Below are 57671 nucleotides of genomic sequence, written 5' to 3'. Positions count from 1 at the left end.
ACGCACAGTTCCTGAGTGCGAGCCATTTTTGAATGCATTCGTAATGGCCTACGTAAACGGCGCCCTTGAACAGCTGGAAGGCCAGGTCGCCAGTGCCAAAATCGGTATGGCCAGACTGTCGAGTCCGCAACTTTATTACGTGCTCAGCGGCCAGGATTTTACGCTCGACATCAACAACCCGGAATCGCCAAAGTTGCTCTGCATTGGTAACAATCCGCAAAAGACGCAGATTTATGGTGCGGTACTATCGTTGTACGTCAACCGCCTTCTCAAACTGATCAACCAGAAGGGAAAGCTAAAGAGCTGTTTGGTCTTCGACGAATTTCCCACGATATACGTCGGTGGCGCTTCGGGCATCGATACACACATCGCAACTGCCAGATCGAATCGTTCTGCAACTGTTCTCGCCGTCCAGCATGCATCGCAGTTGATAAAGGACTATGGCAAAGAACAGGCGGAGGTTATACTCACTATTGTAGGCAACATCATCAGCGGGCAGGTGCCAGGAGACATGGCAAAGCAACTCTCCGAACGGTTTGGTAAAATCCTGCAAGAGAAAGACAGCGTCTCCATTAACCGTAACGACACATCGATCTCCAAAAGTACCCAGCTGGACTATGCGATACCACCTTCCACTATCTCTGCTTTAAGCTCCGGAGAGTTCGTGGGGATGGTGGCCGATACGCCGGACCAGCGGATCGATTTAAAGACCTTTCACTGTGAGATCATTACCGATTTCGAAGCCATCAACCGAGAAGAAGCAACTTTCAAGGACATACCTGTAATCAGGGCGGTGGATCCCACCGAGGTTCAACAGAATTATCAGCGGATCAAGGACGAAGTGCAACAACTCCTGGCGGAGGTAAAGGCACAGATCGAGCGGGACCCGGCGCTGGCCCATTTACTCATCCTTCGTGAACCAGGTGCCTAACGGCTTAGGAACGGCTCTTTTGGGTATTATGTGTGGCGCAGGACGAAGAATATGAGAAAAACGCAGTAAATTTCCTTACCAGCGGGACGGATATCCGAAAAAACATCGCAGAAATAGATCGGGAACACCCCTACCAGGAAAAGTTTAGTTTTTTTGTCCCAAGGATTGGAAATTCTTAACCCGACGAAAATCAATCTTCATTACGCCAGGATGAGTCCACGGTCCTATGGAGCCCGATTACCTAACCATTAAAACTTCATCCCATGACGTTCGAATTGAAAGAAATCAACGACTGGGTGCACAACACCCTGCTGCCTGAAAAATTATGCGATGCGAATTATTTACATGAGCAGTATGCCAACTGGATGGCTGGCGCCAAAGAGCAACGCGAGAAGATATGCGAGAAATTTCTGGCAGAAGCAGTGGCGGGAGCCGATCCGCAAGCATTACAACTTTACATCCAAAACCACCAGAAGGGAGCCATTATCCTGACTGAACTACTCTATGAATATGGAACTACCCCCATGCCTATTCCCGAGGAAGCAAAAAAACTCTACCAAGAGGTATCAGCACAGCTGGAAATCATACTGGTTGCCCTGCAACGCTTCTTCCCTTGTTATTTTGATGAACATGTGCCGGTTACTCGTGCCTATGGGGAGCAGAAAATGCGACTACTGATGGAAAAATACAAGCGCATCAGCCGAATCCTGAAAAATAAACAGACGGATAAGCAACTACTCAACATCATACTCGACGGCCTACGTGACTTTATTTATGGGAGGGAGCGCATGGTCACTTATTATAGGGTCGCTTACTACGAACAACTGCTGGACATGCTGTTGGAATTATCACCTGACGACGTGATAGCAGACGCAGACTGCCGTGTGCATGAGGTCCTTCATTCCATTAACTTTAATGATCCGGCATATGTCCGTTATTACGGACAACTGATCACCGGTATTGTAAATATTTTTGAACGGCTGCCGGATAAGCTGGAAAAACTTCATTGGTACCGCAAGTGCATCCGTCAGCAAAGCTGTCGCCCCGGCGCCGCCTTTTTAATAAACCACCGGTCATTAACTGAGCAAATGACATCCTGGCTCGATGAGGAAATCACCTATTTGCAGGCCATCCACCAGTTGTCGCAATCACCGGCACGGAATGGAAGTCAACCCAAATGGAGACAGAAAATCAGATTACAACTGAGTGTATCAGAGCTGGGTATTCTCATGCAGGTGCTGTACAGGCTTCCTGTCACCAAACGCATACAACTGACAGACCTGCTAAGGATGGTCGCAGAAACCTGTTCGACGATCGGGACAGAGGAAATATCTGTGAAGAGTTTACGAAACAAGTCTTACTCTATCAAAGATTTTCCCGTTGCCTCCGAGAATGTCCGAAGGCTTCTGCAACGTGGTGCGGATTTAATCACCGCAGAACTTTCAAGGTAGGCAAAATACCGCCCTACAACTTACTTACTGCAAATCAACATTTTAAGCGGGGTTACATAACCGGCTGCAACCCTTATTTTTTGGCTTCTGGAAATGTTTTTGTGGTAATATCATTGCAAGACTCAGGAGCTCCCATAGTCTGCGCCCGGCAGGCGGGACGCTCCATTGACTAAGTATAACCCGAACTGTTATGAAACGATTCTGTGAACAGTTATATGAAAAATTACAGGACGGTCTGGCTGAAATCCGGCTTGAGAAAAGTGATAAAGTCCTAATACATGCCCGTTCAGCTACCAGGCTTATAGGACAAATTCTAGCCGAATTAAAGGCATATATTATCAGTTATCAGTTTGCTGATGAGGAAGAAGAAATTGAGTTTTTTAAAAATATATTTCCTGAATTCAACAGCTTACTGATTTTTAATACGCTGGTTGTTGATATTGAAACCCGGGTACCGGAAGCCGAGCGTCTGTTTCAGCGCCAGTTTTACCTTGATGAGCTCCAGACGGTACTGTATTACTTTAAACGTAACAGTGAGGCATATGCCTATTACCGGTCCCTGGCAACCCATTCTGACCGCCAGTATTTTTTAAGGACTACAGCCTCTGAGCAACTTTTACTGGATGAGCATGCTCCTTATTACGACGAGCGATTTTATACCGCCATGACCTATCGGTTTGCCACTATTAAAGCGCATGGGTTGCTGCGGACATATATCGAGGGTCGCATTGATACCATTGAGGGCAAAACAATTCCATTACCACATCCGCTCCATTTTAAGCTGCGCAAAGTATATCTGGCTGAACTAATCTTTGCCCTTGAAGCGGTGAAAGCTTTTGGTAACCCATCTACGCGTATTGTTGTTGAAACGATCTGCCAGGACTGGAACTGCCCAATCGCAAATATTTATAAGACCTACGAAGAAATATGCTTGCGCAAAAAGGAGAAGTTTCCCTTCCTGCAGATGCTGCTGGTCAATGCGGATCGGCGGGCTGATCACTTTTTTGACAACAAATAAGACGGATACATATACCCAAGTGTAAAACAGCGATTCTATGACAAAGAAATGATAAAGAACTCTTGATAGTTAACCATCAGCGGCGGACCTTCGGCGTAGGTACATAAAAACTACGTTACTACGAGGATGCGGGTATTTGTGATGGGAGACATACACGGTGGGTACAAAGCATTAGTGCAATGCCTGGAGCGGTCTTGCTTTGACTATGAAAAAGACATGCTGATTCAATTGGGAGATGTCACCGATGGGTATCCTCAGGTGTATGAATGCGTGGAATGTTTACTTAAAATCCCTCGCCTGATCGCATTAAAAGGCAACCACGATGACTGGTTAGACGATTTTATCAGAAAGGATCTCCATCCTGCTTCCTGGAACTTTGGCGGGAAAGGAACGCTGGTATCCTATCTTGAACATGCCGGCAAGAAGGGACTTTTCCGAGCAACAGGAGCAGGATATAAGACATCACTTCAAGCAGCGGATATTCCCTTAACCCATAGAGCCTTTTTTGCAAGTCAGCACCTTTACTATATAGACGAGCAACACCGCTGCTTTGTGCATGCTGGGTTTAACAGGTATCTTTCCCTGGACAAACAGCGGCCGGCTGACTTTTATTGGGACCGGGATATGTGGTCGGAAGCCCTGCACTGCCATACCTACCAGAGAAACAGAATTACTACACGCGATTTTTTTAATGGAACGAACTTCAAAGAGGTTTTTATAGGCCATACTCCTACAACGAAACTAGGGACAGATAAACCATTAAGAGCGTTGAACATCCTGAACCTTGACACCGGAGCAGGCCATAGGGGAAAGTTAACGATTATGAATGTCGACAGTAAACAATACTGGCAATCAGATCCATTGCCTGAATTGTATCCCCAAAACTATAGATATATTTAGTAGTTACTCAGTCTGAATTATTACCTCAATTCCTATCGTCAAGTACTTGTTTTATAGCCTGACAAATTTCATAATCCTCATCAGCCTTAAACTGTTCCAAAAGAACAGCCAAATCCTCTTTGGACAAATCCCCCAATTCATCCATCTTTTCCTCAAGCGACATTGTTGGAGCGAGAAGCATCTTGTAAAATTTTTTCCGTTCTTCAAGATCTTCTTTCATACCATTAGTATTAGTGGGTGTTTTTTGATTCTTTGCCATATCTCAAAGATACAAAACTTATACTTTGCTGACCAGGCGTCAAAACAAAGCTCTCCAACCTATTTAATAAAAAATCATAGAACCCTGGGCCGGTGCAATTTATTTTCTAATGCTTTGGATAGAAAGGGCTGTTTAGTTGTCTATTATAAGTGAAAGTTGCTTTCTGAATCTGATAACATTGAATTTTCCTTTTTGATAAAAGCCACTGGTTTGCCTGTCCTGGCGGAATCACTGGTTTTTATTTACAATATCTGCTTGAAATAAGCCATCATTTTTTCGTATTTTCCTTCCTTGAAATCTTAGAAAACCAGCCATCGTATCCGCCCCCCCAAAAAGAAAAAATGCAAACAGGAAACTATGGCAAAATATTTTTTAGTTAAAAAATTCAACCAGATATTTATGAGTGTAGATTCATACAAGACCGAAGTACTTGAACAGGCAAAAGCAGAAATTCCACAAGATTTACAAAAATATCTACCCGATGAAGCAGAACTTACGTCATTGATTATTGAATGGTACGGAGATAATATTGAAGTCGAGGAAGCTGTCAGCATGCTTGAAAGAGGATGCATGGTTAAATGTAATGAGGAGCTAAATAAATGAAAAAGGAATATGCTGACCAATTTTTACGGTTCAGAGAACAGAGGATTATGCAGTACTAACAAAATGTATGCTCTTGGAGGAATAATCTGATATCCGGGTTTACTTATTAGCCTCATTAACTTCTTATTAACCATTTTCTTCACGGGAATAATTAACTTAGGTACGATATGAGATTCATCCTATATCCTTAAATAATTGTTGTAATGGACTTTTAAACCCCTTTTACCCCTTTCTGTTCGAAACAATTACTGCTTAACCTTATCATTCGTACCAATGAAGCATCTCTACGTACTATGGCTTTTCATTGCCACAACCCCACACCTGTATGCTCAGCCTCCCGCTGACAATAATTTACCTCCGGATTACCTTTCTGTCACCCAGTCGAAGCTACAGGATTACCAATCCAAAGTGGATCGTCAACTCTTAAAAGCTATCAACCGCGCGGAGCAGCTGGAACGCCGTGCTATTAAAAGGCTTAAAAAGATCGATCCTGTCAAAGCAAAGTCACTTACACAAAACTGTGAGGCCAAGTTCAGTCAGTGGCGTTCGCAATTGGCCGCTAAGGTCCCTACAGCAGGTATGCCCGGTCAATTTTATAACCAGTACCTGGATACATTACAGGGTGTATTCCGGTATCTTGAAAAGAACTCTAATCTTACAGAGCTGGCGCAAAAGGCGCTTGGCCAATTAAATGGTTTGCAGAACGCTTTGGGCACATCAGATCGCATCTTTGATGAACTGCGGGACCGGCAGCGAAGCTTATTGTCAGACCTCAGTACCTATACGAACCTGGCTGGCCACCTCGGTAAGTATAAAAAGGAAATGTACTATTACAGCCAGCAGACAAAGGAGATAAAAGAAAGCCTTAGCGATCCTGTTAAAGCGGAGCGTAAAGCCATGACCATACTTCGTCAGTCCAAGGGGTTTAACCGGTTTATGGAGAAGCATTCGCTGCTGAGCGGTTTATTCGGGGTAAATATGGCCGAAAGTCCTGCCCAGGCGTTAGAAGGCTTACAAACCCGTAGCCAGATCGATCAGGCATTACTGGCGCGAATCGGTACAGATCCTTCGGCCAGACAGGCTGCCAATGCACAGCTTAACCAGGCGCGCGATCAGTTTTCGAGACTAAAAGCAAAATTTCCCAACCTCGACAGGGCGGCTGAGATGCCCGATTTTAAACCTAATAATATGCGGACGAAGCCCTTTTTACAGCGCCTGAAGCTGGGGGGCAATCTTGAGTTTAAACGTGCCAATAACTGGTATCCTGGCCTTACCGACGTTGGTTTGCAGATAGGGTATCAGCTTCATGAAAAAAAGACCGTGGGCATTGGCCTGTCTTACAAGGCTTCCTTTGGTTCACTAGATCATTTGCGCTACTCTCATGAAGGAATTGGTCTTCGTAGCTTTCTCGAATGGAAAGTAAAAGATACCTATTATTTCAATGGTGGTGTTGAAATGAACCATTATCAATCCTTCTCTAATGTCAGGGAGTTAAAGAACTGGAACGGCTGGCAGCGGTCAGCCCTGATGGGCTTCTCACGTAAATATAAAATAAATGCGAAGCTAAATGGCAGTCTTCAGGTACTCTACGATTTCCTGGCTCGCCGGCAGGCGCCATTCAATAGCCCCTTTTTAATTCGGTTTAACTACTCCAAGAATTAAGTCAATACAATCATTTTCAATCTTCATCCTTTTTTCTATGAAAAAAATAGTATCGGCATTTATCGTCGTTATGACAACGATGCAAGTCGGTTATACACAAAGCTCCTCAAAGAACACATTACCTCAGATTATGCCCAAATCTCCGGATGTGGCCGCCCTGGATAAATATGGTGACCTTCCCGTGTCAGAATGTGCCGGAACGGCCAGTTTCGAGATACCATTGGCGAAGATCTCCATTGGGGAGTTTAGTTTGCCTATCCAGCTATCATATTATAAAAATGGTTTAAAAGTCGAAGATATCCCCTCCAGTGTCGGTGACGGGTGGACGCTTCAATTTGGAGGGATCGTTTCCTTTCAGCAATGCGGGGTCAATGATCTCAAAACGGGCGGTCTGCTGTATGGTGGCGTTGGATCCAGTGCCATGACTGACCTGAAGACCTACCAACGAGGACATATGACTGCCTTTAACAAGATGAATTACCTGGAGAATATTATTGCAGGTAATGAGGACAGCGAGTTTGACATGTATAACTATAATTTCCTGGGCAAATCCGGACAGTTCTTCTATGACACCCTGGGAAAGATCCAGACGATGCCCAAGAACGATATGCAGGTCAAATGGGTGGGCGATACTGTTGTGATGATAGACAATGATAATAACACCTATTATTTCGGAGGCATTGAAAGAGGACAGCGTTATAATACAGTTGATCTTGACTATCGTCTGAACTTCAATGATATTACAGGTTATCAGCTCACACGCATTGTGACAAGTGAAAACCGCAACATCTACTTCAAATACAAAGTGTTTAATTATGCCTATGATATCCCCAAATCAAGCCTTAGCCATTGGGAGGGGATTGGTTCTCCACCTTCCGGCTGTCCAACGTCTGGCCCTACTGGATATACCGAGCGAGTTGAGGTAGGATGCCTTTTGCCTGACTCCATACTGTTCGATAACGGATATGTAAAATTTAAGATCAGTACCGATTTTCGCCAGGACATTCAGGCCGTCGCACCTACTTACAATGTCAGTTATGTCAAAGGTTTAACTATCTACAATAGTAGTGGTCAGAAAGTAAAGGATTATAATTTTGTGCAGGGATATTTCGGCAGCAGTGATGGAAAACGATTGAAATTGTCCAGTGTAGAAGAGCTGAATGGTGCTCTGGTGGACAAGCGATGGAAATTTCAGTATCACAATGAGGGCGCCAGCTTCCCTTCTTTTATCTCATTTTCCAAAGATCACTGGGGATACTTTAATGGCAAAACAAATTTCTCATCCATACCAATTGCGCGGTATTTCTCGATCTGGCCTTATTGGAGAGATTATAGCGTAAGTTTTGCGGATAGAGGCGCGACTACCGCCAGCATGAATGGTATGTTAAAACAGATCGATTACCCTACAGGTGGCAGCACCATTATCGAATATGAGCCCAACCAGATAAAGGTTACGCAGTATACCCAGATCACTGACCAGTCACCGTATTTGAACATCAGTGATGCAACGAGTTTTGTCACGCGTGTGAACGCAAATACACTAGCAACCCAGAATACTGTTTCCGGAAGCTTTACCATACCTGCCATCAATGGTGGTGGCCTCGTGACCGTTCAGATAACCGGTATAATGGAGCTTGACCCTACTCATTTCTGGGACCCGACCGTACAGTTTACAGGGCCTACTCCGACAACCGACCTGAGTCCATTATATGATGTGTTTAATCTACCTAATTCACCGGGCATGACGGGCGGACAATGGATCAAAGCATTGGCTCCCGGCACCTATACTTACACACTTACGCCTGGCCAGAGTGTAGACGGGCCACCCAGATTATATCATATCAGCAACTTCGTGGTGGAATCTGAACAGTGGAACACACCTCAACCATATCTTCTTGGCGGCGTCCGAGTGGCCAGGATTATTCAGAACGACAGTATGGGAACTCCTGCTAAATACAGAAGATATATGTATAAGGACAGTATCACACAGGTAAATTTCAAAAATATTCCATTCTACCACAGTAGCATGCTTAACTACACGGTGAGTGGCCTCGCCTGTTTGACCTGTAATTCCATGGCCACTATCCAAGACGAGAGTATCATTCCAGCAGCGGGTCCGCATATTGAATATCCTTATGTGACAATGATCGATTCCAGTTCCATAGGTATACTTGGCAAAACAGAAAGTGTATTTCTCACAAGCACCAACGAGGCAGGAAGTTCAGTAAGTCCGCATGTTCGCCCGATCAACAACAGCTGGGTGTCAGGCTCCTTATCCAATCAAAAGATATATAAATATAGTGGCGGGGTATATACGCTGATTAAAGAGATTCAAAATGTATATACTGAGTCTGCGCGTATCGGCCAGTCCAATGGTATAAGGGTGAATTATTCTGAATACTGCCCTATCTCAACTAATCGAGTGTACAATACGTCACTTGCAACCGTATTCACCAGGCGTTTTAACATGACTCAAAACAAGGAGATCAACTTATTGCCTACCCAGCAACTGGTCACTCAGACAGATTATACTGTAAATTCCACACGACACACCTTACCTGTCAATACGAGCCGACTGGATAGCAAGGGCGGGCAGGTGCAACAGAAGACCATTTATTCTTTTGACTACGATACCACCGCCACTGCCAATGCGGATGTGCTGGCGATGCGTAACCTGCAACGTAAGAATATGCTTGTGCCGGTGGAAGTCATCCAATATAAGACGATCAGCGGCACAAACTATGTGGTGGGCGGGGTTCTGACTACTTATCAGCAGACAAAACCTGTTCCCGATAAAGTCTACCAACTACGCCTGACAGCGCCTATCCCTTTAACCAGCTTTATCCAAAGTAATAGCGGGGGTACGTTTACAAAGGATGCCCATTATGAGTTAGTAAGTTCTTTTGACGCATATGATGAATTTAACCAGGTGACAACGCTGACCCCTATTAGCAGCGGACCACTCAGTTACCTGTATGACTATAAGAAAGCGCTGCCTGTCGCCGAGGTGAAAAATGCACCACTTAGCCAGGTGGCTTATACCTCATTCGAAGCCGAGCAAAAGGGCAACTGGACATTTTCCGGTCCGCCTGTGGCAGATCCTACCGCACCTACCGGTAACAGGTGCTACAATACATTAGGCGGAGTGCTGGGATTTTCGGGAATGACCAGCAGCAAGGCGTACATCGTATCATATTGGCTGAAATCTTCTACCGCCCTTACGATCACAGGAACCACCAGCGGCTATCCCCAGAAGGGCAAGACAACAGCGGATGGCTGGACGTTCTTTACCCACCGGGTGAGCGGTGTTACATCAGTATCTATTTCTGGTGGTATTATTGACGAAGTACGGCTCTACCCCGAAACGGCTATGATGAAGACTTACACGTATGATCCTTTTAAAGGGGTGACCAGCATCTGTGATCAGCGCAATAATATCACGTATTACAGTTATGATGATATCGGTCGCCTGTCAGTGATGCGTGACCAGGATCGACGGGTCATCAAAATAGCGGACTACCAATACTTAAAGCCGATCACCCAATAACCTAACCTATTAACTCCAAAGAAATGAAAAATATTCTCCGTTCCCTAACGGCTCTGGTGCTGTTACTGGTGGTACAAGTGGTCGAGGCGCAGATTATCCCCGAGGACTACACCAATAGCCCTATAACCGGGCAGGTACCAGGCGCCTATTCCCGTACAACGATCAATTATGTCCGTGTATGGCAGCCTGCGATGCCATCTACCGATACCGCCGTTATAAAATCTTCTTCCCGTACTGTGGGAGAAGTACGTCAGCAAACCACTTATTATGATGGGCTGGGCCGGGATCTGCAGGTGGTCCAGAAAGGATTCAGTCCTACCGGAAAAGACATAGTGAAACCCTTCTGGTATGATCCTTTTGGACGGGAGGGTTTTGAGTATTTGTCTTTTACCCCCTTGACCGGTAATACCAGTGACGGTAAGTTTAAGTCCGATCCCTTTATAAGACAACAGGCCTACTATGCGAATACCACTGCTAACCCCGGCGTCAATGGTGAAAGTATTCCCTATGGGGAAATTGAATTCGAGGCCTCTCCCTTAAGCCGTATTGAGAAGCGTTACCTGCCCGGTACACCTTATGCGAAATTGGGAGGTAACCGGCCGATGGAGAAGCAATACCTTACCAATGCGGTTAGCGACTCTGTACATGTATGGACGATGGCTGCATTGGGAGTGATTCCCACAAGTAGCAGCACTGCATTATACGCTGCGAACACATTGTATAAAAATGTCGATGTGAGCCCTGATGACGAGATGACGGTCAGCTACCTGGACAAGGACGGAAGATTGATTCTGATGAAACGACAAGTCACGGCCTCCCCAGGCAGTGGCCATATTGGTTGGGCTTGTACCTATTATGTATATGATGATTTTGATAACCTGAGATTTGTTATTAGCCCACAGGCCGTCGATGCGATCAAAAGTAACTGGGTCATTACCACATCCATTGCTGCAGAACTATGCTATATCTATCGGTACGACGAAAGGGGACGGATGATAGTAAGTAAGCAGCCCGGGACAGACAGTACCGAGCAGATTTATGATAAACGGGACCGGCTGATCTGTAAACGTAATGGCATCAGCAAAGGTTTCGGACAGTGGCAAGTGTATTATTATGATGAACTGGACAGGGAAGTGATGTCTGGAATAATATACACCCCTTATAGCCGCGTACAACTTCGAGACTATATAGAGTCGTTGCCTTATTCCCCAACAGTATCGATTCCTGATATTGACACGGCAACAGAGGTAGTAAAGATGACCAACAGTTACTATGACACTTATACCTACAATGGTGTTATTGCTTTTTCATCAGTGGATGTAAATAAAGTGATGGCTTATAGCAACAGTTATGCAGAGGCAAACGCCGCCACTGCCGGTACAATGACGCGGGGTCTGCTGACTGGACGTAGGGTAAATATCGTAGGTAATTCACAGTACCTTATAAGCAGCTTTTATTACAATGACAAAGGTCGGCAGGTACAGACTGCCGCAGAGAATACGATGGGTGGCCGTACAGTGACCAATACCCTGTATGACTTTCAGGGAAAGACACTCAGCACCTATGTGAGACATACCAACCCGCTTAGTACTACGACGCCACAGACGACATTGCTGACGATGAATCATTATGATGTGGTCGGACGGCTGGACTCGACCAAGTACCGGTTAAATGACAACCTTTCGACACAGACCGATCTGGCATTGCTAAGCTATGATGAGTCGGGCCGTGTCAAGCAAAAGCGGCTGGCACCAACGGGAAGCGCATCACAGCTGGAGTCATTGGTGTATGAATACGATTTACGCGGAAACCTGAATGCCATCAATAAAGCGTATGTCACAACTACCGGCAGTACCTCGAATTTCTTCGGACAGCAGATCATGCGCGAATATGGTTTTACCAATAAATGCTATGATGGCAATATTGCCGGGATAAAATGGAAGACTGCTTCTGATGGCAACGCAAGAGCTTATGGATATAATTATGATAAGCTGGATCGCGTCATCGCTGCCGACTACACACAACAGAATCAGGGATCCACGGCCTGGACACGCAACCTGATGGATTTCACGGTAAGTAACCTGAGCTATGATCTGAATGGCAACCTGCTAAGCATGAAGCAAGTAGGCATGGACGGTATGGCAATTAAGACAATTGATTCGTTAAAGTATGGATACATCGCCAACAGCAACCGCTTAAACTATGTGACAGACAAACGAAATAATCCCTCCACGGCGCTTGGTGACTTTAAGGAAATCCTGAATACAGAAACGCAGGATTACTGGTATGATCCTTCGGGTAACCTGTCGAAGGACAAGAATAAGGATATAGATACTATTGTTTACGACTACAATAACCGGCCAGCCCAGTTCTTCGTAAAAAATCGCGGTAAAGTATTTTTTAACCATGATGCCCTTGGAGTCAAGGTTGCAAAGATTGTGGCTGATACCTCGGGAGGTAGCGGGACCAACACCGTCACTCACTATGATGGCCCATTTGTATATGTCAACGATTCCTTACAATACATATTGACGGAAGAAGGACGAATTCGTACTATATTTAAAAGCGGCGTACCTGTCACTTATGTACATGACTGGTTTGAGAAGGATTACCAGGGTAATGTTCGGGTAGTATTAGGGAGCAGTAAGGATACAGCGCAATATGCCGCTACCATGGAGAACGCCCGCACTGCTGTTGAGAACGCTACTTATAGTAATATTGATCTGACCAGGACGGCCAAGCCGGCGTCTTACCCAACTGATAATACCACCAATCCCAACGATTTTGTTGCAAAGCTGAATGGCAGCACCGGACAGAAGATAGGGCCAGCAATTGTATTGAAAGTGATGAGGGGAGACACGATTGCGGCGACGGTAAAGGCTTTCTATACTTCCACCACCGCCAATACTTCATCAAACACGGTATCGGCCATGCTATCTGCCCTGTTAAGCAGTTTTAGCAGCGGTGGTATCGTACAGAATGGTCACTATTCTAACGGTCCAAGCTCCCCGCTGTATAGTCTTACAAACAGTGAGTATCAGCAGTTGAGGGATAAAGATCCTAATCAGAACCAGGCTACGCAGCCAAAGGCATATTTATCTTATGCCGCTTTTGATGATCAATTTAACCTGGTCGATGGTAATAGTGGCGTCCTCCAGGTGCCGGGTAGCCCCAATACACTATTGTCGCTGGTGCTTGGAAAAATGGTGGTGCAGAAATCGGGATTTATCTACCTGTACCTGAACAATGAGAGTGCTGCTGATGTTTATTTTGATAATTTTATGGTGACCCATTTGTCTGGGCCCTTACTGGAAGAGAACCACTACTATCCTTATGGGCTGACAATGGCTGGTCTTTCGTCGCATGCGCTGAAAGGGGCGCTATATGATCCAAGCGAGTATAAATTTAACGGAAAGGAATTGCAGCGCCGGGAGTTCAAAGATGGCGCCAGCCTGGAATGGTACGACTTTGGTGCCCGGATGCAAGATCCACAGATCGGTCGTTGGCATACTGTCGATCCGTTGGCCGACTCTATGCGCAGGCATAGCCCTTATAGCTACGCATTTGGCAATCCCATCCGGTTTATTGACTATGAAGGCCTGTTCCCTCAAGACCCACAGGATCCCGGACCAGGTGATCCAGGGTACAAATTCAAAGGGGTCAAGGGGTTGTTTGAATTGATGGTATACTGGGCTTTCTCGCCAGCGAATACTTTTGCCTATGCAGAGCAGGCTGGAAATACAAAAGATCTGGCGCTAAAGGCAGAATATACTGCCAAAGCTAATGCCGGTGCCGTTGAGCTCGTTGGTGGTGTTGCGTTTGGTTATGTGCTCGGCAAGATAACTGGAACCAGTTTGGCCAGGTTCGCAAGAAATACCAATGAAAATCCGTTTACGCTTCAGTTAAGTAACCTGAAAGCCTCTGCGCCCAAAGGAAAACTTGGCGAGGAACTTACGAAAGCGGTGTTGGAGAAGAAGTTTAAAGGCGCTGTTATCTTGGAGCAGGTTTACGTAAAACTTGATAACGGCGTAAACCTGAGAATTGATTTTCTACTTGCAAAAAAAGATAAATTTCTCGCGGCCATTGAATCAAAAGTGGATGGTGCTAAATTAAGTGGCGGACAAAGTGACTTCTTCGTTGAAGGTATCAAAGGTGTGTTGTCAGGTAAAAATGCAGGTGCCTTTGAAGGATTTATTATCGACCCATCCAAACTTAAGACAGGCATTTATCGATGGAATTCCAAGACCGGTACATTTGTTATGGAATAAATATGCAATTATGCAAAAAAAAGAGGTTATCAAAGAACTATTTGAGTGTTTAACACCAACAATGACAGCCGCAGGTTTCAATGCCGATCAGAAGAATCAATTCTTTTTAAAGGATACAGAAAGCGCGTTGTTCAATTATGACATCCGTTTCTATGACAGGACCGTTTTGAAAACCGGAGAAAAAGGCTTTCTGGTGGAACCGGTGGCCTATGTGCATGTAAAAGCTGTAGAAGCAATCTATCAGCAGATCACGCTCAATAAGCATCTTAAAAAACCGACACAGTTTATTACGATAGGCGCCGCGCTGGCAGACCTGAACGCTAATCCGGATGGTATAGCTAAAAAGATTAACCAATCCTTTGACTTACTTGTCTTCGAAAAAAAGGATATAACCCTGGTGTGTAACGCATTAAAGGAGATATTTGAGCGGTTGGCACTTCCCTACTTCCAGGCGCACCACAATGTGAATGCTATTGATGCGGTGCTAAATAAAAAACCGGATAAAGAATCTATACATATGGTCAACGAGCGTTATCGTATCGTAAAGGGGCTGATCGCCGCAAAGCTTGCAGGCAATAGTAACTATACAAGGTTAGTGGAAGCATATGCGAAGGAGATAAAGAAGCATGATATGACAGAGGAAACCGTTGAAGAGTTCCAGAAGGTACAATCGTTGCTTGCCGGTATTACTAGTGTGTAAATAATTTGTCGATATACTGCGTGGTGTTGAAGTAACGTAAAAGATCTTTAAGTTGATGAGTTCACAGCTGATTAATTTAAAGTAAGACGATAAATAATGACGGCCCTATTAAGGGCCGTCGCTATTCTTAATAATTCGCGAAAACAAGTAAAAAATTATCTGCAATCATCTGCTGCAATCAAATCAGTGACTAATAAAAAAGCCTCCCGGAGGGGAGGCTGCACTAATCAAATACCATTAACCATTAAACCTTATCCTATGAAAACAATTTACACATTATTTCAATTGACCGAAATCAATAAATCAATTCGCATATACTCGCCATTGAGGCAACTCTATAAAAATTGAACATCTTTGTCATACTACTCTTCTGCCTCCCATGAAGCAGAAAATTCCTTTCCCTTAAATAACGCTGCAAGACCAGTCATTTGTGATAGTTTCAACAGCTCATCCGGATCCATACCGATGTTGCGAATAATCCATTCATCAGACATATCACAGTCAATTTTTAATATTTTTACAATGTTCACCATGCCATCAATAGCATGTTCACCCCTAGCTCTATTGTGGCGTATAGTGCTGGCAATCCTGTCTGCCAGTCCATCTTTGCCGGAACGGATTGTCGTAACTGGAACGCGCCCGAAAGTACTGGTACTGATCTTTTTATAACTGCGCTCAATTTGGCGGCGGTGAAAACCATCCACGATACGCCGGATTTCCTCCTCCTTGCTGGTCACAATCGACATAGTATACCCATCCTCCGAAATGGATTTCAACAGCAGCCTTTCCTCGGGCGCCGCCACGTGATTGGGATTGTAATCATTTGCTTCAACCGTTTCACTTTTTACCCATTCAACAAAATCGACCGGATGATGCTTGAGGGGGCTCACTTCATGCAGCTGTTTTCTAACCTGGTTCAGTGTATCGATTTTTTGGTCATCATCCTCAATATCCCCAATCAGCCTGCACAACTCTTCCGCCTTTTGTCTGATGAGATCCGTCATAGTGTATTTTTATACTTTTCAATAATTGCTTTTTTTTGTTTCTGCTGGAACTGAGTGAGTCCAAATCCCATAAACTTACAGTTATGGTCATTCTTCAATATACAAAATGCCATCCTTTTCCAGGAGGGAATATCAATGGTTCCTTTTACATCATCAGTATGGTCGGGAATCCCCCGGAAGGTGATCTTGCTTTTCCCATCCTTCGTATAATTACTGACGCCATTTCTTTCTATAGTATAGCCGCAATTTTCAATCTCCTGAATGATCTCTTCAGCAAAGCCGCCACCTGTACGGGCCCAGAACTGTATACTGGTAATAAACTTCTCCTTATAATTATTCCTAACTTCTTCGGGTAAAGTCGCCAGCAAAAACTTCGTGTAAGATTTCCAGCTATGCCCATGCGGAAGCGTTATTTCCCTGTAGCCCATTGCCTTAGTACCACCATATATCGCTGCAAAGTTGGCCCCTTGCACCCTGCCCACCAATTTGGTCCAGGTCTTTGGCTCAATTACCCGGTAAAGATTTAAACTGTGTTTTGCTTCATCACTAAAAGGGCTTGCTACGCGCATATCACTCACAGCAACACCTGCCAGATAAAACATGTCATACAGTTTGTTATATTCATAGCCGAAACGGGCATTGGCAATCCAGACATCATCAACCTGCCAATCATAAAGCGGTGAAGCTGTCCAGACATTTTCAGAGCTTTCGGTGATCCATTTTTGCCCCTTATAATCATATCGTTTGTTCACAATAGCACTATAACGGTGCAGGCTTTCATCGGCCCTGAGCCCTATGAGCCCAATGGTCTTCCCTCCACCATGGATATCTTTATACCACCTGCCAAATTGTTTGGCGTGATCCTTATAAAGCATTTTGTACTTATAGGTAGTCATAGGGTTATTCGTAAGATTATAGACATAGGACATAGTAGGCATGCTGCGCACCCAAGCTTCGCGCTTCTCATCATCCCATGGGTACCAGAACATCTCGTAGTTACCGACTGCTGTTCGTGTAGCCATGGGTACACAAAACCAGTAAGGTTCCACAAGATTCAGATATTTGTCGAACATAGCCGTAACATACTCAGTCGTTAGCTCGTATTGGGCCTCCATATCCTGATGGAAAAGGCCGATTTTTTGGGTGATGCCCTTTCGCTTTATATAATCCATCACCAGGTGGAGCAGTAAGCCCGAGTCCTTCCCCCCCGAAAAAGCGACATAAATGTTATCAAACTCCCGGAATATATAATCCATGCGGAGCAGGAAAGCTTCATAGACATTAAGTTGCTTGTTGTACTTTTTCATATTGGAAGAATGCGAGATCTGTCCAATTCTTTTTTCGTTTTACAATTTCAAATTGCTCATTTACAAATATATCAACATATTCATGTCGTACGGCTATAGTCAGCTTCGGGTTTTGCGTCTTCTGCCATCTTTTCACCACTTGTCTAATAAACCACCGCAGTTCTTTCTTCGTGGCATTCAGAGGGACAAATGACTGGAGTTTCGTATAACTCAGTATCTGCTCTTCTCCTACAAAAGCTTTCACTTTCTGGCCTTCCATAAGGACATGCCATGTGTATGTTTCCTTTGTAATTATGGGGAGATTTTCCCGCATCAAAATTACATTATGATCCATTGCATAGCGGCCTATAATTTCGTAGACCTCCGCAGAACAGCCTTGAAGATGCTTAATTCTAACCATACCAATTTAGTTAATATAATTTTATAATATAACAATTTAGCCCGCTTATAGTTCTTCGATGTACTGTCTAAACCGCGTCCTGTCATGGAGCAATTCTCTGATTTCATTGGCCAGATCCTCTTTCTTTTCCACGTTCTTCCGGATCTTGGTGTCGATACCTGCAGTGGTAAACATGTCCCAAATACCCATTTTCTCTTGCTGGCCTAAGCGCTCCACCCTGGCAATACATTGTCTGCGCTGAATTCTTTTAAAGGAATTGGAGAAAAAAATAAGCCGATGACAACACTGCAGACCATTCAGCCCAACCCCTCCGCTACCCATGGTCCCCAGAAAGTATTTTTTCTCCTGCGCCTGGAACAGTTCCTTTTCGAAGTTTCTTGTTTTTCTGTTCCTGCCAGTAAATACGGCGCAGTTACCGGCTCCCAGGAAATCTATGAGCACATCTACTTCATGTAGATACTTACAGAAAAAAATTGTCTGCCCCTGCTCATAACCGGTTTGGTAGAGCATTTTCAATTTTTCTGTGCCCAAATCCTCGATCTCACCTGTGTACGAATTTTTATAGAACCCACAGGCTATCTGCTGCATGCGGGTCAGATAGCCAAAAATGGTATTGAGCGGAATGGCCTCATCTCTGGCAATGATCCTTATCAAGGATTCCTTCTGATATTCGTATAACTCACGCTGCCGGGAGTTCAGGTCACATTCGACTTCATAGAAAACCTTGGCTGGAATGTTCAAACACTCCTCCATCTTTAACTGCAGAGTGTAGGGTTCCAGCAACCCCATGAGATAATCCAGGTTTTTGTATCCAATTACCTCATCACCGGCGATCCCCCCCATGATCAAAAACTGCTGCTCAAACTGGAAATAGCTGTTACAGCGGGTAATCAACTCAGACAACATAGCATACTGCATGAACAGATCTTTAAGATGCTCGGTGGGTGTGCCGGTCATAATCACCTTAAAGCTGGTTTTTGATGCGCAATACAGGATCCGTTTTGACCGTTTGGCAAACGGATCTTTCACCATGTGGCTTTCATCGATTATTACCTGCGTTTCACTATCCACAAAATCGAACGCATCAAAGATGGCCCCTGGACTGCAGCTCATGCTTTCAGTGCCCACTATCTTCCACTCCAATCCCTTGCAGGTCCACCATAGGTCCAGTTGTTCCTTCCAGTTTTCAATGATGGATACAGCACAGAAAACAATGGCCTTTTTAATTTGACCTGCCTCATAGCGACTTTCACAAAGATTGATCACAGGTTTTGACTTACCCACACCTGGATCGGCAAACAAAGCCGATACTTTCATGCTGCACAGGAAGCTAAGCGCCTGCGCCTGGTGTAGCAGACTCTTAGCATCGCAGACTGGCGGTATATCATCTTTCAGCCGTTCATGTAAGGGAATTTTTCGCCTTTCCAGCTCACAATTGTTGATAATCTCATAAAACTGCTTTTCTATCTCATTTTTATATCGCTTTGCAAGTCCGGTCTGAATTCCCTGGCTTTTATAACCATTTTTACATTCTACCTGAACAAATACAGTCAACCGGTCATTTACCACCTCAAACCATGCATTAGTTTTATATTGATGGTTGTTGATCCCGTATCTTATGTAAAGCCGCTGAATTCTTTGGCCCTTACTGTTATATAAGTCCGTATTGTACAACCTTGCTCCAAACAGCCGTTTCTGAAGGACTTCCAAAACCATTGATCCCGACATTTTAGGCATTCAAGATGATCATAGTCTACGTAGCCTTACAATAGCCTATTTAATCCCGACTGGCAGTCTTTATTTCCATTTCTACTCTTACTGTGCCTGCTGCCTTTTAATCTCACACCAACCTTCGGTGATGGCCTTCTGCACCTCTGGCAACGTGGTTGCCGGTAACGGGAAATTGCAGATTTTAAAAGTTGCTTCCAGTACCTGCGTTTCCCAGAAATACAGGTTTCCACCAGGCTTAATCGTACCATCCATAAAATCAATATCTGCACCCATCTTTATCTTGCTCAGGCGGCTAAATGCCTTTGCCACCATTCTATGAAAAAGATATACCGCGCCGCGCGGAACGCATTTGGTATAATTTTTTATAAGCAAACAACAGTTTTCATAGGGCACTTCCCCAGTCACGTTCCACATTCGCTGCAACAGGTAGCGAATGCTATCTATGGCGCTGTCGTCAAACCACCATGCATTATTCTTCCATTGTCCCTTCAGAAAGTGAGCTTCTTCTACAAATTGTTCATTATAGGGTGAAATGACTTTAATTTTATCATTAACCCTCTCAATTAAAATTTTAGAATACATAAAGAATAAGATTTATATGGGTTAAACAAATAACAGGAATATGAGAATGGTTATCAGGAACGATCTCCCGGCTTTAGTATCCGCAACTCCGCATGGCTTTCAGCAGGTAATGCTAATTGTGCTTGCGGTTTATCTTTAAGTGCAAAAGGGTACACCTCTGGCGTTGTTTGTATACATACCACACATCGGGAAAGTACAATCTCCAAAAAAGTAAGTATCATACGCAGTGCCCCTTTCATATTCAGAATACGGAAGAAAGTTTTCATTTTGATTACTTCAACATAGAGCATCTTGTATTGCTTTTCGGTAAGCGGATACTCACCTTTACGAATAATGATTTCCCGAAACTGCAGATTGGAAGCTGCAAGCTGGCGGTATACCTCCTGCCAGTTATAGGCCCAGTCAAGCAGGAATTTTGCACAGGAATGTGTGACTGCCTCAAAAAAGACCTTATCTACGTCAGCCTGCCTGTTATAAACCGGCGCTCTCAGCACTTCTTCTAAACCTACTGTACAGAGGTACATGGATGACCTATAGTGATAGCTGTCGTAGGGATGGATTCCTTGATAATATTTTACCAGATCAGTGATCGAAAAGGTTTTTACACCTATCGTAACATCAGTGGATTTGGTAGTTACCCATCCCAGATTTTGTCTAATAATATACATGACAAAAAGATTTAGTATTCGGCCATAAAGGATATGGCAGAACAGTGATAAAATAGATTCTGTCAAAAACACCATCTAACAAATATGGACGGGTAATTTTAGGAAGAGGAAAGGTATTGTTTCATCACAATAAGAATTAAGGTTTATATATTAGGTTACTCTAGCCGGCACGGTCATTCAGTAAATAATAACCGGGGGTTATTTGCCCCTTTACAACATTATAACACCCGGAACTCTGTTCTCCTATTTCATATCCTGATCGCTTCAATGCGTCCAGGAATATAGTATCCCTGGCGGGCACACAGATGCAGCTGGCCTCAATGTTGACGATACCTCCTATAGTGTACAGGAAAATAGTAATCAGGCTTTTTGACAGCTGATTCATTTCCATTGATACTAAACGGAACAATGCTTTCTTATTTTTTATCAGCACCGCATATTCTATGTGCTCAGTAAAGGACAGGTCCTTTTGCCGTTGATAATCATCATATGATTCTGACTGATAGCACGTACCTATTGTGAGCAGATAACGCTCTGAACTTTTATCCTCCGGTATCCTTTGAAAAATTTCTTCATTTACCATGGAATTCATTCTGCTATCAGCAAGACAGTTATAATAAAGACACCTCTTGATTGAAAATATTCTTAGTGATTTTATACCGGAAAACTTTAACACCGCAGTATCCAAGGAACTTAAGGACAGTCGCAACAGTAATTCCCGGTATGATGATGGGTGTTTTCTCCTGAAATCTTCAAATGTTACCTCCTTAATCATGGTGCATTACAGTTTTGATATTCAAAGGAACCTATCAATGAATAAAATAAATCTTTATCAAAGGATTGTCTCCTTCTCCTTACAATGCAGGTCCTGCGGACGCCTGGCAAAATGAAAAGCGATCCCAACACCTGCCGTGTTGCGGTAAAGTGAGTATCCGTCCCGGTTGGAATTGGCAAAGCCAAATCCCCAATCATAAAATCCTGTCACTTCGATCCGTGCTGCCCTGGAAAACAAAAGACCAGCCTTTAGGCCGGTGGACATTCCGGCTTTGTAATAAGCTAACTCATCAGGAAAATGTGTTACCGTGCCATCAAATGTGGTGTACAGCGACGGACGGTTATAGTTTAAGATCTGTAGTTTATTGCTGATCCCCAGATATGCATATGAACAGACTTTTCCAATACTGTGGCCATAAAGAAGGGCGGCGCCCACCGTAGACATGGACTGGCGCGTATAAAAGTTGACCGTTGACAAGGTACTATCTGATTTATTCCGTCCTGAAATTGCCACACGAGGAAGGTATGAGGCCGAAAGCCGCAACCTGAAACCTTTAAAAAACCAGTTATTATAAATATCTACGCCAGCCTCCACGTATACCACTGGTTGTTTTTCAAATGCCAGCACTGAAAGCCAGGCCCTGTCAGGGCCACCGGTTACAATGGCCTGGCCGCGACCAGCACCTATAAAGGGAACAAAATGAGTAGAGGGACGAAATGAGGTAAAGGAGCGTGCGTTCGCTCCCCCATTTAGCTTATAGGCCAGTTCTTCCAGCCATGGCTTTGAAAAAAAAGTACCTTTTAATTCAAGGGTATCGACCAGGGGCATTACACCCTTGCGAGGATCATAATAGGAAAACACATAACTGCAGCCATCCTTGTAAATAGGTTTGGGTAAAGGTTTAAAGGATCGAGGGTCAATTACTGCCGGCATAAAATCTTCTCCATAGCCTAAGTAAAAATGACACTCTCCCCCCATCTGTTCATAGAGCTGAATATAACCTCCATCTACCAGGGAATGGAGTATTTTGGGGCCTTCCTCATCTATAATGCGCTTATAGGTATCACTACCAGGAAAAACAATGAGCCTTATTTCATAAAGTGAATAGCGGGCCACCGGGCTTCCGGGCGCTTTAAATAAAATCTTGCCCGGCTCCTTCCAGTGATCAAATGAAATCTGACCGCTCAGTGTGTCTCCGAACCGGTCTACCAGGTATCCACACCTATACATTCTTTGAGCTACTATAAGTACCGGCAGACAAAGGCCCAATACAAAAACAAAAAAGGGTTTCATGTTTTACTTAAAGATTTTGCTTATTACATATACTTACTTTTTGCCTTTTGCTTAATGGCTGAGCCACACTATTTTCTTGAGCTTGCGGGCCTTATGCCCCAACAGGTTATAGGACAGGCCGATGGCCGCCTGTGTTTTCCCTAACATATAATCAGTATTACCTAAGAGAATTTTACTTGACAATACCGGCGCCTGTATGGTTAAAGCATATTTTTCTGCCCTGAGCAGCCAGTAAATTCCCAATGTGGCCATCATTCTTTGGAACCTGGCATCATACCAATCGATTAGGGGCGCACCCATTTCACTACCAAAGCGGGTGGTATTAATAAAGAGTTCCTCAAGGGTCAGCTCCGGTCCCATATATAGGATAAAAGGACCACATCCATTGGCAATCTTCCAGGTTGGGGCAAGTGTCAACGCCAAAGACTGGATATCATAAGCCAAATAGTAGGTAGGACGGTTGAAAAAATCCATCCTTCCGGTTCCAGTGTTAAAGCGCGTCCAGGATAGCTGCATCCTTGCACAAAATGAAGGAGCGTCCTTTGGTGCCTGTAGTTCTACTCCGGCCGCCAATACTGGAAAGATGCGCCAAGGGAAGTTCGCAGTTGCTTTTTCGTGAGTGGCTTCAATAGCTTTTGTTCTGCCTGCAGTTACCCCGGCAGCTATAAAAACCTTAGCAGTAACATCTCTGGGGATTGTAGGAGGGTTCCAGCTGCCTCCTCCATTGATATAATCAATAGCCGCCACTAAAAACGGTTCCAGGTAAGGCAGATTCCTAAATATCTGGAATTCTGGATTTTTCAAAAGTGAGCTCAACTGTCGCCGGTAGCCAAAATAGAAAAGTGACTGCCCTTTTTCGCGAACCATCTGGCTGTCAATATGACTATAGCTTCTGATGTCCATCTTTTCAAAAGGACCGACCGAGTTATAATATGCCGGTTCCCAGTACACCAGCTCCTGAAGGCCGGGATAGGTTCCCATACTGTCTTTATGAATTTTTATACGGATAAAAAAACGCTGTCTTTCTCCGTTATATGAATAAAGATCTACGACAGGACCGGCAGCTTTACGAAGCAGAAAGCAGGTCATCTGATGAGTAAGTGTGCTAATGGTTTTTTCAAAAGGATTTATAAGGGGCTCATACATGTCGACTGTTTCTTTTACATAAAGGTCATCCCCTATCTTAAAGCGGACAATATCTAAGGAAGCTATGAAAACGGGAGCTGTATTTGTTCGGTTTTTATACTGCAACTTGAAATATCTTGCCGGGGCACCATTATAGAGAAGATAACCTGCCAGGGAGTCGCCGTTATTTTTTATTATGTACCCCCGATCATAAATATCTTGCGCATTTGCCGAGGCCAGAGGGAGGATTACCAAAACCAGGAAAACAAATAATTGAGGTCTCATATATGATAATATTAGCACGTTTTAAAAATAATAGTATAGCATGACAGCCCTACTTTTACAATCCAGGGTTACATCATTACCAAAGGATGGCAGCGTCTTGAGGGCATAGGAGGCTGCGATACTTATTTTCCGGAATTCAACTCTGGCATTGATATTTATTCCTGACATCACGCCAGTTAAAGTTTTTCTCAGAACCTCCTTCCATACCGAACTAGCATCTGCAGCTGCTGGTACTGGTTTGAAAATGCCAAACCGCGCATAACCTTCCAAACCCGCATAGCAACGGAAATGGAACCGGTCCAGTACACGGTAGCTAATCATGGATGTAAGCGTTGCCAGCATAATATCATGCGTATTTTTCCTCAGAAAGCCTGGGTCCTGCCTTGCCGGCTGGTAGCAACTCTGCAAGGCAGAAAGTGTGAGGCTTGACCCTGAAATCAGTTTTTCTGTTCTTTTTAGCCATGGCCTTGTAAATCCGGCAGTAAGAGATATCCCTAAGGCGGGTGTCATCGGATTTAGCGTATAAAAATGGGAGCCCATATAGGGCCACATCTTTGCGATGCCAGCCCCGACATACCATCTGACCAGGTGTGACCGGCTTTTTAGGACAGGGGCGCCTTCGTTTAGATAAGTCGCTACTTTTTTTAAATCCCCTTCCACATATTCGCATAGGCGTATCTGTTCCTGGTACGGATCCTCATCATCCAGCATCGATGCCAGCTGCTGCCTGTAGCGCCGGACGGCGTAATAGCCCGATGTTTCAAGATTTATCAGTTCCTCTACAATTCTGGGAGTATCCTCTCTGCAGATGAAAAAGCGGTCCTTTTCATATTCCATCTTATATAGAGAATAATTAGGGCCTTTTACAAGCTCTTTAAGGAGTGCTATCACTGGTACGTTGTCATTATATACCATGTCGTTTTCCCTGTGGAGATCATAGATGGAAAGCAACACAGGCGTACTAATAAACTTTCCCTGCCCCCTTATCCAGTAGCAAGAGATGTCGGCAGAGGAAATAATTTTTTCCTTTGCGGAAGCCGTAGGGCGATACCTGAGCTCGAACAATGGAGTATTAATACGGTTAAAGTATATATATCCACGCAGGGTATCAGCATTCCTGGTAACAATGCACCCTTTTTTATAAGAGGGTTGGCTAAATCCCTTTATAAATACCAGCATGACCACAACAAAAAGGATTACCTTTTGCATAAATTTTGCTTTTTCGTTCTACACAATGTTAATTCCTGGGCACTGACAGCACTACATCTTACGCCTTCTTAAGGTAAGGTGCAGACAATAAGGCTACCTGCCATTACTGGGCGGCAGTGCTTCAATTGCTTTTGGGGAATCTCACTTCTTTAATCTTTCTTATGCCAATTTTTAGGACCTGTTTAATCGGGCTTGTAACTTCCATGGCTGTTTGGTGTGTTTATAGATACACCTTACTTGCACCTTTGATTGTGCTGATGTCTGTTTTTAGTTGGGATACTTGGTTGGTCGGGTCAAATTAAAAAGTCTATGTCACTTAGATAAAAGGATAGCGGAATGTTCGCCGGATTCATCCCGCCTCCTTTCGAGTGTTGCACCTGAACACTTTGGCCAGTAGCCAGGCCGGAGAGTGGCTATAAAACTTCTTAAATTCACTAGGGACTTTGGCAATCTGGAGGCGCCGCTTTACAAAATCGGCGTCTGCGTTTACTCATGCCATTTACCGGGATAGCAAATGGAAAAAATTTAGCCTGGCCGAACCCGCCCAAATAGGGAGGGCCAGCCAGGCCCTTGTCGCATAGGACCTTTATAAATATTTTACAATTAAAGAAAAATGAGAACGCGCTTTGCTCACGCAGAAGATCCAACGGAGAAAATCCTGAGCGCTGCTTTAAGATATAATTGAAAGCGGCAAGACGGCATTGTATGCAAGCTATAACTATTAATAGGATAACGTATAAGGCTACTGCAGACATAGTAACTAGGGTTAACTAATGAAATAAGGTTTAATTTTCCCAGCAGGTAGAGCCAGGGCCATAGGCCCGGCTCCCAATCTCCATCTCACATCCTGATCCCGGAGGATGGGAGGTGAAGCTGCATTCATGCAGCTATGGATAAACCTGCCGGTTATATAATGGTTCCGTCTACCTTTTTTACGAGGAATTGAAACTGAGATAAGGTTTTGTTGGCATAGCAATTCTTTAATAAATGATAAAATCGCACAAGCATTTGTTCAGAAAATGTATAGTTGGCTTTGTTCATAGTGCATAAGTCGTCACGAAGGCTGCCACCCACACAACTTCGGATCCACGTTAATTATACCTGCGTAAGCGTCGGTAAAAAACAGCTCGTTTAAAGTAAGAAGGGATTCCAGCGACCATGTGGTGGCGGCAGGATACAGACTTACTCCCTAGAGTAAAAATGCCAAAATAAAGCATGGCCTTTTTACACCAGTGACGCAAAAAAGGTAATTGAAAAGACAGCGGCGTTATACCAGCTTTTTGAGCAAACTTGAGGAATCGGTTCATGGCGCGATAATTATGGTAAAAAGATCGCTGCCTTACCGAAGAAGAAGAAGAAACTATTGACTTGGAGCACCGCCACGAAATTTGCGGTGAGAACATAAAACTACAGCGAAAAACATATTCAACGCTCACTTTCTCAAAAAAAAATTTCCTTTTCAGGTACAGAATTGATTTTCAACCGCAAAGAAAACGATCTTCAAAGTTAGATCTATGCTTTTTCCGGGATATACTTTCAATGTTATTGCTTGGGTAGTTGCTAGGCTGATCAAAAGAATGTACAAACGAATGTACTGGAAGCCTTCAATAGTTCATATACAAAAAGATTAATCAGGGGCTATTTTTCGCAGTTCTTCTCTCCACCGTTGAATGTCGCTTTCCTTCGATAAAAAGCCATGGGCACCACAACTTTTGATACGTTGAATTTGGCTCGGTGTTGCTTGTGCGGAAAATGCCAGGATTCGAATGCCGGGATATTTTTGAGATAGTACTTGGGCAGTTTCAAACCCATCCATTACTGGCATATTTAAGTCAAGCAGGCATATATCCGGTTGGGCCATAGCAGATTCAAGTTGCGAAATCAGGTCCTGGCCATTCTTTGCTTCTATGGCCACATAATACCCCAACATTTTCAATAATACGCGGGCGGAGGAACGCATTGTATCATTGTCATCAACAATGGCGACAGAAAGGTGCTTCATAACAGAATAAGATTTAATTAGCGTATAAGGTTGATTAATACATAGCAATGGTTTCCATGGGGTATTAGAACTCTAAGAAGATCCGACACGTAAAATAGTTATGTGACTTACTAACTATATTCATCAGCTGAATCCACAGGCATTCGCCAGTTGCTGCAACTGCACCAGATTCCCTGTATTCGTTTTTGCCATGATCCTTTGGGTGTAAGTATGGACTGATTGTGGACTAATATTTAGCTTATTCTTTATATCACTTGGTTTGTTTCCAATGAGCAGATAATGCAGTACTTCCAGCTCCCGATGCGTGAGTGTATCAAATGGTGTTTGTTTTATTGAGCCATCATATATCTCGCATTTATCCTCATTAAGAAATTCTTTTAATCCGCTAACTATTGTGGTTTCCGGGGAAGATTTTGCTATAAACTTTTTAATGCCATATTGCCCAAGCAGGGCAAGATATGGATTAGGCTCCTGCTGGCTAAAAACGGCAATAATCAATTCCGGATATAGAGATTTTATGTTAGGCAAAACCTCAATGCAATGGCCATCCGGCAATATCATATCCAAAACCAGGTGAGTATAAGGCCGCTTCTTAAGTGCTACCATCAGCATGTTACAGCTTTCAACCTCTTCCACGTCTTTAAACCCAAGCATGTCGGTGATTATCGTCCGCAGCCCTTTGCGAACAATGCTGTGATCATCAGCGAGCAGTATAGATTTATTTTTCATAATAACAAACAGGTAAAAATTCACTAAATAGAAACACTTATCCAACCCTCCGCATTTACCTTTGCGCTGAATTTCAGATGCCATTTCCGTCGTAAATTTCCTATATCAATCAACCATTAAAGCCTTACCTATGGTGCAGCACGTATCATCCGTTGTTAACACCGCATTGCATCGAATTCAACAGCAGTACACCGAATTGATCAATGCAAACCAATCGATATCACTTCTTTCGTTATTTAATTCCGGAAATTTTGATTTTGATCTTTATTGCAGCGACTATACGCCTCATCCTGCTATTGCGGAGCTGAAGAAAAGCACCACCAGCTTTGGTGAAAAATATGGGATACTCCTGCCCGATGCTGATGCATATATAACCTGCGCAATGTTTTTGTTCCCAGCCGCACCCCTGGAGAAAATAATTATACTGTCAAAAAATTATGCAGTAGATTTTTATCTGAACGATAAAATGGGACGAGACGCCAGACCCACCAATCAGGAAATGAAAATACTGTATGAAATTCGGGACAGACTATCATCCATAGGAAATGACCTGAAGCTGCAGCCTAAAGCATCTCTGGCAGAAATAGCCAATATAGAAGTATTACAGCAAATCGCTGATTCTTCTCCGAAGGATTGGTTTGACCATTTCATTCGTCTATACCTTGACCATATCAATATTGCTCACCAGGCTTATGATCTTGTTACGCTGGGTCATCTCCAGTCGATTGAAGAATATATCTATATGCGAGCGGATATTTCCGGCATGCCGCATACCGTATCTCTTATTGAATACGCTAACTCTGCCTTCCTGGACTGGGACCTATTACACAGGATCGGCCTGGCCGAGGATATCCGAAATTTAAATGAAACAGTTTCCTATATCGGAGCACTCACCAATGATCTGTTTTCTTTTGAAAAAGAGGTTATTGATAACGGAAGCAGTTCAAATCTGATTGTTATCGTTTGGGTAAATAACTTCCGTATGCGACTGGATGATGCCATCGAGGTAGCAGGACATATCATCCGCAACTTACTGGCTGACTATAATGAAACCATAACAGCAGTAAATGACCGTTTAAATCAATGCACAATTTCCGAAATGTCAAAGATCGAGATTTCCAGGTATCTGTCCGGTTTGAAATCGGTATTGCAGGCTTGCTGGCGCTGGCAAACATATACTTCTCGTTATAAACGTCCTTTGTCTCTGTGGCAGGAAACCCAAACCAGAGAAACTGTGGCTAAATAACGGCAAGCTGCTTTTCATAGGGGAATATGACCTCAAAGGAGGCCCCTCCACTGTTCTTGCTTTTAACGGAAATCTCGGCGCCCAGAATAGTTGCAAGGTGTTTGGTGATAAAAAGACCTAAACCTACACCCTCGGGATTTTCTGGGCTTTTTTCTGTGACGTATGGTTGGAAAAGCTGTTCTATTTTGTCATAACGGATCCCTTTACCTTGATCTGCTACTGCCAGACTCCACCTATCTTTTAAAAGGTTGGCCGTTATGGTTATCTTGGTGTTATTCCTTGTAAATTTAATAGCATTATTTAAAAGATTATAAATAATGCGGGATATTTTTAGTTTATCGGCTAGGATATATGTTGGAAAGTCCTCTGAAAAATTTATGCTGATGGTCACGTTTTTCTGAACTGCCAGGTAACGGTGCATCTCCACTATTTTCGAAATTTCACTTCTTAGACTAATTGATGAAATCTCTGGTGTGTTCAGGCCAGCGTCCTTGAATTTGGCCATTTCCAAAAAATTCTCCAGCATGTACTTATAATGGTCAGACACATCCAGCAGTTTGCTTGTATCTGCCTGAGTAACAGGTTTATTCTCCATCACTTTGGAATGAATAAAAAAACAATGGGAAGAAACACCGAAGTAAGGTCCCCGAAGATCATGCGAGATGTGCTGAAAAAGTACATTTTTGAGCTTATTTAATTCTTCCTCGACACTTAACGACGCCTTGATGGTTTTAGAATAAGTATGGAGCTTTATTAAAAGGTTGGTGTTCTTATGGTATAATTGAAAAATCTTTAACGTCAAACTTATGACTACTACGTAGACAAGCCAACGAATAATGTGCTGGACCAAACCTGTGAACTCTGCCGCAGGAATTACCTCAAGCTCGCGGTTGACCTCCATGGCCACTAGCAACAAGAGATTAAACAGAATGCAGTATGCCCTCATCTTAGGGCTAGTGAACAGGTAAAAGATAAGCCCAAAAAGAAACAGGATCATCAAAGGCGTTCCCGAAGATTTGCCTAGAATTGCTGAAAAATAAAAAGTGGCAAAACTGATCGTTAAATAAAATAGCAGATTGGCAAGGGAATATTTCTTTTTGCGATTTAATATAATGATGCCATATACTATGCCCGCTTCCAGATAAGCGCCTGCAGGTATGAGTAAATTGCCGCTCAGGATATAAAAGATAGCTCCGGAAGCCAGGTTTAAAAAGATGACGTAAATGCAAAGAAGATTCACGCCGATACAGATGCTTCTCTTAATATCATATTCCGGCAGGTCGGAGGTACCGGCATATTTCAGGGAATTAACAAAGCCACGGATCATGCAGTAAAGGTTTAATGATTGGTTGCAGGATCTCCTGCCCCCATACAATCCTTTCAGGACGCGGCAAAGCCGGGTACGAAAATAAAATGAAAATTGTCAACCTCCCTTTATTTCTTTGATTTTATTAAATTTTTCTCAAGCTGGTTAAGGATGATATCGCTGATTATGCGTGAGGATACCTTGTACAACCGGGCAATAGCTCTGATCTCGCGTACTCTCAGTGGGTCAGGGTTTTTGGCAAGCCTTCCCAACCGCTTGTAATTCATGCCCAGTTTTTTAGATACGTAGGTTCGGTTTGAATAAAGAAACAGAGAACTAAAAGTTTTGATATCTCCTTTTAGCAGTAGGTCGCCGGTGAGTTTAATTTTTTCCAGATTTTTATCTCTTTTTATTCCCTGGTTCATCTCTCAAAAATGCACGTAAGCACGGGAAAATCAATAAAATAGGGCCGGTTTGTTTATATTTTGGTATCCCATTAGCCCCTTACTGGGCTCAAATTGAGCCCATTGCTGTCATATTTTTACGACAACCAGTTAGGCGCTGAATTTCTAAATTGCCACATTGCCTTTCGAAATGAAAGGAAACTATTGACTTGGGGCCCTCGCCCCAAGTTACGCCCCCTGTTTTATACGGGGGGCTTTTTGTAAAAATGACACAACATTTCAGGCCATCTGTCTGGAAAAATGATCTATGCAATTCTTAAATCGCATCCTGCTTTTTCCCACCTCCGGCTGCATACTCCTTTTAACCCTCAGTTTAATATTTCTATCCATTTGCTGTTTTAAACCTGCCTCATACTGGTAGCGGATCACAATACTATTTCTCCTAGCTTTTTCCTATCTACCGAATACCGGCTTCTCACCACCCCAAATTTGTTCTCACGATTCGCCACTGACAGCGATGAAATCCCCAGAGAACAACAAAACTTTTACAATATGCTATCAAGTATTTCATGGACGGACTTTTTTATATTCTTGGGAGGTGCCCTGGTGGTTTATTACGGCTACCTCGCGCTAGTTTATTACCGGTCAGAACTGGTAGGACTCCTTCGCAGGACGGCCAGGAGCGGGCAATCCCCATCTGCGGCGCCTCCCTCCCAAAACAGTACAGGAAAAAAAAGGATCTGGCATGTAGAAGAAGTCGGTCCCGACAACCAGATCCAGGATGCTGATCACACGCCTTATATGCCTGCACCGCCGCGTGAGCCCGCAGCCAGCCGCATATCAGCAGAGACGGAAGGGCGGGAAAACGAAGCATTCCTGCCCGGTGCCATCTTTGAAGATCAGCCTGTAGTAGAAAATGAAGTACTGGAACAAGACTTTGCCATCGTCCCTGAGATGCAGCAACTACAAACTGTTGTAGACAGGCTAAGAGAAATGTTTACCCTCAACGATCAACTTTCCAAAGAACAACTATTCTCCCAAATACGCCCCATCATCACTGAGTTCCCCGGCCTGCGCCAGCAGCCCTACCGGGTAGCCATCAACAATCTGATCATCAGCGAAGCAAAAGAGAAATGCTCTCAGGTGCTGAAGGAAAACGAAGTGGACGCACTCTGGAGATAACCTGCCTTAGCAGATAGGAACACGCCTTTTAGCGTGACGAGTGATAACTGTGAGTTTGACAATTAAATGTGCGTGACAATATGAAAATGTATAGTGAAGACCAGGCAAAGTGTGCCTGGACAGTGGCTCGGCTGAGCAAAATCACCCTGCTGACAACAGTGGCTTTACTAACCCTGATCTATAACTGCCAGGCCCAAGACGGCGAAGAAGGCATCCGGCAGGCCACTCAGAAAATAACAGGGTATTTCGAAGTAGGTATTTACCTGATGTATGCAATTGGCGCCGTGGCGGGTATCGTGGGAGCGGTCAAAACTTTTAACAAGTGGAACAGCGGTGATCCCGACACGACGAAAACCGCGAGTGCGTGGTTTGGATCCTGCATCTTCCTGGTAGTAGTCGCCACTGTTCTCAGGGCCATGTTCGGTTTATAATAACCGATATCAAACCAATTACAATTTTTCGATTTCACCATGAACACAATATATGAAATAAACAAAGGTATCAATCGCCCGCTCGAGTTCCGCGGATTGAAGGCGCAGTACATCGTCTACTTTGTGCTGGGCTTGATTGGGTTGTTGGTGCTGTTTGCGGTGGCATTTATAGCGGGGGTACCTACGCTTATTTGCTTTGCGGGGACGGGTGTGTTAGGATTTGTGCTTTACGTTAACGTCTACCGTTACAGCAATAAGTACGGAAGTTACGGCCTGATGAAGGAGGCCGCCTTCCGACAGGTACCTGCCGCTATACGCTGCCGCACTAGAAAAGTGTTCGTGGATTTAAACCGATCCAAAAAACAAGACAATGATAGTGGTAATGGTACTGTGCGCGGTCATTCTGACCGGTCTGCTGTTGACCCTGCGCGATGAAGGCGGGGTAGGCAAAAACATGGCAGCTTTGCTGCCCATCTGGAAAGTTGAAAACGACACCATCATCAGCAAACAGGGAGATATTACCGTAGGCTTCCGCTTACAATTACCTGAAATCTTTACCCTGGCCTCCGATGATTATGAAGCCTTTCACCAGGGCTGGATCAAGGCCATCAAAGTCCTTCCCAAACACACCATCCTTCAAAAACAGGACTGGTTCATTCAGGACAAACACGACAGTGATCTGAAGCGGGAAGCTGATTTTCTGTCCCAGAGTAGCGAACGCTTCTTCCATGAGCGGCCCTATATCAATCACGAGTGCTATGTGTTTTTGACCAAAAAGCCACAGCAACGCAAACCAGCCAGCTCCGTATTTTCTAACCTGCTGCGCCCTCACCTGGTGCCGGATGATACCACCGATCCGCAACAGACCGTAGAGTTCTTTAATGCCGTCGGTCAGTTTGAAAAAATACTCACTGATAACGGGTTTGTTACCCTGAAGCGACTCACCACTGAAGAAATCACCGGCAGTGAGCAAACAGTGGGTATCCTTGAACGGTATTGCTTTCTACAGGGCCAAAATGATTCCCCGGCACTAACAGATATCGAGTTCAAACCAGAGTGGAAGATAGGCTCCAACTACCTCCAGATGTATACGCTGGCTGACTGTGAAAACCTGCCCTCCCTTTGTGGCCCCCGGATTACCTATGACAAATTCAGTACGGAAAAGACCAAGTTCAGCATCTCCTTTGCCGCTCCTCTTGGTCAACTGCTGGGTGTTAACCATATCTATAACCAGTTTATTGTTATAGACGACGCCCCAAAAACCTTGAAGCGGCTGGAAAGCAAGCGCAGACGCCTGCAATCGCTGTCCACCTATTCCCGTGAGAATGCCATTGCCAGGGATGCAACGAACGCCTTTCTGAATGAAGCAGTGAGCCAGGGCAGGCAACCGGTCAAAGGGCATTTCAATATTATATTATGGACAGAGGACCGTGGTGACCTAAAACATATCCGTAACAAGGCATCAGCCGCCATTGCGCAAATGGATGCCACCCCTCACGAAGAAACCAAGGGCGCCGCCCAGCTATACTGGGCAGCCATGCCAGGCAATGCCGCCGATCTGCCCACCAACGAATGCTTTGACACCTTCGCCGATCAGGCCACCTGTTTTTTGCACCTGGAAGGAAATCATCCCGGCTCACTGGCGCCGGTAGGCATCCGCCTGGGCGATAGATTGACAGGCCGGCCCATGGCGGTCGACCTGTTTGATGAGCCCATGGGTAAACTCATCAATAACCGCTCACTCATGCTGATAGGACCCAGCGGATCTGGCAAGAGCTTCTTTACCAATCATTTATGCCGCTCCCTGCATGCGCAAGGGGCTCACATTGTTATCGTCGATATTGGTCACTCCTACCAAGGGCTCTGTTCCCTGGTGGACGGCTACTACTTCACCTATAAAGAGGAAGATCCTATCCGGTTCAACCCATTTTATCTGGCGGAAGGAGACGTGATGGATACCGAAAAACTGGAGAGCATAAAAACCCTGCTACTGGCGCTATGGAAAAGAGATACCGAAACCTATAAACGCTCCGAATACGTGGCGCTGTCCAATGCCGTCACTCAGTACTTTGAATACCTCGGCAATAACCCGGACATTTTTCCCTGCTTTGACACTTTTTACGAGTACCTCACCCATGTGTTCGCCGATGTGCTGCGCAGGGACAACGTAAAGGAAAAAGAGTTTGACTTTGATAATTTCCTCTACGTACTTCGCCCGTTTTTTCGAGGTGGGGAATTCGACTATCTGCTCAACGCCCGGCAGAACCTTGACCTGTTTCACCAGCGCTTCATTGTGTTTGAGCTGGACAACGTCAAAAATCATCCCGTCCTCCTGCCCGTCATAACGCTGATGGTTATGCAGACCTTTATCAACAAGATGCGCAAGATCAAAGGCGTTAAAAAAATGATCCTGATCGAGGAAGCCTGGAAGGCGCTGATGCGGGAAGGATTTGCCGAGTATATCAAGTATTTGTACAAGACAGTGCGCAAATTTTACGGTATAGCCGCCGTGGTCACCCAGGAGATCGAAGACATTATCAGCTCTCCTATTGTCAAACAAGCCATTGTTAACAATGCTGACATCAAAATCCTGTTAGACCAGAGTAAATACCAGAACAAGTTCACCTTCATTCAGGAACTGCTGGGCATTACTGACAAAGGGAAAATGCTTATCCTGTCCATTAATAAAGACAAAGAAAAGGGACGCATCTATAAAGACGTCTTCATAGACCTTGGCGGACAATGGATGCGGGTCTACCGGGTAGAAGTATCCAAAGAGGAATACTACACCTACACCACCGAAGAGAAGGAAAAAGTGCTGGTACAACAGTACGCCCAAAAATATGGAAGTATGCAAAAGGGTATTCGTATGCTGATACAGGAAACTACCTCTGCCAGCCAGCTGAAACCCTTGAAGGATCAACGTTAGCGTGGATAAAGTTTTCAAAAAATTATCGGGTATCGGGCCGGGTTGGCAATAAATTGCCGAAATTTATAATAAATAATTCCTGCCCTGTTTTTATCTGAAGCCATAAACGAATTTGATATGAAGACATTGCCAATTTTACTCAGTTTTGCCGCCTTAAGCGGATGTGATATAGGTTCCGCCGGTAAAGGAAACGATATCAGCGGTACCTATGTGGCCAACTATCATAACGAGTTTTCACATGTCCAGGACACCATCGTCCTGGAAGCAATAGCGAAAACAGGGACTTATATTTTTCGCTCTCACGGTCTCATTACCGGCCAGTTAGACGGCAAGCCCCTGGCGCCCCAGCACCCAAGAACCAAACCTGAAGAGGCCACCTTTGATATAAATGGCGGCGTACTCCGCGTGGGATCACAAGGCGATATATACCAATATCACGTGGACAGCCAGTGGATCACGCGCGGCCAAAGCACTTACAGGCGGATCAACAATTAAAATGACTACTGCTGACCTTCATCACAGCACGGATCATTTTGTACCATCCAACACGCCCACTTTTAGTCACTACTAGCAGGTAGCTCTCCTTCATCAGTTACCGGCAAGCCGGAACATTATATCCGGCCACCAACACACTCTCACACAGCACCAACAGGCATCGCTACCCGCTTGCGACTGCCAAACGGTCTCAGACCGTAAGGGCCTGCCCATGCCTACACATTTTCAGACAATTAATGCCTACATACAATGAAATTAAGAACCATTGTTGCCGGCCTGGTGCTGGTCGGCTGTCTCACCATCTATCCGAACACTACGCAAGCGGCCATACCTATTGCGCAGATCATCAAGGAAGCCATCGTAAAGGTCATCAAGGCGGTCGACCTGATGATCCAGCGGCTGCAGAACGTCACCATCAAACTGCAGAGCGCTCAGAAGGCGCTGGAAAACGCTATGAGTAAACTCAAACTCGACGAGATCAGTCAGTGGGCTGAACGGCAGCGGGACCTGTACCAAAAGTATTACGATGAACTATGGCGTGTCAAAACGGCCATCGCCTATTACCAGCGGATCAAAGAGATCATTGCCCGGCAAGGGCGGGTAGTAGATGAATATAAAAATGCGATGGCCATCTTCAAACAGGATAAAAATTTCAGCCGGCAGGAACTGGATTTCATGTATCAGGTTTACTCCGGCATCCTTTCTGAAAGCGTCAAAAACCTCGATGAGGTAATGATGGTGATCAGCTCCTTTGCCACTCAGATGTCCGATGCAGAGCGGCTGGCGCTGATCCAGCAGGCCGCAGATAACATTGACCGCAACCTCTCTGCACTTCGCTCCTTCAACGACCACAACGTGCGACTGAGCCTATCACGGGCAAAGGGTATCCACGAAGTGGAAATGATCAAAAAACTCTACGGCCTACCATAAAATTTTCATCCCATGAAGCATATACTCATCACTGTAATACTGCTTGTAACCGTGTCCGTACAGCAGGCCGGTGCTCAAACCTTCAATGAATGGTTCAAGCAAAAGAAAACACAGATCCGCTACCTGGTCGAGCAGATCGGCCAGCTGCAGCTTTACCTGGGCTACGTCAAAAAGGGGTATAACATCGCCCAAGGCGGTCTGTCCACTATCAGCAACATTCGCAATGGCGAGTGGGACCTGCATAAAGATTTCTTCGGATCACTGAAGATCGTCAATCCCCGCATCCGCGACTACGGGAAGATAGCCCAGATCATCTCCAATCAGCAATACGTGGTACGGGCCTGCAGCAATGCCTTTAAACAAGCCAAAAGCTCTGAGCAGTTCACTCAAAAAGAAATAGACTACCTCATGGCCGTATATGATAACCTGCTGACCCAATCGGTTAAAAACATCGACGACCTGCTGCTCTATATCACCAGTGGCAAACTGGAGATGACCGATGACCAGCGGATCCAGGCCATCGACCGTGTCCATGTCGAAAGTGTGTCCCAGCAAGTGTTCGCTTCCGGCTTCAGCGAAGATCTCCAACTGGAGGCACTGCGTCGCAAGGCCGAGAAAAACGATGCCACGCGACTCCAACATTATTATCACTTAAAACCATTAGCGCCATGAAAAGAAAAATAATTGTAGTGGCACTAGGGATGCTACTGACCATTACGCTGGTACCCAACCGGAGCGCCGGCCAAAGCCACGAAATACAGCAACTGTTATTAAATGTTGAAAAGCTGGACCAGCTGCGCCAGATCCTTGACCAGATGTACAAGGGTTACCAGGTGCTCAGTCAAGGCTACCAGAAAATAAAAAATATTACTTCCGGCAACTTTCAACTGCACCAGGTCTTCCTGGACGGCCTGCTACTAGTAAGTCCAGAGGTGCGTAAATACCGGCGCATACCTGACATCATTAGCTCCCAGCTTGAACTGCTCAAAGAATATAAAGCCGCCTACCGCAACTTCCGGGAGAGCGGACAGTTCTCGTCCAGAGAGCTTGACTACCTCTATAAAGTTTACAACGGACTGCTCAAAGAGAGTGGTGACCAACTGGAAGAACTGGCCATGATCATCACCGACAGCAAGCTGCGTATGAGTGATGCAGAAAGGATAGCGGGTATCGACCGGATATTTAAAAGCATGGAAGGCAAACTATCGTTTTTACGGGATTTTAACCAGCAATACACTGTTCTTGCCCTGCAACGCAGCCACAACAGGAAGGATATCAACATCACCGGTGACCTGCATGGTGTAAGGTAACTATTCAATTTCTTACTTGACAATAACCAGATTATGTGTAGAATGATTTTGTGTGTAACGGGCACTCTGCTATTGATAATACTGCCCCAGCTGGCAACAGCTCAGGACGTCAGCGATGATATCCATAGCCTGCAATCAGTACTGGACCGCATCTATAACGAGATGATCCCTATGTGCGGAAAGCTGATCAACGTCGGGCGGGCCATCGCCGGATTTGCAGCGCTATGGTATATCGCTGCCAGGGTATGGAAAAGTATTGCTACGGCCCAGCCCGTGGACTTCTACCCTTTGTTCCGGCCATTTTGCCTGTGCCTTGTCATTAGTTTCTTTACATACGTGATCGCGATCATAGACGGTGTCCTCTCCCCCACCGTCAGTGGCACGGCCGCTATGGTCAAAGATTCAGAGAAGGCCATACAGATGCTGCTGGCCGAGAAAGAGAAAGCTATCCGCGAATCCGATACCTGGAAGTCCCTGGTGGGAGAATCAGGTGAAGGTGACCGTGACCTGTGGCTTAAATATGCTCACCCCGAGCAGTCAACGGATGGAGAAGCCTGGTATGAACGCATCAGCAATAATATACAGTTTTCTCTTTCCAAGGGCTATTACAAATTCAAAAACCAGGTCAAGCAGTTCTTTGCCGAGGTACTGCAGATACTATATGAAGCAGCGGCGCTCTGTATCAACACCATCCGCACTTTCATCCGCATCGTGCTGGCCGTGATCGGGCCACTGGTCTGCGCCATCGCCGTATTTGACGGTTTTCAGCATACCCTGGTCGTCTGGCTGGCCCGCTATATCAACGTCTACTTGTGGTTGCCGATCAGTAACATCTTTGGAAGCATCACCGGCAAGATCATGGAGCACATGATCAAAATAGACATCGAACAGATCAACCTGACCGGTGATACCTTCTTTTCCAGCGCAGACATTGGCTACCTCGTGTTCATGATCATTGCCATCATCGGATATATGACCATTCCCAATGTCGCCAATATGATCGTCAGCGTCGGAGACCGGACGGCTCTTTCCGATAAGGTCACCTCGATGTTTGGTGGTGCTACCTCCTATGTGGCGGGTGGCGCTACCGGCATGTTGCGCGATCAGTTTGTAGATGCCCGTCAGGCTACCAACTCCACCTTCAGCGGTGGTGGCTTTAGCGGCGGCTACTTCCCTAATGGCAGTGCAAGTGATTACCAGCGCAGCAAACTGAATGGATAGCTCCCCAACCCGCCATACACCAACATCACATCTGCCTCACAGAAAAAACTGACATCGTATGTTCCGGAGCTTAAAAAACATTGAATCCGCCTTTAAATATGTGCGACTGTTTACGCTGGTCGTTATCTGCGCCAGCGCTACAGTGAGCTGCTACACCATGTTTGTGGCCATCGACAAAGTCCAGCAAAGCCAGCAACGCATCTACCTGCTATATAACGGGAAGGTGCTGGAAGCTGTCGCCAGTGGTAGAAAGGAAAACGTACCGGTTGAAGCACGTGACCATATCAGCACTTTCCATAAGTATTTTTTCAGCCTTGACCCTGATGAAAAAGTGATTGAAAACAATTTGCGCAAAGCACTGTATCTGGCCGACCGCTCTGCCAAAAAGATATATGATGATTTAAAAGAGCAAGGATATTATTCAGGTATCATCACCGGTAATGTTACCCAGGAAATCGAGGCAGACTCTATCCAGGTGGATATCAGTAACTACCCCTACCGCTTCCGTTATTACGGCACCCAGCGTATCACCCGCACCACTACTGTCGTCCTGCGCAGCCTGGTAACCGAGGGCCATCTGAGAACAGTGGCCCGAAGCGACAACAATCCTCACGGCTTTCTCATCGAACGCTGGGCCATACTCGAAAACGTCGATCTGCAAACCATCAAAAGATAAGCCATGAACAAGCTCTCTCCTTTCTTACATATCGTCTCTTATTCCTGCAATAAAAACAAGCAATATATGTGGTGGAAAAAAAGACATAACCAAAAAGAACAGCCCAGGCGCATGCCGGGAGCTACCCGCCTGTTTCAACTGGTGCTGACCGCCCAGCGTAAATGGGCGGCATGGATGGGGAGTAAAGCCAGTCGCTGGTCCAGGCGACAAACCAAACTATATCTGGCCATTTTTTGTGCTGTCATCGGTGGCACCTGCGTCCACATCCTCATACAGGCATTCAGTGGCCAACCTTCCATTCGCGTCAGCACGCATGATAAGATAAGTATCCTGCCGATGGGACAGGCCATGCAGCGTGTCGAGTTTACCGAACTGGAAGCGGCCCGCATTAGCGGCTTTATCCGTTACCTGGACAGTTTGCAAACCACTCCGACCGGCATGCAAATGTACCTGGAACTGGCCCGCAACCGCCCAGGACTGATTGACAGCCTCCAGACCATCCGCCAATTTCTCAAACCATAAAAACATATTTCCATGACAGAACATTCCCAACAGTTTTTGCGCAAACGAAAATTTTTACTTGTGCTGCCCGTGCTCATCATACCACTCACCATGCTGCTGGTCTGGTCGATGGGACTTGGTAAGGCCGATAGCTCCGGCATAGCGCCGAAAGGTAATGGCTTTAATGTCAACCTCCCTTCTCCTGATCTGGCAGGCGGAAAACCTACGGACAAGTTAAGTCTTTACCGTGCAGAGGACGAAGACTCGATGCGCCTGCACCGCCAGCGGGGGCTTGATTCCACCTATTCCCGGTCAGGATTAAATGAACCTCCCTTCCAGGATACTGCCATTACCGCTCCCCGCCGCCGACATGGTATCCTGAACGCCGGAATAGATCAACATCCGGATGAAGCACGGATCCGTGAACGCCTGGCCGCACTGGACCGCGAACTGAACAAAGCATCTACGCCAACAGAAGCGGCAACCGATCCGAATGCACCTTCCAGTGAACGCTATGATACAGAAATGCAACGACTGGAGCAGCTCATGGGGCAGCTTTCGGCGGGCACCAGCGAACAGCCCGATCCACAAATGAGCCAGGTAAAAGAGGTGCTCGAGCGTATCATGGATGTGCAGCATCCCGAACTGGTGCGCCAGCGCCTGCAGGAACAATCCAAAACCCAGAAAGGACTTGTACTGCCAGTTACTACCTCTGATGACGAGCCTATATGTGATTACCTGCAGGGTGGTGCTCCCGCTGTGCGCCTCGCTGACTCCAGCCGCCCTACGCTGGCAGATTCGCTGCACGGTAAAGCGTTCCCTGTGACCCGTGCCAGCCGCGCAGGATTCTATGAAGTAGATCCTGCCGGTATGCAGCAGATGGACGCCAATGCTATTACTGCCGTGATCCACGACACCCGTACCGTGGTAAGTGGCGCCACCGTCAAATTCCGGCTGACGCAGGATGTATTTGTGCAAGGACAACAAGTTCCTGCAGGCACTTTCCTGTTTGGTGACTGCAAACTGGAAGGGGAACGGTTACAGGTAAACATCAGCGCTATCCGCATTGGCAACTCACGGCTACCGGTATCGCTTGCGGTTTATGACTACGATGGCAACATCGGTATTCCCATACGGGATATGGGTAACAAACAAACCACTAGCCAGGGCGCCGACCAGGCGCTTCAAAGCCTGCAGCTCTATTCGATGGATCCATCCATCGGTGCACAGGCTGCCAGTGCAGGCGTAGAAACAGTTAAATCACTGATCCGCAAAAAAGTCAAGCTGGTAAAAGCTACGGTCAAAGCCGACTATCCTGTGCTGCTGATCGACACCAACGCACAAGGGAAGTAAACAAACACTTACAACTAAAAACACCAAATGATGAAACGTATCTTCTTGCTGGTGGCCATCACCATTGTATGCAGTATTACGCTTAACTGCTATGGGCAGACGAATCCGGTAAAATCACTGGCGTCACTGTCACTCGGCGTATCTGCAGAGCGTACCACCGTGCTCATCTTTCCTGCCAACATCTCAAGAGTGGATATCGGCACCCCTGACATCGTAGCCAAGACCGTTAAAGTCGGCAATACCGAAAAAGTGCTGCGCCTCAAAGCTACCAGGCCGGATGTAGCCTCTTCCAGCATGCACGTGTTTACCGATGATGGCAAGGTTTACCCGTTTGACCTTGCGTACACCCGCCAGCTGGAGACCGATACCTGGGACTTTACCACCATGGCTACCTCGCCCGTTACCGAAACCGGTCAGATCTCCGGTAAAATGTTGCCTGCCCAGGTGCGGCAGACAGCCACCGGTATGTGCGGTCATGTGCGAACAATGATTGGTCTCAAAACCAAAAGCATGGGGATAAAACTAACGGTGGAGGGCATCTACTACCAGGATGGCGTGTTGTTTTTTCACCTGCTGGTACACAACCGCTCACAGATACCCTATCAACTGGACTTCGGCCGCTATTACATCCGGGATCAGAGAACGTCCAAACGAACTACACTGATGGAAAAAGAAATACAACCACAATATGAGCACAGATGCAAGGAGGCCGCTCTGCCTGGTGGCGGCAGCATGGCCATTGTAGCAGCCTTTGATCAATTCACCATTGCCGACCGCAAGCAATTCATGATAGAGCTCTATGAAAAAGGCGGGGACCGCCACCTGCGCTGCCGTATCAAAGGCCGGCATCTTTTGCGCGCCGAACCGCTGGCAGCTGCCGGGCGTTCCATACCTCCCGAAATGGCAGGTACTCCCGGCAATGGTGCGCAGTAAATGACATCAGTAACCGAAAATATTTGCGTTATGCTACACAATTCAGTCAACCGCATTGAATACGACCTGCAGATTTGGGACAGCCATGAGAAGAAGCTGGACAGGATCTTTCGCCCCCAGGAGCGACAAGGCCGCAGCTTTGACAAAGCCCGCTACCAGTACTACCGTTCTGTACACCGGCGCTACGCTGCCAGGCGAAAGGAATTGTCCGGAGAAGAAAAGCAAATGCTGCGCTATCTGCGGGATGCTCTGAAGGTACAGCGCAAGGACGTTTACAAAGGATGGTGGCGCAGGAATTTCCACCGGCTTGTCAACCTCATAGGCCGTATCAGCGACCGGATCACCCAAAGCGGTCCGGCTTACACACCAGGCCATTATGATTTGGTGCAACAGCAGCGGCAACAAAACATGCAGCAAATACGCAAGGTACTCTCCGACCATGGCATGGAACAGGCCATACCAGAGGTAGAGCGGCAGATGAGGGAAAACGCGCCCTCCTTTACTGTACCCTATAGTGTATATGTCTCTAACGGGAAAACCGCCGAATATCACCTGCACATTAACAAGGTCGATGATGATGGTATTTACCAGTTTGAAAAATACGATGCCCACCTGCGTTTTGATAAGAACCCCTCCATGAATCGCAGCCAGCAGTTTCGTGTAGTCGACGACAAGACGCTCAAAGCCGATCAGGCACTTAACCTGCTGGAGGGGTGGGCTATTGAGCAACCCATTCAGGACGCCAATGGCAAAATTGTTCGCAGCTGGGTACAGCTGAACTTTAACGAACGGGACGGCACCGGGGCTTACCGGTATATACAAACACCATCACATGCATTTGATCTGGAAAAAGCCGCCCATGGCCTTCCAATCCGGGAGCTGAATACACCCGCCTCCCGCCGGGAGCTATTCGATGGCCTGCGGGCAGGTAAAGTAATGCCTGTAAAAGTTCGGGTAGGCGTTCAGGATATTGAAATGTACGCGGTGGCCGCGCCACAGGATGGCAGGATAAAAATACTCAATCAGTCAAGAGACGAAGTGCCACTGAGCGAACTTCCCCGGCTGGCGCAAACGCTCGCCAACCAACAGTCTCAATCCAACCAACAGGGGCCTTCTATTCAGCCTTCGCAGTCCAATCAGCCGGCACAGGCGAATGCCCCACAGCTTTATATAGATCAGAACAACTCAACATCCACTAAAAAATTGGACAACAAAAAGCCACTTGTTCGCAAAGTGCCCAACAAAGGCTCTACCCGGCGGATATGATCGAACAAAACAAGCACCGGCACTACCCACAATTATTGTAAACCAATAAAACAAAAGTCATGACACAAGAGGAAAACCTGCAAGCACTTTTTGATGACATGAAATACAGTGCTGGCGCTGAAACTCGTCACAATGCCGCCATTACCTATCATGTAAAGGCAGGCACTGAACCCTTTACATTAAAGGAAGAATCCTCCGTTGACGGAAGTCGGCTCACCACAGACCTGGTATTTGGCTACGGCCACTCCGAAAAAGACGGTTACCGCTTCTTTTATAACGGGGTAGACGCAGCGCTTATTAATATTCCCATTCCAGCGATACAATTGGGCAGTCTGGACGTGAGCGCGCTGGAAAATATGCTGCGCTCGAGGCCCACGATGGATTATGAGCAGCCCGCGGCAGAACGCGAGCGGTTCTATGTAGAGCAAAAGCAGTCATATGATCATATCGTCAATCACAAACTCCAGGAGCTGGCCGCAACAGACAAGGAACTGTTTCACCTGCTTGTTGCCAAATACTCACCTGACCTGACATTTACCCAGGATGAGCAGGACTTGACCTACCAGCAGCAATTACGTGATCAACATACCGTCCGGCATTTTTTTACACACCATAAAAATATCACTCTCCTGGAGATACCGAACCTGTTAGAGGGGCGCCCTGTGCAAAAAGAGTATTTTAACAAAAATGACGAAAAGTACTCCACCTGGATCTGGCTGGATCTGACAAAACAGAAGGAGAATGGCAACTATGAATGGCGCTATGCCTCTTTTGACCTGGAGGCGAAACTGGATGAATTCAATTTTCCCAGTCTCGACGATCCGAAGAAACATGAGAAACTACTCAGGAATCTAAAGAAAGGCTTCCAGGTAGAGCTCAGTGCCCAACACAAGGACGGCAACACCCAGTATGTGACCATCTCCGTCAACTCTGAACATGGGACTATCCACATCTATGCTGACGGCAAACTGCAGCCTCATAACAACTATCGTAAAACGCCGCGTCAGCGCCGCTCCAATAGCGTGGTACAGCTCGACGGCCCTGCAGACAGGTCAGCCACCAGAGGTGGAACACCAGGCAACAATGTATCCTCTCCCGAGCATCCGGCACAGGCAGAAAAACAGTCTGGCGGCAACAGTCCGGCGGGGTCAGCCAAAGCGGATAATAACGGGCAAGAGAACACGCCACATCAGCAGATAAATACCAGGATGGATGCTCATAAAAAGCCTATGACGATAAGGGTGCCAAGCGGTAAACGTCATGGCAAGGGAATCTAGCGCAGAGCGGGAACGCAGAGAGGCAGCACTGCGCAAAATTGCCGGACCGGATGGCGATCATCAATGGATGAGACTGGAAGCAGATATGAAAAAGATTGGCCTGGTGCATTTGACAGAAGCTTTTTTGCGCGAAAGTTTCGGCAGGGATCAGTCGCTTTTACTCAGACCCTGGCACCAGATGAAAGACGGCAGCGCCATCCTCATTTTTGACGTGCGGCGGCATGCCCACACCCATCAATATTATCTGCATGGCTATGAAGCTGCGATGACAACGTTAGTTGCTGCCAGCTACAAGTACCTGGATGTACGGCAACTGAGTGCCAGCCAACACTTCCTGGCCTCCCAAGGACCACTACCCAAGCCACGACACGCCATACAGCAACTTAAGACGATGTTGCTTGAAAAAAGAAAGCAGCTCGGTGTCGGCTATAAAATACGCCATCCCGGTAAAAATAGGGGGCGCTCTCTATAAAGGTATTAGGATAGCCCTGACGGTTCAGACCTATCAGTGGCCTACAAATATGTGTGACCAGAAACCAGTGACGCATGAACAACAAACAATATGAACAGTACTGCCGGCTGCAGGAAGCCATACGCGGTTATGGATTTCCGCAAGTTTATGACCAAATGCTCTCCATGGCGGTCAAAGACGACCCACCGGGCTTTCGCATCAATCTACTGGACTTCAGCAGTGGCGAACGCATTCGATATAAACTGCAGTTTTACAAGTTTGATAGCCAGGATGACTATACATTTGATCACTATCAGCTCTTCCGCAGAGGTGAAATACCTATCAAAGCCACCGTCATCAATGGCATAGATACCGCGCTGGTGGACGCGCGCATGGGCGAGATCAACTGGCATGGGATCAATGAGGATCTGCTGCGCAGAGATGAGGAACGGGGATCCGGCCGACTTCATCGAGAGATCAACCGGCTACTTTCAGACCTAGACAGACTAACCGTCACCGAAGAAGGCACCCATCTGATGGAGCTACTGGCGACCAAGCACCTGGCCTTTACACCACTGGCGGCTGGCTCTCACATACATCCCAGGCTGGAGGAATTAGACCAGACCTATAGTGACACTGTAAAAATTTCAACCAGACGGCCCGATGCGCCTATTGCCAGAGACGCCATTTTCATTTTAAGCACGCCACCACAGGAGAGAACCGACTACATGGCCGGCCATGAAGCGTATGAAGTACGCACAAAGGGCTATGAACACAGATCCACCAAAGAACAGCATCTCAGTGTTGGGGTATACAATGATAAAAGCAGGTATTTCACCACGCTGAAAAAGGCGGTCGATCATATTGAGCGCATTCCCCTGGATCAGTTCGACCCTATCATCGTGATCGCCGACCGGTTGCCTCTGATGATAAAAGAAGCCATCATTTATGACTGTACCGATGACCAGGTAATAGCTGTTAAAACATCCAACTGGGACCTGAACAAAAAAGAAACGCTGGTCAACAATATCATCAGCTGGCATCTGACTGAAGGTAAAACAACGGCAGCCGACTTCAAGCAAAAAAGTGGTCTTGCCCTTTCCAGTTATGGACAGCCTGATGAAAAGGGGCTTACCTACCAGGTATACCCGCCAATAGGACCCGCCGACGGGCATCGCCATCGTAAACCCTTCAAACGTAAGGATCCTCCAGACAATCGTGGCTTGCACATGTAAAAATTATTATCCATGGACAACAGTACATATTCAGAATATTGCCGGCTGCAGACAGTACTGCGTGCAGTCGGCGTGGGCCAGCAGGCTGATGGTGGGCTCGCTAAAGCGGTCAAGACAAATGCTCCGCACTTTCAGCTAGACTATGCTCAGCATAAGGAAGGCGGTAACAGGTTCAGCTTCCAGCTCGCATTTTATCAACTGGATGGTGCAAAGCCATATACGCTCCATCATCTCCATGCGACGCTACAACGGCCGATAGACATTCCTGAAGTTGAGATCAACGGTGTCAATAGTCTGGATCTCGACTGGCGGATGTCAAAGATCAACTGGAACTTTTCTGAACGCACGACAAACAATGATAACCGTTTCATCACCGACCCGCAGGCCATTCAGCGTGCAGTCCTCGAAGTGATGACAGACCTGGGTACACTGGAATGCGCAGAGGTGGGAAAGGATGTGTGCAGGCGGCTGGAAGCAAAATACTTCTACCATTCCGGTATTACCAACGTTCACCCTTTAAAAGATATCTATGAAAAAATACTCAAGGAACACTCCATGCGCCATACCTTTTACTTACCGGAGCAAAACTGTCTTACCTTTGACAACCTGTATCGGGCCATGAGGACAGGCCATCTTCCCACGATCCAGCCAGCACAGCTACCGCTGCTGGAAGTAAAAGTTAACAGGTTATCTCCCTATGAATATATTGTTACCAACGGCCGTGTAACAGTAAGTGACAGCCTGCAGCGGTATTTCAGCTCTTTTAAGAACGCCTTTGAACATGCGCAAGCCGTAGATGACCGGCATTTCTTTCCGGAACATGTACTGGACAAAAACCTGGATTTTGTTATCTGCAATGTTAACATCATCGATGCTCTGGACAAACAGCTTATGGCCACCAAGCGAGTCCTGTGGAAAACGGAACAGACCCCGCAGATCCGGGGCAATCAACTGTCCTGGTGGCTGCAGCGGGAAAAGATCAAGGCCACCGATTTCGAGCTACAGACCGGCTATCCGCTGACCAAAATGAAGACACTGGATGGAAAGCCGGACGTTTATATTATTGACAAACACGCCTTAAAAAGTTCCCAGCCGCTTTCGGCCCGTTATCTCCTGCGACGGCGACCAAAGCGCAAAGGTGGGCATGGTGGATTGTAGCATTATAACCAATACCGGCGTCACCAAGGGCATAGACCCTATCCATTGAGGGCATCTATTATTACTATCAAAGACAACGATTGTATGAAAAAACTTCCGACTAAGCAGGAGCTATTGCAAATCCTAACCGGAATGGGTTTTATGCATCTCTGTGAAGAAGCGCTGCAAAACATGGAGCAGGGCAGATCTGTCTTTAACCTGGAAGCCGTCCGTCAATATGCGCGCGGCAGCACTCAACCTAAAGACTTCGCCGGTTACATACTGAAAGTTGCTAACGGGCAAGTGCAGCAAATGTCGGTGACGGTCGTTCGTCTGGCCAAAGACGCTCACACCGGGAAAGTGAACCCTTTGCATATCACCGAAACCTACCGGGGTACAGCGGACCCGATACCCAGCGGGCCAGCCGCCTACTATACACTTAAAGAGGTGCTGGACCGGGTAGAGAAAGCAAGACATATGCGTCCAAAGAAGATAAAAAAGCCATTTACCCGCCGCTCCGTTCATCGAAAGGGACGCAGGCCACGTGGTAAATAAGGTAACGGTACCTAACACCTGAACAATTAAATATCACCTGCCATGGATCAACATAAAATAAACCGCGACAACGCAGAAGATTTTGCAGGTCTGCTGTACCGGAAAGGGTATCGTGACCGATATACGATATCCGACTATGGGGGACGCCCAAAACAGTCCGGCCCATTGTTACAGTTACTCGCCGAATTTTTACGCCACTTTGAAGGCAAACAACTAGCGCCAGAAAAATGTACACTGGAAACCAGATATTTCAATGTGGCCTGCCGTTTTGATGTGAGCTATAACCAGGTAAACGGCTTTAAAGTCGATCAGATGACAGTTAAACAGGAAAAGACCAATGAACAGCGCTCCTATCGTTTTCGCCACAACCATCAACTGCCGGGCGCCGCAACCCTTTCCGGCCTGTTTCCTCAGCCTAAGCCCTGGGAGCGACATTTGCGAGGCCGGGGATTCCGGTAACAGACATAGCCCGATTATAAGGGAAAACAGTGCCCCCGTCTGCTGATACTCTTAAGCAACCAGCCATCATCAGGCCAGAGGCCACACCTTCATACATCTGCTTTATACAGCATCAGCGCCACCCATCCGGCAACAACACCTTCATAACACAGACCTGAGCAACGAAACTTCTTAAAAAAAGCAATCGTATGATCGATACATGGAAATATAAGGTGATAGCGCAAGGACGCGACTACTCCATACAGATGGAGCGCTTTGGAACACTGGGTCCATTGATTGTCACTGACGAGTTTTATTTCAACCATATGGAAGAAGCCCTTCTTGCCGTACTTACCAGGAAACCTGGGATGATCGATCTGGAAGGCAATGGCAGCGGAAGCTATTATCTGGACAAAATCAATATACAGGATAATCGCAACGGACAACCGCTGGCCCAGTTGAAAGCCATCACCATGGACAAATCTCCGGAGGGTGATCCTGTCCCCGGCATTTACCTGGCATTTACTACAGAACTTGAAACAGCCTGTCAGCAACTCCAGCTGAACCCGGACCTATTTGCAGGACATTATGGGCCCAACGGAGTGCTACTGGCCCGCTATTCTTATACCCAACGAGATGGCGTGGTGCTTTCTCATGCGGACGACATAGAAGAACTTGTCGAACGAATCGCCAAAAAACGGTCAGTACCCTGGCAGTATTGCCTTAGTGCCAGAGACATGCTCTACGCCGGTACTCAGGCAAACCAGCCCTATCAGACCATCTGCCGGCATTATCATTACCCGGATTATCACACTGCCTTTACCGGTCTGCTATTAACCAACCCGGTGGACCTTGATGCCTATCTGCGCATGCACCTGATGGATAAAGACAGCTATACCGCCAGTGTTGCGCTAACCACTCGCCAGGCCGAACCGCTGGCGCATTTGTCCCTCATTAAATCAGACGGCTATCCCGGTGAGCGCCATGTCGGGATGTATATCACTTTTACAGCGCCACCGGATGCCATCAAAAATCTGGATAATATGCCTGCACTATACGGTCACTCACACAAACTGTGGACCTACGCCTTGTACCGTTACAATAACAATGGCGAGTCGTTTGCCCCTGTTACCAACTTCTTCCGGCTACTTACACGCTGTATTGTACCCAACAATGCCGTACCAAAAGAAAAAGGCAGTTATTCGCTGGAGTTTGGTTACAAGGATATAGACCTCTCACCGGGCAAAGATCCATCTGCGCAACTCATCCTGCATAGCGCCGACTTACACTACAAAAATCTTGATGATGCCGTGCAGGCCTTGTTTTCCATCCATAATCAGCTTTTCAGCCCTGTTCATCAGCAGGCTTATAGTTTTTTTATTCCCGCTGCCACGATAAAGCACACCGATGACGGACAAGCGGTGATGACCAAAAGCATGACACTTGACAACCCGAACCACTTAAAAAACGGCACTGACCTACAACTGATGAGAGACCAGCTCACACCTGAAGTGCTCTCCAGTATTCAAAAATGCTTTCAACAGCCCGGCTCACGCGCCCTGCCCGGCACCATTCAGCTGCCACCTGTTGCGCCCGATGAGAGGGATCGCCCCCAACAGCGGGAGCAGGGAGAACATCTACACTCCCAAAAAAGAAGGAACGGTTTGTAGCAGCAGCCAGACCTGCCGGTTACTTTAAAGTATTATAAGCCCTGAGCGAAGAAAATGTGATTGACAATGAAAGGCTTATTGACATATTACGGCGGCAAGCAAAAACTTGCTCCATATATTCTTGAACTCATACCCACACACGTTTTGTATGCGGAACCTTTTGCCGGTGGGGCGGCCGTATTTTTTAACAAGCGACCGTCGAGGGTAGAAGTGCTCAACGACACCAACGGAGAGCTGATGAACTTTTATAAAGTCGTCAAAAGCCGTTTTGACGACCTGTTCACATTGGTTACAACCACACTGCACAGCCGGGAAGAACATCAACATGCCTGGATCATTTACTCCTACCCAAAACTGTTTGATGAAGTCAAACGCGCCTGGGCCGTATGGGTGCTCAGTATGCAGGGGTTTTCAGGTCAGCTGAACAGTACCTGGGGGTATGACGTTACCGACAACACCACCTCCAAAAAAAATATCGTTAGCCGGCATGAATTTACCCGCCAGTACGCCCGGCGCCTGGAAGGTGTGCAGCTGGAAAATGCCAACGCCCTCTACATCATTAAAAGCAGGGATCATGCGGATGCATTTTTCTATTGCGACCCACCTTATTTTAATTCTCACCTCGGCCATTACAAGGGATATAGCAAGGAGGACTTCATCCAGCTGCTGGAAGCACTGCAGGCCATTAAAGGGAAATTCCTGCTTTCCTCCTATCCGTCCAAAGTACTGGAAGAATTTGTGAGCCGCAACGGCTGGCAGCAGCAGCAGTTCGAACAACTGGTAACCGTCAATATCAAAAACGGTAATCCCAAGTCGAAAACGGAAGTGCTTACGTCCAATTACCCACTGTTACCCAACAACCAGCTTTTACTTTTTTAATCTGAAAACACCAAAGCATAGCATCATGAAGCGAATGTCATATACCCTTTTAAAGAAACAACTTGAAGATATCGGGCTGGATCGGGACGTTGCCCTCACGGTATTTGCTAACCTGCCACTGGAGGCGCCAATGTATGAAATCAGCTGTCCGGGGGATTACAAGGGGCACCGTACCCAGATTATATTACAATTTCTCAAGCTGGACCAGTCAAATTATCACAGCCTGCACCAGTATACCTTGCGGTTGTACAGAACACCACGCCATAGACATACCATAATAGGTGATATCGATACCGCAGCGCTGGAGCATCGCATGCGGGCCATCAACTGGCATTCTCCTATAGGTAACGATGAAGCCAGCGCCAGGCAGGCAGTGGCCGTTTGGCTGGATATGCAGCAACTGGCATCAACCATTGGAGGACGCCTGGCAAAAGAGTACCTGGAACTTAAGTACTGGTCTAATACCCCCTTTGTCACAAGCGAACACCAGGCACTGTATGACCTTTTGCAAATGCCGGTGGCAGGAGAAATAACAGTTGGCGTTAAAAATGGTAAGGCCCTGGCCATAGACCAGGCATGCCGGTATTTATTAGGAGAGATCAATCTCAACCGCGCTAAATACGGCCCGGAGCAAACCTACCTGATGCGATGCGAAAAAATGGACCTTTCTCTCATTTTACAGCATAACCGCCATCCGGAGTTGACAAAAGAGGACCACTACTTTACCACGCTAAAGAAGGCTTTTGAACATATGACTCAATATCCGGACGCAGCCTTTAGTCCACAAGGAGTGCGACAAGAGGGGCTTGATCACTGGATCCAATCGATACAGCTAGTAGACGGCAGCGATGGCGCCACGCTGGCCAGACGCAAAGGGTTATGGCCTCCGTTTTACCGCAGATGGATAGACGACGCAGCCTGCACTGGCCTTACCCTCAACTATCACCGGATCAGCCGTGGGGAATTTTGCCAGGAGACGGGTTGTGAACTGGAGCTGGAAATCAACACCCAATTAGATGCGAACATTTCTGTGCTGCCCAAACAGTCGCTACCACCTGTATTGGAAAAGAACGGCCACCCTGTAAACATGCAACACACCCAATACAAACAAGTGGCCGCGGCCAGTAATGGTAGCCATCGCTACCCCCCTGCCGTAACATTTTCTACAAAACATTAAAGCATACTTTATGAGTAACGATCTGCTGCCCTTTCAACTATATCTGGGCGGGTATGAAATCAGTGATTCTGCAGAGCGCAGGCATTTTTATGAGCTCCATCACTTTCCAACGCTGGCCAGTGCGCTGACGGCGCTACTGACGATAGACCCACAATCCTATAACGAGCCGGTAGCCCAACGTAACAAGGCTTCCCACTTCTATGAAGCCGCCCAAATCACCGCGCCAGGAGCAGATGTAGCGCTTCTTCAAATAATGAGCCTTTCCTTTGACGACGTTCCTGAAGCAGCACCACCAGCCGGTATTTACCTGATACACTCTGACGAACTGGATATGCGGACACTTATGGGACTGGGCCCTTTTACCTTTAACGAGTTCTCCTACTATGACCCGAAAGGGGCTTTGGTGCTGCTCGCCCCCATGACCTATGAGAACAAGCTGATCATTGCCCCTGACCCCGCACTAAAAAGCCTACAAAAAAAGCTGCCGCAAGATCCACCCTTTGAGCTACAGGTGCTACGCCAGGGTTTGTATAATCAGGATGGACAAAGATATCCCGACAGAATGTACCGGGAGGTATTTCACTTTGAAAGTATAACTGCAGCCATGGTACATCTGGTCCAGCAGGACTTTAGAGCCACCAACGAGGATGTTGCAGGACAACATGTGCTGAATAATATGATCAGAGAAATGAACCTCGCGCTATCAACTGGTGAAAGGCTGGCATCGGTTGCCATGTTCGCTGATGAAAGCGCAAAAGATGATAACGGCATCTATATTATTTTTCATAAGGACACCCGCGAACTACAGGCGCTTACCGGTATGGATCCTACTATAAATTTAAAAAGCGAGGACTCCTCCCCTTATTTTAAGTTATTCCATTTTACCAACGAAGGGCACGACATCTATCCTGACCGTAATTTCTATCAGCTTGCCCAAAACTTTTTAGGAGATAGGATGGAGGAAACCCTGCAAAAGTACGCCCGGCGGCACCCGTGTTTGCTCATCACCGAACTACGGGTGGCCGCGCCAGGCGACCAACAGATCGCCCCTTTTATATCCGAGCAGCAGTATCCCTTTTTTGAGCAAGCTGTCAGGGAAATCGCGGTGCGATGCTCGCCACCGGCGACAGCAGGCCAACAAACAGATCCTATGTCGGAGCAACTTGTCCGCTATAATGTTACGGGCCCCAACCATGAAAAACCACTGTTCACCCTCGAGCAGATCGCAAACAGCGAGGGAGACACAGGTAGTTATAAACTTCGACTCAATGATGAACTGCTATCTGCGCACCAGACGGTGGCCTTGCAATTCTATTTTGACGACCTGGTGCGCCGGACTGGCATCCATCTGGAACTTGAGGTGACGCGCGACTTTGAGCAGGTCCGACGCCAGCAAACAGCTCCAGACAAATTAAACTGGTTACGCCGGGGCGGCGGCCCAAGATAGTGCAACGTGCGCTTCTGTCTCCAAAGCGCGCTGCTTATAGACACCAAGCGACACAATACCTACATAGTAGTTTGAATAGTGAAAGAAATGGAAAGTGTGAACTACATACATGCAATAGATTGTTTGACAGGGCTCAAAAACCTACCTGAAGAAAGTATCCAGTGTTGTGTGTCCAGCCCTCCCTACTACCGCCTGAGAGACTATGGCGTGGATAGCCAGGTAGGCATGGAGGCTACTCCGGAAGGCTACGTGCAGCGGCTGGTAGAAATATTTACCGAGGTAAGGCGGGTTTTAAAAAGCGATGGCGTGTTATGGCTTAACCTGGGTGACAGTTACTGGCATGGTAAACCGGCAGCCCAGCAGGCAACCGGACCGGTAAGTAAGGATTCCTATCAATTGAAGCAAAAGGACCTGATAGGCATCCCCTGGGCGACGGCTTTCGCCTTGCGTGACAGTGGATGGCACCTTCGCCAGGATATCATATGGGCCAAACGTAACTGCATGCCCGAATCAGTACGCGACCGCTGCACCAGAAGCCATGAGTACATCTTTATGTTGACAAAATCACCGCAGTATTTCTATAACGGAGAGGCTATCAAAACCACCAGGAGCGAGTCTTCGATTCGGCGTGATGAGCGAGGCAAGGGAGAAAGTAACAAATACGCTAAGGGCATTCCCGGCACAGGTGACCAGGCTATCCACCAGCCCAAAGCCCCACTTAAGCAGGACGGCCACGGCATCCGTCATGCGGGTTTTAACGAGCGCTGGCGCCAATCAATTAAGGAACAAGGTGAACCTCTCAAGGCCAATCGCCGCAGTGTCTGGACTCTGCGAGCAGCCAATTTTAAGGGCGCCCACTTTGCCACATTTCCATTGGAATTGCCACAGCTCTGCATCCAGGCTACCACCAGAGAAGGAGATATCGTCCTTGACCCTTTTGCAGGTGCGGGTACCACGCCGCTGGCTGCGGCCTTACTAAATAGAAAGTACATCGGCTTTGAGTTAAATCCGCTGTATGTCGAAATCGCCAAAGCCCGGTTAAAGCAGTCTCTGGGACTATTTTATCCGGATTCAAATCTTTGATTTTTTCACTTAATACATTTTGTTATGTCCAAATTATTTGATCCAAAATTTTACAGTTCCCTACAGGGAGAAGACGCAGTGCAGGCAAGACTTTCCGGCATGATGCCCATAATGGACATTGCAGACCAGATATTTTTTGTGGACGTTCGTATCGGAGAGCTAAGGGCCAAGGATAATTTTTTAGCAACACCGATAGATCTGAATAACGGAGGTCACTTTGATTCTGTTAAAAAGGAACATCTGTACCTCTACAATAAAAAGACACAGTCAGAAGCCATTATACCGGCAGATCCATCCACCCTCTTGGACGACAAAAACCTGGTAGTCATCCGCTTTCCCACAGCTTATGCTTTGGATCCTATCGCTGCCGCACGATTGAACCAAAAGGATGAGCGGGCTTATTTGAAACAGTATCCTATGGTCATGTTCCGCAAAGCAGAAGTAATGCCCTTGACACCGGAATTAGTATCTCAAATTACTGGCATCAAACTGCCGGCAAATGAGCAAAGGAATAAACCCAATGTGAAGCCCAGTAATATCAAAAAGAAATCACGTGGCATATAAATCATTCGCCGAAAACGAGCTGTTAATATTATAATTAGCAGTGCTCACTGATGGCTATTTATCTACCACTCTGAATTTCTTTCCGGATACTATAACCGTAAGCCCACTTTCATCATATGGGAAACGGCTTACAGAACGTGTGCTGATCATTTGTATACTTTTGAAAAATCAGGGAGAAACTGCGATACTATAGCGGTTATACTAAAGCGCTGGTTAGTAATATTAAATTTCCGATATTAATAATGTCTTAAAAAGAGAACAATGCATTCCGAAGAAAACCAAAATCGGATAGCTGCCTGGCAGCAACAGATGCTGGACAGATTTGGCTGGTATATTCACTTTGTCCGTGGTGGGGATGAATATCCCTGCCAGACCAACTATCATACACATGGGCTGCCTGAAAAATTTGGTCATCCGGACCTGCAGATCTGTCTTAACATTCCGGTGGATAAGGCAAAATCGATGTTTCATACCCTGGTGGATGAAATTAATGCGGGCAATAAGTTCTGTGCCGATCAGACATATCTAGGATTATTACATGGCGAATATCCCGTTCGCTTTGCCGGCGCCCAGGAAGGCGGTAGAAAGCTGTTGCGGGTTTTAGTTCCGGACCAACATGGGCAGCTGATCGAGTCTCCTTACAATCAACAGCTCACCTTATTAAAAGATGGCTATCCTTTACCGGCACTGGATTATACACCCAATGATATTGAAGATATCGGTGATGTGATAAATTTCATAGTCGCATTAAAGACAAAGTACGAATTGCCATTTCATCCGGATACCATTATGGAAGACTACCGCGTGCAGGGATCAGAGGCATCTGTCTTTACTCCGGTTGAAGCAGCGCAATTGAATACTGTAAGGGCGCGTTGCTTTGAAATCTGCGGACAGGATTACGACTTTTATGTCTTATCCGAGCAGTTGATAGCACTGATCGAACAACAAAAGCAGCAGCAGGAACAAAAAACAGACAACCGCCCCAAAGCTCGGCGCACCCGCAAGCGATGACAAGTCCGGACACAGCTTACCGCCTGGTGTTAAAAAATCCGCTGCAAACCGGATTATAATGGCCAACACAATTGGCAAATTCCCCCAGCCCCCAACGGCTCAAAATACAAATCGT

General features: G+C 46.3%; 51 protein-coding genes (1 of these 51 running past the window's edge). 37 read left to right on the top strand and 14 right to left on the bottom strand.

Annotated elements, in window-relative coordinates; all coding sequences use genetic code 11:
* From mobC to GO493_RS05600, 4 genes are all read left to right on the top strand, one after another.
* Window positions 1–931 carry the final stretch of a conjugal transfer protein MobC gene (gene mobC, locus GO493_RS05615; RefSeq protein ID WP_157305110.1) on the top strand. The gene continues 1070 nt to the left of window position 1, outside the view, so only the last 931 of its 2001 coding nucleotides appear in the window; its start codon lies beyond the left edge, outside the window; its stop codon occupies window positions 929–931.
* A 263-nt stretch (window positions 932–1194) separates the two neighbouring features.
* Complete coding sequence (locus GO493_RS05610) at window positions 1195–2382, top strand: hypothetical protein (RefSeq protein WP_157305109.1); 1188 nt, start codon at window positions 1195–1197, stop codon at window positions 2380–2382.
* A gap of 190 nt (window positions 2383–2572) precedes the next feature.
* Window positions 2573–3400, top strand: coding sequence for an RteC domain-containing protein (locus GO493_RS05605; protein ID WP_157305108.1), 828 nt, complete (start codon window positions 2573–2575; stop codon window positions 3398–3400).
* Between the two features lie 126 nt (window positions 3401–3526).
* On the top strand, window positions 3527–4300 hold the full coding sequence (locus GO493_RS05600; protein WP_157305107.1) for a metallophosphoesterase: 774 nt from the start codon (window positions 3527–3529) through the stop codon (window positions 4298–4300).
* A 25-nt stretch (window positions 4301–4325) separates the two neighbouring features.
* Here GO493_RS05600 and GO493_RS05595 read toward each other — a convergent pair whose 3' ends face one another.
* Window positions 4326–4559 carry a hypothetical protein gene (locus tag GO493_RS05595; protein WP_157305106.1) on the bottom strand — a complete coding sequence of 78 codons (234 nt, stop codon included), beginning with the start codon at window positions 4557–4559 and terminating at the stop codon, window positions 4326–4328.
* 357 nt (window positions 4560–4916) lie between these two features.
* On the opposite strand from GO493_RS05595, the gene GO493_RS05590 reads away from it, so the two are divergent.
* The 5 genes from GO493_RS05590 to GO493_RS05570 all read left to right on the top strand — a co-directional run bounded on the left by GO493_RS05590 (window position 4917) and on the right by GO493_RS05570 (window position 15339).
* Window positions 4917–5162 carry a hypothetical protein gene (locus GO493_RS05590; protein ID WP_157305105.1) on the top strand — a complete coding sequence of 82 codons (246 nt, stop codon included), beginning with the start codon at window positions 4917–4919 and terminating at the stop codon, window positions 5160–5162.
* A gap of 273 nt (window positions 5163–5435) precedes the next feature.
* Window positions 5436–6824, top strand: coding sequence for a hypothetical protein (locus GO493_RS05585; RefSeq protein WP_157305104.1), 1389 nt, complete (start codon window positions 5436–5438; stop codon window positions 6822–6824).
* A gap of 70 nt (window positions 6825–6894) precedes the next feature.
* The gene (locus GO493_RS05580; protein WP_157305103.1) at window positions 6895–10371 is read left to right on the top strand and encodes an RHS repeat domain-containing protein; all 3477 of its coding nucleotides are present in this window, start codon (window positions 6895–6897) and stop codon (window positions 10369–10371) included.
* A gap of 23 nt (window positions 10372–10394) precedes the next feature.
* Window positions 10395–14639, top strand: a complete 4245-nt coding sequence (locus GO493_RS05575) for a DUF6443 domain-containing protein (RefSeq protein WP_157305102.1) — start codon at window positions 10395–10397, stop codon at window positions 14637–14639.
* A 10-nt stretch (window positions 14640–14649) separates the two neighbouring features.
* Complete coding sequence (locus tag GO493_RS05570) at window positions 14650–15339, top strand: hypothetical protein (RefSeq protein ID WP_157305101.1); 690 nt, start codon at window positions 14650–14652, stop codon at window positions 15337–15339.
* 362 nt (window positions 15340–15701) lie between these two features.
* On the opposite strand, the gene GO493_RS05565 is transcribed toward GO493_RS05570, so the two are convergent.
* The 12 genes from GO493_RS05565 to GO493_RS05510 form a co-directional block, all read right to left on the bottom strand.
* Entirely contained in the window at window positions 15702–16343 is a 642-nt protein-coding gene (locus tag GO493_RS05565; RefSeq protein ID WP_157305100.1) for a ParB N-terminal domain-containing protein, read from the bottom strand.
* On the bottom strand, window positions 16340–17650 hold the full coding sequence (locus GO493_RS05560; RefSeq protein ID WP_157305099.1) for a DUF3440 domain-containing protein: 1311 nt from the start codon (window positions 17648–17650) through the stop codon (window positions 16340–16342). The genes GO493_RS05565 and GO493_RS05560 overlap by 4 nt, the downstream gene beginning before the upstream one ends.
* Complete coding sequence (locus GO493_RS05555) at window positions 17625–18050, bottom strand: hypothetical protein (protein ID WP_157305098.1); 426 nt, start codon at window positions 18048–18050, stop codon at window positions 17625–17627. The genes GO493_RS05560 and GO493_RS05555 overlap by 26 nt, the downstream gene beginning before the upstream one ends.
* 45 nt (window positions 18051–18095) lie before the next feature.
* A complete protein-coding gene (locus GO493_RS05550) occupies window positions 18096–19787 on the bottom strand; it encodes an SNF2-related protein (protein WP_157305097.1) in 1692 nt (563 codons plus the stop codon).
* A 78-nt stretch (window positions 19788–19865) separates the two neighbouring features.
* Window positions 19866–20363, bottom strand: coding sequence for a hypothetical protein (locus GO493_RS05545; protein WP_157305096.1), 498 nt, complete (start codon window positions 20361–20363; stop codon window positions 19866–19868).
* A gap of 53 nt (window positions 20364–20416) precedes the next feature.
* The gene (locus GO493_RS05540; protein ID WP_157305095.1) at window positions 20417–21031 is read right to left on the bottom strand and encodes a hypothetical protein; all 615 of its coding nucleotides are present in this window, start codon (window positions 21029–21031) and stop codon (window positions 20417–20419) included.
* Between the two features lie 160 nt (window positions 21032–21191).
* Entirely contained in the window at window positions 21192–21614 is a 423-nt protein-coding gene (locus GO493_RS05535; protein WP_157305094.1) for a hypothetical protein, read from the bottom strand.
* Between the two features lie 249 nt (window positions 21615–21863).
* A complete protein-coding gene (locus tag GO493_RS05530) occupies window positions 21864–23099 on the bottom strand; it encodes a hypothetical protein (RefSeq protein WP_157305093.1) in 1236 nt (411 codons plus the stop codon).
* A 51-nt stretch (window positions 23100–23150) separates the two neighbouring features.
* Window positions 23151–24509: a hypothetical protein gene (locus GO493_RS05525; protein WP_157305092.1), complete on the bottom strand. Its 1359-nt coding sequence runs from the start codon at window positions 24507–24509 to the stop codon at window positions 23151–23153.
* 21 nt (window positions 24510–24530) lie between these two features.
* Complete coding sequence (locus GO493_RS05520; protein ID WP_157305091.1) at window positions 24531–25718, bottom strand: hypothetical protein; 1188 nt, start codon at window positions 25716–25718, stop codon at window positions 24531–24533.
* Window positions 25719–27345: 1627 nt separating this feature from the next.
* Window positions 27346–27720 (bottom strand): response regulator, encoded by a 375-nt coding sequence (locus tag GO493_RS05515; RefSeq protein WP_157305090.1) that lies wholly within the window; start codon window positions 27718–27720, stop codon window positions 27346–27348.
* Between the two features lie 123 nt (window positions 27721–27843).
* Window positions 27844–28533 carry a response regulator gene (locus GO493_RS05510; protein WP_157305089.1) on the bottom strand — a complete coding sequence of 230 codons (690 nt, stop codon included), beginning with the start codon at window positions 28531–28533 and terminating at the stop codon, window positions 27844–27846.
* Between the two features lie 46 nt (window positions 28534–28579).
* On the opposite strand from GO493_RS05510, the gene GO493_RS05505 reads away from it, so the two are divergent.
* On the top strand, window positions 28580–29695 hold the full coding sequence (locus tag GO493_RS05505; RefSeq protein ID WP_157305088.1) for a terpene synthase family protein: 1116 nt from the start codon (window positions 28580–28582) through the stop codon (window positions 29693–29695).
* Here GO493_RS05505 and GO493_RS05500 read toward each other — a convergent pair.
* A complete protein-coding gene (locus tag GO493_RS05500) occupies window positions 29688–31022 on the bottom strand; it encodes a sensor histidine kinase (RefSeq protein WP_157305087.1) in 1335 nt (444 codons plus the stop codon). The two genes, GO493_RS05505 and GO493_RS05500, sit on opposite strands and share 8 nt — an antisense overlap.
* Before the next feature lie 974 nt (window positions 31023–31996).
* Between GO493_RS05500 and GO493_RS05495 the strand changes: the two genes are divergently transcribed.
* From GO493_RS05495 to GO493_RS05365, 27 genes are all read left to right on the top strand, one after another.
* Window positions 31997–32587, top strand: coding sequence for a hypothetical protein (locus GO493_RS05495; RefSeq protein ID WP_157305086.1), 591 nt, complete (start codon window positions 31997–31999; stop codon window positions 32585–32587).
* 80 nt (window positions 32588–32667) lie between these two features.
* Window positions 32668–33018 (top strand): DUF4134 domain-containing protein, encoded by a 351-nt coding sequence (locus GO493_RS05490; protein ID WP_232538742.1) that lies wholly within the window; start codon window positions 32668–32670, stop codon window positions 33016–33018.
* A gap of 39 nt (window positions 33019–33057) precedes the next feature.
* Window positions 33058–33453: a DUF4133 domain-containing protein gene (locus tag GO493_RS05485; protein ID WP_157305085.1), complete on the top strand. Its 396-nt coding sequence runs from the start codon at window positions 33058–33060 to the stop codon at window positions 33451–33453.
* Window positions 33389–35947 carry a TraG family conjugative transposon ATPase gene (locus tag GO493_RS05480; RefSeq protein ID WP_232538741.1) on the top strand — a complete coding sequence of 853 codons (2559 nt, stop codon included), beginning with the start codon at window positions 33389–33391 and terminating at the stop codon, window positions 35945–35947. The genes GO493_RS05485 and GO493_RS05480 overlap by 65 nt, the downstream gene beginning before the upstream one ends.
* Before the next feature lie 117 nt (window positions 35948–36064).
* Entirely contained in the window at window positions 36065–36442 is a 378-nt protein-coding gene (locus GO493_RS05475; RefSeq protein WP_157305084.1) for a hypothetical protein, read from the top strand.
* Window positions 36443–36691: 249 nt separating this feature from the next.
* Window positions 36692–37372 (top strand): conjugal transfer protein TraI, encoded by a 681-nt coding sequence (locus GO493_RS05470; RefSeq protein WP_157305083.1) that lies wholly within the window; start codon window positions 36692–36694, stop codon window positions 37370–37372.
* A gap of 12 nt (window positions 37373–37384) precedes the next feature.
* Window positions 37385–38044 carry a hypothetical protein gene (locus GO493_RS05465; protein WP_157305082.1) on the top strand — a complete coding sequence of 220 codons (660 nt, stop codon included), beginning with the start codon at window positions 37385–37387 and terminating at the stop codon, window positions 38042–38044.
* Complete coding sequence (locus tag GO493_RS05460; RefSeq protein WP_157305081.1) at window positions 38041–38682, top strand: TerB family tellurite resistance protein; 642 nt, start codon at window positions 38041–38043, stop codon at window positions 38680–38682. The genes GO493_RS05465 and GO493_RS05460 overlap by 4 nt, the downstream gene beginning before the upstream one ends.
* Before the next feature lie 33 nt (window positions 38683–38715).
* Complete coding sequence (gene traJ, locus GO493_RS05455; protein ID WP_157305080.1) at window positions 38716–39903, top strand: conjugative transposon protein TraJ; 1188 nt, start codon at window positions 38716–38718, stop codon at window positions 39901–39903.
* Window positions 39904–39961: 58 nt separating this feature from the next.
* A complete protein-coding gene (gene traK, locus GO493_RS05450) occupies window positions 39962–40579 on the top strand; it encodes a conjugative transposon protein TraK (protein ID WP_157305079.1) in 618 nt (205 codons plus the stop codon).
* A gap of 3 nt (window positions 40580–40582) precedes the next feature.
* Window positions 40583–41101: a hypothetical protein gene (locus tag GO493_RS05445; RefSeq protein WP_157305078.1), complete on the top strand. Its 519-nt coding sequence runs from the start codon at window positions 40583–40585 to the stop codon at window positions 41099–41101.
* Window positions 41102–41113: 12 nt separating this feature from the next.
* Window positions 41114–42433, top strand: a complete 1320-nt coding sequence (gene traM / locus GO493_RS05440; protein WP_157305077.1) for a conjugative transposon protein TraM — start codon at window positions 41114–41116, stop codon at window positions 42431–42433.
* A 30-nt stretch (window positions 42434–42463) separates the two neighbouring features.
* Complete coding sequence (gene traN / locus GO493_RS05435) at window positions 42464–43366, top strand: conjugative transposon protein TraN (protein ID WP_157305076.1); 903 nt, start codon at window positions 42464–42466, stop codon at window positions 43364–43366.
* 30 nt (window positions 43367–43396) lie between these two features.
* Complete coding sequence (locus tag GO493_RS05430; protein WP_157305075.1) at window positions 43397–44632, top strand: hypothetical protein; 1236 nt, start codon at window positions 43397–43399, stop codon at window positions 44630–44632.
* Between the two features lie 59 nt (window positions 44633–44691).
* Window positions 44692–45909: a hypothetical protein gene (locus GO493_RS05425; protein ID WP_157305074.1), complete on the top strand. Its 1218-nt coding sequence runs from the start codon at window positions 44692–44694 to the stop codon at window positions 45907–45909.
* Window positions 45893–46381: a hypothetical protein gene (locus tag GO493_RS05420; RefSeq protein WP_157305073.1), complete on the top strand. Its 489-nt coding sequence runs from the start codon at window positions 45893–45895 to the stop codon at window positions 46379–46381. Before GO493_RS05425 ends, GO493_RS05420 begins: the two co-directional genes overlap by 17 nt.
* Before the next feature lie 74 nt (window positions 46382–46455).
* The gene (locus GO493_RS05415; protein WP_157305072.1) at window positions 46456–47595 is read left to right on the top strand and encodes a hypothetical protein; all 1140 of its coding nucleotides are present in this window, start codon (window positions 46456–46458) and stop codon (window positions 47593–47595) included.
* A gap of 12 nt (window positions 47596–47607) precedes the next feature.
* A complete protein-coding gene (locus tag GO493_RS05410) occupies window positions 47608–48753 on the top strand; it encodes a hypothetical protein (RefSeq protein ID WP_157305071.1) in 1146 nt (381 codons plus the stop codon).
* 132 nt (window positions 48754–48885) lie between these two features.
* Complete coding sequence (locus GO493_RS05405; protein WP_157305070.1) at window positions 48886–49287, top strand: hypothetical protein; 402 nt, start codon at window positions 48886–48888, stop codon at window positions 49285–49287.
* A 42-nt stretch (window positions 49288–49329) separates the two neighbouring features.
* Window positions 49330–49746, top strand: coding sequence for a hypothetical protein (locus GO493_RS05400; protein WP_157305069.1), 417 nt, complete (start codon window positions 49330–49332; stop codon window positions 49744–49746).
* A 188-nt stretch (window positions 49747–49934) separates the two neighbouring features.
* Window positions 49935–51395 (top strand): hypothetical protein, encoded by a 1461-nt coding sequence (locus tag GO493_RS05395; protein ID WP_157305068.1) that lies wholly within the window; start codon window positions 49935–49937, stop codon window positions 51393–51395.
* A 66-nt stretch (window positions 51396–51461) separates the two neighbouring features.
* A complete protein-coding gene (locus GO493_RS05390; protein ID WP_157305067.1) occupies window positions 51462–52274 on the top strand; it encodes a DNA adenine methylase in 813 nt (270 codons plus the stop codon).
* Between the two features lie 25 nt (window positions 52275–52299).
* On the top strand, window positions 52300–53451 hold the full coding sequence (locus GO493_RS05385; RefSeq protein WP_157305066.1) for a hypothetical protein: 1152 nt from the start codon (window positions 52300–52302) through the stop codon (window positions 53449–53451).
* Window positions 53452–53461: 10 nt separating this feature from the next.
* A complete protein-coding gene (locus GO493_RS05380; RefSeq protein ID WP_157305065.1) occupies window positions 53462–54898 on the top strand; it encodes a hypothetical protein in 1437 nt (478 codons plus the stop codon).
* Between the two features lie 87 nt (window positions 54899–54985).
* Window positions 54986–55981, top strand: coding sequence for a DNA-methyltransferase (locus GO493_RS05375; protein WP_157305237.1), 996 nt, complete (start codon window positions 54986–54988; stop codon window positions 55979–55981).
* Window positions 55982–56005: 24 nt separating this feature from the next.
* Window positions 56006–56545 carry a hypothetical protein gene (locus tag GO493_RS05370; RefSeq protein ID WP_157305064.1) on the top strand — a complete coding sequence of 180 codons (540 nt, stop codon included), beginning with the start codon at window positions 56006–56008 and terminating at the stop codon, window positions 56543–56545.
* Between the two features lie 261 nt (window positions 56546–56806).
* Window positions 56807–57556, top strand: coding sequence for a DUF4262 domain-containing protein (locus tag GO493_RS05365; protein WP_157305063.1), 750 nt, complete (start codon window positions 56807–56809; stop codon window positions 57554–57556).
* Window positions 57557–57671: the final 115 nt, after the last annotated feature.

The sequence above is a fragment of the Chitinophaga tropicalis genome (assembly GCF_009758205.1).
In the GTDB taxonomy this organism is placed as follows: Bacteria; Bacteroidota; Bacteroidia; order Chitinophagales; family Chitinophagaceae; genus Chitinophaga; species Chitinophaga tropicalis.
The sequence above is the reverse complement of the archived record's forward strand: the minus strand, read 5'-3'. Positions and strand labels throughout refer to the sequence as shown.

Bases quoted from the DNA above. Each gene is read 5' to 3' on its own strand.
- GO493_RS05425 (WP_157305074.1), top strand. From the start codon at position 44,692: ATGACACAAGAGGAAAACCTGCAAGCACTTTTTGATGACATGAAATAC.
- GO493_RS05525 (WP_157305092.1), bottom strand. From the start codon at position 24,509: ATGAGACCTCAATTATTTGTTTTCCTGGTTTTGGTAATCCTCCCTCTG.
- traM (WP_157305077.1), top strand. From the start codon at position 41,114: ATGACAGAACATTCCCAACAGTTTTTGCGCAAACGAAAATTTTTACTT.
- GO493_RS05415 (WP_157305072.1), top strand. From the start codon at position 46,456: ATGAACAACAAACAATATGAACAGTACTGCCGGCTGCAGGAAGCCATA.
- GO493_RS05505 (WP_157305088.1), top strand. From the start codon at position 28,580: ATGGTGCAGCACGTATCATCCGTTGTTAACACCGCATTGCATCGAATT.
- GO493_RS05460 (WP_157305081.1), top strand. From the start codon at position 38,041: ATGAAAAGAAAAATAATTGTAGTGGCACTAGGGATGCTACTGACCATT.
- GO493_RS05365 (WP_157305063.1), top strand. From the start codon at position 56,807: ATGCATTCCGAAGAAAACCAAAATCGGATAGCTGCCTGGCAGCAACAG.
- GO493_RS05575 (WP_157305102.1), top strand. From the start codon at position 10,395: ATGAAAAATATTCTCCGTTCCCTAACGGCTCTGGTGCTGTTACTGGTG.
- GO493_RS05600 (WP_157305107.1), top strand. From the start codon at position 3,527: ATGCGGGTATTTGTGATGGGAGACATACACGGTGGGTACAAAGCATTA.
- GO493_RS05595 (WP_157305106.1), bottom strand. From the start codon at position 4,559: ATGGCAAAGAATCAAAAAACACCCACTAATACTAATGGTATGAAAGAA.
- GO493_RS05475 (WP_157305084.1), top strand. From the start codon at position 36,065: ATGAAGACATTGCCAATTTTACTCAGTTTTGCCGCCTTAAGCGGATGT.
- GO493_RS05490 (WP_232538742.1), top strand. From the start codon at position 32,668: ATGAAAATGTATAGTGAAGACCAGGCAAAGTGTGCCTGGACAGTGGCT.
- GO493_RS05585 (WP_157305104.1), top strand. From the start codon at position 5,436: ATGAAGCATCTCTACGTACTATGGCTTTTCATTGCCACAACCCCACAC.
- GO493_RS05510 (WP_157305089.1), bottom strand. From the start codon at position 28,533: ATGGCATCTGAAATTCAGCGCAAAGGTAAATGCGGAGGGTTGGATAAG.
- GO493_RS05610 (WP_157305109.1), top strand. From the start codon at position 1,195: ATGACGTTCGAATTGAAAGAAATCAACGACTGGGTGCACAACACCCTG.
- GO493_RS05405 (WP_157305070.1), top strand. From the start codon at position 48,886: ATGGGTTTTATGCATCTCTGTGAAGAAGCGCTGCAAAACATGGAGCAG.
- GO493_RS05480 (WP_232538741.1), top strand. From the start codon at position 33,389: ATGATAGTGGTAATGGTACTGTGCGCGGTCATTCTGACCGGTCTGCTG.
- GO493_RS05545 (WP_157305096.1), bottom strand. From the start codon at position 20,363: ATGTATTCTAAAATTTTAATTGAGAGGGTTAATGATAAAATTAAAGTC.
- GO493_RS05445 (WP_157305078.1), top strand. From the start codon at position 40,583: ATGAACAAGCTCTCTCCTTTCTTACATATCGTCTCTTATTCCTGCAAT.
- GO493_RS05465 (WP_157305082.1), top strand. From the start codon at position 37,385: ATGAAGCATATACTCATCACTGTAATACTGCTTGTAACCGTGTCCGTA.
- GO493_RS05410 (WP_157305071.1), top strand. From the start codon at position 47,608: ATGGACAACAGTACATATTCAGAATATTGCCGGCTGCAGACAGTACTG.
- GO493_RS05555 (WP_157305098.1), bottom strand. From the start codon at position 18,050: ATGGTTAGAATTAAGCATCTTCAAGGCTGTTCTGCGGAGGTCTACGAA.
- GO493_RS05520 (WP_157305091.1), bottom strand. From the start codon at position 25,718: ATGCAAAAGGTAATCCTTTTTGTTGTGGTCATGCTGGTATTTATAAAG.
- GO493_RS05385 (WP_157305066.1), top strand. From the start codon at position 52,300: ATGAAGCGAATGTCATATACCCTTTTAAAGAAACAACTTGAAGATATC.
- GO493_RS05550 (WP_157305097.1), bottom strand. From the start codon at position 19,787: ATGCCTAAAATGTCGGGATCAATGGTTTTGGAAGTCCTTCAGAAACGG.
- GO493_RS05535 (WP_157305094.1), bottom strand. From the start codon at position 21,614: ATGGTAAATGAAGAAATTTTTCAAAGGATACCGGAGGATAAAAGTTCA.
- GO493_RS05380 (WP_157305065.1), top strand. From the start codon at position 53,462: ATGAGTAACGATCTGCTGCCCTTTCAACTATATCTGGGCGGGTATGAA.
- GO493_RS05580 (WP_157305103.1), top strand. From the start codon at position 6,895: ATGACAACGATGCAAGTCGGTTATACACAAAGCTCCTCAAAGAACACA.
- GO493_RS05485 (WP_157305085.1), top strand. From the start codon at position 33,058: ATGAACACAATATATGAAATAAACAAAGGTATCAATCGCCCGCTCGAG.
- GO493_RS05390 (WP_157305067.1), top strand. From the start codon at position 51,462: ATGAAAGGCTTATTGACATATTACGGCGGCAAGCAAAAACTTGCTCCA.
- traN (WP_157305076.1), top strand. From the start codon at position 42,464: ATGAAACGTATCTTCTTGCTGGTGGCCATCACCATTGTATGCAGTATT.
- GO493_RS05605 (WP_157305108.1), top strand. From the start codon at position 2,573: ATGAAACGATTCTGTGAACAGTTATATGAAAAATTACAGGACGGTCTG.
- GO493_RS05420 (WP_157305073.1), top strand. From the start codon at position 45,893: ATGGCAAGGGAATCTAGCGCAGAGCGGGAACGCAGAGAGGCAGCACTG.
- GO493_RS05395 (WP_157305068.1), top strand. From the start codon at position 49,935: ATGATCGATACATGGAAATATAAGGTGATAGCGCAAGGACGCGACTAC.
- GO493_RS05400 (WP_157305069.1), top strand. From the start codon at position 49,330: ATGGATCAACATAAAATAAACCGCGACAACGCAGAAGATTTTGCAGGT.
- GO493_RS05565 (WP_157305100.1), bottom strand. From the start codon at position 16,343: ATGACGGATCTCATCAGACAAAAGGCGGAAGAGTTGTGCAGGCTGATT.
- GO493_RS05370 (WP_157305064.1), top strand. From the start codon at position 56,006: ATGTCCAAATTATTTGATCCAAAATTTTACAGTTCCCTACAGGGAGAA.
- traJ (WP_157305080.1), top strand. From the start codon at position 38,716: ATGTGTAGAATGATTTTGTGTGTAACGGGCACTCTGCTATTGATAATA.
- GO493_RS05560 (WP_157305099.1), bottom strand. From the start codon at position 17,650: ATGAAAAAGTACAACAAGCAACTTAATGTCTATGAAGCTTTCCTGCTC.
- GO493_RS05530 (WP_157305093.1), bottom strand. From the start codon at position 23,099: ATGAAACCCTTTTTTGTTTTTGTATTGGGCCTTTGTCTGCCGGTACTT.
- GO493_RS05500 (WP_157305087.1), bottom strand. From the start codon at position 31,022: ATGATCCGTGGCTTTGTTAATTCCCTGAAATATGCCGGTACCTCCGAC.
- GO493_RS05515 (WP_157305090.1), bottom strand. From the start codon at position 27,720: ATGAAGCACCTTTCTGTCGCCATTGTTGATGACAATGATACAATGCGT.
- traK (WP_157305079.1), top strand. From the start codon at position 39,962: ATGTTCCGGAGCTTAAAAAACATTGAATCCGCCTTTAAATATGTGCGA.
- GO493_RS05540 (WP_157305095.1), bottom strand. From the start codon at position 21,031: ATGTATATTATTAGACAAAATCTGGGATGGGTAACTACCAAATCCACT.
- GO493_RS05375 (WP_157305237.1), top strand. From the start codon at position 54,986: ATGGAAAGTGTGAACTACATACATGCAATAGATTGTTTGACAGGGCTC.
- GO493_RS05570 (WP_157305101.1), top strand. From the start codon at position 14,650: ATGCAAAAAAAAGAGGTTATCAAAGAACTATTTGAGTGTTTAACACCA.
- GO493_RS05470 (WP_157305083.1), top strand. From the start codon at position 36,692: ATGAAATTAAGAACCATTGTTGCCGGCCTGGTGCTGGTCGGCTGTCTC.
- GO493_RS05590 (WP_157305105.1), top strand. From the start codon at position 4,917: ATGGCAAAATATTTTTTAGTTAAAAAATTCAACCAGATATTTATGAGT.
- GO493_RS05430 (WP_157305075.1), top strand. From the start codon at position 43,397: ATGCTACACAATTCAGTCAACCGCATTGAATACGACCTGCAGATTTGG.